This window comes from Microbacterium sp. 22195 (assembly GCF_052056515.1).
In the GTDB taxonomy this organism is placed as follows: Bacteria; Actinomycetota; Actinomycetes; order Actinomycetales; family Microbacteriaceae; genus Microbacterium.
Genome location: NZ_JBQEPE010000001.1, coordinates 54707 through 110746, shown reverse-complemented (window position 1 = coordinate 110746; position 56040 = coordinate 54707). Strand labels below are relative to the sequence as shown.

Here is a 56040-nt window from a genome sequence, read left to right as displayed (position 1 = left end):
GACGCCCCGGCGAATCGCGCCTCGACGGCCTCGCCGTGCGCGGGCAGGATCTCGGCGTCCGCGAGCGCGACGACTCCGGAGCGGACCCGTGCGAGCGCATCGTGGTCGTACTCGATCACCTGCTGCGGACGGAGGAAGGTGTAGGCGCCCAGCCCTGACGCGTACCGCGCCTGTCCCCCGGTCGGCAGGACGTGGTTGCTCCCGGCCATGTAGTCTCCGAGGCTGACCGGCGTCTGCGCCCCGACGAAGACGGCGCCGGCGCTGGTGAACCGGCTCGCGGCCTCGGCAGCATCGGCCAGGTGCAGTTCGAGGTGCTCGGGGGCGTAGGCGTTGCTGAACGACTCCGCCATCCGGCGGTCGTCGACGAGAACGATCGCGGACTGCGGTCCGCTCAGGGCCGCGGCCACCCGCTCGGCGTGGCGTGTGGCCTCCGCACGCGCGGTGACCCGCTCGGCGACGCGCTCGGCGAGGGCGGCGGAGTCGGTCAAGAGAACGGCGGAGGCCTGCTCGTCGTGCTCGGCCTGGCTGATGAGGTCGGCCGCGACGAGATCGGCATCCGCGTTCTCGTCCGCGACGATGAGGATCTCCGTGGCACCCGCCTCGGAGTCGGTTCCGACGACGCCCGCAACGGCGCGCTTGGCCGAGGCGACGTAGTTGTTGCCGGGGCCGGTCACGACGTCCACGGGGTCGAGACCGAGCTCGGAGACGCCATAGGCGAGGGCGCCGATCGCGCCGGCGCCGCCGATCGCGTAGACCTCCTCGACCTCCAGCAGGGCGGCGGCCGCGAGGATCGTCGGGTGCACGCGGCCATCGTGCCCCGCCTGCGGAGGCGACGCGAGCGCGATGCTCGTGACGCCGGCGACCTGGGCGGGCACGACGTTCATGACGACGCTGGAGGCGAGCGGCGCCTTGCCGCCCGGGATGTACACACCGGCGCGGGTGATCGGCTGCCAGCGCTGCGTGATGCGCGCCCCCGGCCCGATGTCGGTGGTCTGCGGCGCAGGGACCTGGGCGGCCGATCCGCGCCGGACTCGCTCGATCGCGGTCTCCAGCGCGGCCCGCACCTCGGGGTCGACGGAGGCCAGGGCCTCGGCGAGGTGCTCGGCGGGGACGCGGATGGCGTGCCCGGTCACGCGATCGAAGCGCTCGGCCTGATCGCGCAGCGCTGCCTCTCCCCCGGAGCGCACGTCCTCGACGATCTGCGTGGCGGCGGCGAGGGCCTCGGCGCGCGCCTGAGTGGCGCGCGGGACGGCGGCGAGAAGGTCCGCGGGAGAGAAGCTCTTCCCGCGGAGGTCGATGGTGCGCACGATGTCAGCCCTTCGTGATGTCTGCGAGGTCGTGGAGGTATCCGATCCGGCCGTCGTCGTGTCGTACGACGTAGGCGCCGCCACGGTCCTCGATCACGAGAGTCCACGCCGCGGGTCCGATCCGGAACAGCGGATGCCCGTGCTCGTCGAGCACGTCGCGCTCTGACTGGGCGAGGATCCAGAACGGCTGCGTCTCGTGCTCCGCGGCCCTCGCCTGCTCGTTGCGGGTGCGCCGCAGCGGAGCCTCGGTGTCGACGGCCGGCTCGTCCGAGGACGATCCCACCGCGGGGAGCACCGCGGTCGTGTTCTCCGCGAAGCCGCGCTCACCGTTCGTGTCCTCGACGGTCGTGTCCTCGGCCACCGTCTCCTCCGCGGTCTCGTTGGCGGCGAAGATCTCGTGTAGTGCCCCGATCGGGTCGGTGTAGGCGGTGTCGAGCTGACGCGGCTCCGGGTCGGCCGGCGACGCCGGTGCGAGCTCGGCGTCCGCCTCCGGGGACGGCTCGGCGCCGAAAGCGGGCGAGAAGACCTCGTCCGAGTCCTCGTGGACGAACGCAGGCTCCTCCGTCACGGGCGGCTCTGCGGTCGGCAGCACCTCGATGACGCGCGTGGCATCGGCGTCGTCCTCGATGACGAGATCGGTCTCGATGATCGGCTCCGCCGGAGCATCGGCATCCATGCCCGACGCAGCCGGCGCGGCGACGGCCGCAGGACGCGGCCGGGTGATCACGGGGCGCACGGGATTGGCGTTGCGATGCGCTAGCGTCTCCATCCGGCCTTCGAAGTCGTCGCGCAGGCGCGGGATCAGGGGCGCCGCCACAGTGGCCGCGACCAGGGCCAGCGTGGCCAGCTGCGCCACGATCGGGACCCAGCCGACCAGGAACGCGCCCGAGTCGACGCTCGCCGCGGACTGCAGCCAGAGCAGCTGGGCCCAGGCGACGGCTGCGACAGAGGATGCGACGGAGGCGAACTGGTCGATGCCGAGCGATCCCACGCGTCGGATCCCCTCGGGCGAGAAGCGGCGAAGGGCGATCAGGAAGACGGCGACCGTGGGCAGGCCGATCGTGAGGATCCAGTCGATGCCGCGGGTCCACACTGATCCGCCACCGCCGAACACCGGGAAGAAGGACACGACGAAGACCAGGACCCAGGCGCCGACGATGATGAGTTCGCGGAGCGTGAAGCCGAGGATGCCGTACTCCGGCTCCACCTGCTCCTCGTAGTAGACCGCGTCATCGTCCTCGGAGGCGGGCTCATCCGCCACCGGATCCCGGTCTGCGGCCGCGGCGTCCGTGCTCCACAGCTCTCCGTCGGAGTCCGAGGGGCTCCCGCCGGTCACGTCTTCGGGCCCGGTGCCGATGTGTTCGGTGCTCATCGAGCGATCCTTTCGTCGTGGTCGCGTCCCCACGCGAGTCACGATCCTACCCAGACCTGCCGGGGGAAGCTGGGAGCGGTGTCATCGCATGACCGCCGCTCAGCCCAGGCAGGTCGGGCCGAGCAGCGACTTCAGGTCGCCGAACAGGTCGGCGGAGACGGTCACCGGCATCGGGACCTCGAACACCTTCGCCGATCCGCCGCGATGCACGCGGAGGAGCACCTCGGTCTCGCCGGCGTGGCGGCGGAGCACCTCAGCGAGGTCGATCATGGTCCGCTCAGTGGCGCGCTGCTCGGCGACCTGGAGCGACAGCGGCCCCGCCGCGTCGAAGGAGCCGACGTCGGGTGCGAAAGCCGACTGCGCGTGCAGATTCAGCCCGTCATCGCGGCGTGAGACCCGTCCGCGCACCGCGAGGATCGCGTCCTGCTGCAGCACGTGCTGGTACTCGGTGTAGGTCTTGCCCATGAACATGACCGTCACCTCGCCGTTGAAGTCCTCGACGGTGATCATGCCGTACGGGTTGCCGCTGGCCTTGGCGACGCGGTGCTGCACGCTCGTGACGAGTCCCGCGACGGTCACCTGATCGCCGTCCTGCAGGTCCTCCGACGTGAGCAGGTCGTGGATGGAGATCGACGCGTGCTTGGCCAGCGGCATCTCGAGCCCGGCCAGGGGGTGATCGGAGACGTACAGGCCCAGCATCTCGCGCTCGAACGCGAGCTTGTCCTTCTTGGTCCACTCGGGACGCTCCGGCACCTTCGCGGGCGCCGCCTCCTCCATGTCGTCGTAGAGGCTGTCGAAGTCGAACCCGATCGCGCCCTGCGCCTCGTTCCGCTTGCGGTCGACGGCCGCCTCGACGGCGTCCTCGTGGATCTCGAGCAGGGCACGACGGGTGTCGCCCATCGAGTCGAACGCGCCGGCCTTGATCAGCGACTCCACGGTGCGCTTGTTCGCCACGTGCAACGGCACCTTGCCGAGGAAGTCGTGGAAGGAGGTGAACTTCTCCTCCTTGCGGGCCTGGATGATCCCGTCGACCACGTTCCCGCCCACGTTGCGGACGGCGCCGAGGCCGAAGCGGATGTCCTCGCCGACGGCGGCGAAGAAGTTGATGGACTCGGACACGTCGGGCGGGAGCACCTTGATGCCCATCCGGCGGCACTCGTTGAGGTACAGCGCCATCTTGTCCTTCGAGTCGCCGACACTGGTCAGCAGCGCGGCCATGTACTCGGCCGGATAGTGCGCCTTGAGGTAGGCGGTCCAGTACGAGACCAATCCGTATGCGGCCGAGTGGGCTTTGTTGAATGCATAGTCCGAGAACGGGAGCAGGATGTCCCACAGCGCCTTGATGGCGCCTTCGCCGTAACCGCGCTCCTTCATGCCGCCGGAGAAGCCCTCGTACTGCTTGTCCAGCTCGGACTTCTTCTTCTTGCCCATGGCGCGCCGCAGGATGTCCGCCTGGCCGAGGCTGAACCCGGCGACCTTCTGCGCGATGGCCATGACCTGCTCCTGATAGATGATCAGGCCGTAGGACTCCTGCAGGATGTCCTTGAGCGGTTCCTCCAGCTCCGGGTGGATCGGCGTGATCTCCTGCAGCCCGTTCTTGCGCAGGGCGTAGTTGGTGTGCGAGTTGGCACCCATGGGGCCCGGCCGGTAGAGCGCGATCAATGCCGAGATGTCACCGAAGTTGTCCGGCTTCATCAGGCGCATGAGGGAGCGCAGCGGCGGGCTGTCGAGCTGGAACACGCCGAGCGTGTCACCACGGGCCAGCAGATCGTACACAGGGCGGTCGTCCAGCGCGAGGTGCTCGAGGTCGAGCTCCTCCCCCCTGTTCGTGCGGATGTTGTCGAGTGCGTCGGAGATGATCGTGAGGTTGCGCAGCCCCAGGAAGTCCATCTTGATCAGGCCCAGCGATTCGCACGACGGGTAGTCGAACTGCGTGACGATCTGGCCGTCCTGCTCGCGCTTCATGATCGGGATGATGTCGAGCAGGGGGTGCGAGGACATGATCACGCCCGCCGCGTGCACGCCCCACTGACGCTTCAGCCCCTCCAGGCCCAGCGCACGATCGAAGACGGTCTTCGCCTCGGGATCGGTCTCGATCAGGGCCCGGAACTCGCTGGCCTCCTTGTAGCGCGGGTGCGCGGAGTCGAACATGCCGCTCAGCGGCATGTCCTTGCCCATCACGGCGGGAGGCATCGCCTTGGTGAGACGGTCGCCCATGCTGAACGGGAACCCGAGCACGCGGCCGGCGTCCTTGAGCGCCTGCTTGGACTTGATCGTGCCGTAGGTGACGATCTGCGAGACGCGCTCGGAACCGTACTTCTCGGTGACGTACTCGATGACCTCGCCACGACGGCGGTCGTCGAAGTCGACGTCGAAGTCGGGCATCGAGACGCGGTCGGGGTTGAGGAAGCGCTCGAAGATGAGGCCGTGCTCGAGCGGGTCGAGGTCGGTGATCCTCATCGCATAGGCGACCATCGAGCCGGCTCCCGAGCCTCGGCCCGGTCCGACGCGGATGCCGTTGTCCTTGGCCCAGTTGATGAAGTCCGCGACGACGAGGAAGTAGCCGGGGAAGCCCATCTGCAGGATGACGCCGAGCTCGTACTCCGCCTGCTTGCGCACCTTGTCGGGGATGCCGCCCGGGTACCGGTAGCGCAGTCCCGCCTCGACCTCCTTGACCAGCCAGCTGTCCTCGGTCTCTCCGTCGGGAACCGGGAACTTCGGCATGTAGTTCGCCGAGGTGTCGAACTCGACCTCGCAGCGCTCGGCGATCAGCAGCGTGTTGTCGCACGCCTCGGGGTGGTCGCGGAACAGCTGGCGCATCTCCTGCGCGGTCTTGATGTAGTACCCGTCGCCGTCGAACTTGAACCGGTTTGGGTCGTCCATGGTCGAACCGGACTGCACGCACAGCAGCGCCTCGTGCGCATCGGCCTCGTGCTGGTGCGTGTAGTGCGAGTCGTTGGTCGCGACCAGCGGGATGTTCAGGTCCTTGGCCAGCCGGAGCAGGTCGGTCATCACACGGCGCTCGATCGAGAGCCCGTGGTCCATGATCTCCGCGAAGAAGTTCTCCTTGCCGAAGATGTCCTGGAACTCCGCCGCAGCGGCCCGCGCCGCGTCGTACTGCCCGAGGCGGAGCCTGGTCTGCACCTCGCCCGACGGGCATCCGGTGGTGGCGATCAGCCCCTTGCCGTAGGTCTGCAGCAGCTCGCGGTCCATGCGCGGCTTGAAGTAGTAGCCCTCCATGCTCGATCGCGAGCTGATGCGGAACAGGTTGTGCATGCCCTGCGTCGTCTCGCTCCACATCGTCATGTGGGTGTAAGCGCCCGATCCGGAGACGTCGTCGCTCTTCTGATCCGGCGATCCCCACGACACGCGGGTCTTGTCGCTGCGGTGCGTGCCCGGCGTCATGTACGCCTCGAGACCGATGATCGGCTTGATGCCCGCGTTCTTCGCAGCGTTGTAGAACTCGAACGCCGCGAACGTGTTCCCGTGGTCGGTGACCGCGATCGCCGGCATCCCGTACTCGGCCGCGGCCTGCGTCATCGCTCCGATCTTCGCCGCACCGTCCAGCATGGAGTACTCGCTGTGGACATGGAGGTGCACGAAGGAGTCGGAGGCCATGCATCGAGTCTACGGGCGCCTCCGACACCCGGGCATGCGGCCGTGCCGGCCGCTCCCGATACGCTGAGCCCATGGCCACTCCCGACTTCGTCCTCGCGCTGCGCGAGCACATCGGACACGCTCCGCTCCCCCTCGTCGGCACCACTGCCGTGGTGTTCCGCGACGAGAAGGTGCTGCTCGGCAAGCGCGCCGACAACGGCGCCTGGCAGTGCATCGCCGGCATCGTGGAGCCCGGCGAGGAACCGGCGGATGCCGCCGCACGGGAGTGCCTGGAGGAGGCCGGGGTCGTCGTGTCGGTGGATCGGCTGGCCCTGGTGCATCAGCTGCCGAGGATCACGTACGCCAACGGCGACCAGGTGGACTACACCGACATCGTCTTCCGGTGCACGTGGGTGTCCGGCGACCCGCATCCGGCGGACGGCGAGCTCACCGAGGTCGGCTTCTACGACCTCGCCGCCATGGGCGACGTCGACGACGCGCATGTGCGCAGGATCGCGCTGGCGATGGCGGAGGACGATCCCGCGCATTTCCGCGGCGGACGCGTCAAGCGCTGAGGTCCAGCCGCATCAGCACGCGGGGGAAGCCGTCCAGCACCGATCCGGTGTCGGCGGCCTTCTCGAATCCCGCGCTCTCGAACAGTGCGCGGGTGCCGACGTACGCCATGGTGAGGTTCACCGCATCGCCGCCGTTGTCGACCGGATAGCCCTCGATTGCAGGAGCACCGCGTTCCCGTGCGTACGCCACCGCCCCCTCGAGCAGTGCGTGCATCACGCCCTGGCCACGATGCCCCGGACGCACGCGGAAGCACCACAGCGACCACACGTCCAGATCGTCGACGTGCGGGATCAGGCGATTGCGCGCGAAACTCGTCTCGCGCCGGGGGTGCAGCGCAGCCCAGCCGACCGGCTGATCCTCCTGATAGGCGATCACTCCGGGAGGCGGATCCTGCCGGCAGAGCTCCCTGACCTTCGCGGACCTATCCGGTTCACGCAGCTTCCTGGCCTCGGTGCTGCCCAGCCGGTAGTTCAGGCAGAAGCACACGTTGGATGCGGGATTCCTGGGGCCGACGACGGCGGCGACGTCGTCGAACTCCGTCGCGGGACGCACCTCGATGCTCATACTGCGAGTCTGATGCACACCACCGACATCCGCCGGCTCACTTCTTCGCGACCATCCGCTGGTCGGTGTTCGTGTAGCTGATCGAGTCCGCGATCGTTCCCACCAGCCCCATCTGCACGTGCAGCAGGCCTGGTTCGACGTCGTCCAGCGACGGGGGCGTGTCCAACCCGAAGGTGAGCAGGGTCTGGCCGTCCTGGCCGGTCGCGGTCAGCGACCCGAGGTACACGGTGACGTCGCCCTTGAGCGACATGGTGTCGGCGTCGGTGACCAGACCGTCGTGCTCCGGCGGACGCACGGAGAGCGAGAAGCCGGTGATCGTGATCGTGTCCGCGCTGATCTTCAGGACGCGGATGCGGTCCCCGTCGACGGTCGGGACGGTGACCAGGCCGATCGACTTCAGTCCTGTGAAGGACAGCCCCTTGGAGGCCATCTGCGCCGGGGTCTTCGTGAACACGGGCGCGCTCTCGTCCGGCACGGCGGGCGCCGGCGTCGCGCTCGCGTCCGGTGCGGGCTGCGTCGGCTGACCGGCATCCGGTGTCTGCGTGCCGGGATCGCCGGGCAGCGGCAGCCCCGGCAGCGGGATGCCCGGCTGACCACCGGTCCCCGGCGTCGTCGGTGTGGGGTTCGGAGTCGGGCTCGGCGTCGGTGCCGGGCACCAGATGAGCGGGATGCACAGTGCCGGCCGCACCGCCGTCGGCACCGCCGCGCCCATCAGCAGCGGGGTCACCAGCGCGCACAGCGCGGCCGCCGCGAAGGCGGCGCGGGCGGGGCGACGGATCATGCGTCCTGCTCCTCGACCTGCCCGTCCCGGCGCGCCGCGCGCCTCTCGCGGCGCGTCAGCCTGCCGGGCATCCAGGCGACGACGAGGATGCCGCCGATGCAGCCCAGCAGCATCCCGACGACGAATCCGCCGAGGTTCACTCCCACGAGCGAGTACAGGGCGACGGCCAGCGCGATGACGCCGTAGAAGACGTGATGGGCGGGCATCAGCACGGCCAGCACGCCGAGCAGCACCAGCAGGATGGGGATGATCGTGGCCTGCAGACCCTCGATGCCCAGCTGGATGTGCAGCTCGCCGAAGTCCAGCTGCCCGGAGAAGAACATCTCGATGCCGGACACGACCAGCAGCACCCCGCCGATCAGGGGGCGCTGCCGCCGCCAGTGACGGAATCCCGACTCGGCGGGCGCGTGCTGGGCATCCGTCATGGCCGTCTCCGAGGACTCAGCGAACTCGTCGCTCAGAAGCATCCCTGCGATCCGTCCGTGAGCTCCAGCGTCATGCCCGTGAGGGTGAAGACGGACGCCTGGGTGCTCCATGCGGTCTGCTGCAGGTTCTTGATGGTGACCGAGTCGGCGTCCTGGGCGAAGTCGCCCGCGGTGCCCTTCGACTCGGTGTTCACGGTCGACGCGTCCACGCCGATGCGGATCTTGCCGAAGGACGCGTCGCCCTTCAGGCCGGTCATGCCGATCTGAAGGTCGGAGGCGCTGGCGGGGTTGCCGCCCCCACCGGCCTTGATGAGCACGCCCACCTTGCCGAGCGGGGTCTCGGAGACCACCGACTGGCAGAGGTCGGCGAGCGTGGCGCTCTTGATGTTCGCGATCGCGACGCTGTGCTCCCCGCCCTCGGTGTCCTTCGTGACACCCGCGTACTGCGAGAACCCGGTGCCCTCGAGCAGGCTCGCGCTGATCTGGAACTGGCTTCCGGACACGGCGAAAGACACCGGGACCTGGCCCTGGGCGACACCGCCCATGAGCACGGCGGCGACGATGCCGACCGGCACGGCGGCCAGAGTGATTCGGCCTGCGTGCGAGGCGGTGGCCTTCGAGATCAGCTTCTTCGGGCTGCGGAACTTCATCGATCCTCCTGATGGTCGCGTCGACATCGGCGCACGAGCCAGAATACCGCTCATTGACTTCTAGTCAATACCGCGCGCCGATAGGATCGGGACATGTCCGCCGAGCGTCGCCTCCGTCTCACGCCCGACGAACGCCGGGAGCAGCTGATCGCCATCGGCGTCAACTTCCTCGCCGAGCACACGCTCGACGAGCTGACGATGGAGGCGCTCGCGCAGCGCGCCGGCGTCTCCCGCCCCCTGCTGTTCCACTACTTCGACACGCGCCAGGGCATGCACCTCGCCGTGGTCGCGACCGCCAGGGACAGCCTGCTGCTGGCCACCGAGCCGCGCCCCGAGCTGCCGCCGCGCGAGCGCATCGAGGACACGCTGCTGCGCATCGCCGAGTTCGTGCAGCAGCACCAGGGCACGTTCCACTCGCTGGTGCGCGGCATTGCCAGCGGAGACTCGGCTGTGCGCCGTGTGGTGGACGAATCCCGCGAACGCAACGCCGAGCGCCTGGTCGAGGCGTTCACGGAGCTCGGCGCGCCGGACTCCCCCGCGCTGAGGATCGCGCTGCGGGCCTGGGTGTCGTTCACGGAGGAGACGCTGATCAGCCTGCTCGTGGAGCGCGACGCCTCCCCCGCGGACGTGGTGCGCTTCCTGCTGGGCACCATCGACGGCGTGGTCGCCGCCGCCGGCGAGCTCAGGGCCTGAGGCCGGCTACTCGCCGCGCAGCACGTCGAGCACGTGCTGGAAGTCCTCCGGGTACGGCGACTCGAACTGCACCCACTCCCCCGTCGCCGGGTGGGTGAACGCGAGCTGATGCGCGTGCAGCCACTGCCGGGTCAGGCCGAGCCGCGCGGACAGCGTGGGATCGGCGCCGTACAGCGGGTCGCCGACGCACGGATGCCGGTGCGCAGCCATGTGCACGCGGATCTGGTGCGTGCGGCCGGTCTCCAGATGGATCTCCAGCAGTGAGGCACCGGGGAAGGCCTCGAGCGTCTCATAGTGGGTCACCGAGGGCTTGCCGTCCGGAACCACGGCGAACTTCCAGTGGTGGTTCGGATGCCGTCCGATCGGCGCGTCGATCGTGCCGACGAGCGGATCCGGATGCCCCTGCACGACGGCGTGGTAGATCTTCTCGACCGTGCGCTCCTTGAACGCGCGCTTGAGCGCCGTGTAGGCGGCCTCGGTCTTGGCGACGACCATCAGGCCGCTGGTTCCCACGTCGAGCCGGTGGACGACGCCCTGCCGCTCCGGCGCACCGCTGGTCGCGATGCGGAACCCCGCGGCGGCGAGAGCGCCGACCACGGTGGGCCCCTCCCAGCCGAGGGAGGGATGCGCGGCCACCCCCGTGGGCTTGTCGACCACGACGATGTCGTCATCGTCGTGCACGATGCCGAGCTCCGGCACCGCGATCGGCACGATGCGCGGCTCCTCCTTGGGCGACCAGCTCACCTCGAGCCAGCCTCCGGCGCGGAGCCGATCGGACTTGCCCAGCTGCACGCCGTCGAGGGTCACGCCTCCGGCCTCGGCGACCTCGGCGGCGAAAGTCCGCGAGAAGCCCAGCATCTTCGCCAGCGCAGCGTCGACGCGGGACCCCTCCAGCCCGTCCGGGACGGGCAGGGTGCGGCTCTGCATGCTCACGCCTCGTTCGCGGCGGCCGCGGCGTCCGCCGTCGGCGCGTCGCCCTTGGCGTGATCGCGCTCTCGCGTGCCGTCCAGGCGGAGACCCACGACCACCAGCAGCGCCACCGAGATCATCCCGGTCACGATGAACACGTCCGCGACGTTGAAGATCGCCGGCAGCATCCACGGCATCGAGATCATGTCGACCACGTGCCCCACGGCGAAGCCGGGCTCGCGGAAGAGACGATCGGACAGATTGCCCAGCACACCGCCGAGCAGGCATCCGAGCACCACGGCCCACAGCCGGGAACGCACGCCCAGCGTCTTCCAGACGATCACCACGGCGACGACGGCCAGCGCGATCGTGAAGATCCAGGTCATGCCGGCGCCGATCGAGAAGGCGGCTCCGGAGTTGCGGATGTAGAACAGCTGCAGGAACTCCCCCAGCACCGGCACGGCCTTCTCGGAGGGCAGGTGCTGGATGGTGAGGTACTTCACAAGCTGATCGGCGGCCAGCACGAGCGCCGCGAGAATCGCGACGATCGCACCGGCCGCCGACCGACGAAGGGGACGACGTCCTGTCAAGATCGACCTACAGGCCGATGGCGGAGACAGGGGTCGAGTCAGACGTCGACTTCTGGTCCAGGTCGCGGAGCTGACCCTCGATCATGGCGCGGAGCTTGCCGCGGTAGTCGCGCTCGAACTCGCGCAGCTCGGTGATGCGTCCCTCGAGCGTGTTGCGCTCGCGCTCCAGGCGTGCGGACTCCTCGCGCTGCTTGGCCTCGGCCTCGGTGCGGATGCGGGCGACCTCGGCCTCGGCGTCGGCGATCAGCTGGCGGCGCTTGGACTCGCCCTCTGCGACGTGCTCGTCGTGCAGGCGCTGCGCCAGCTCGATGATGCCTGCGGACGTTCCCGTGGCGGATGCACCGCCGGCCGGAGCCGGAGCGATCGGGGCTGCGGCGACGGGGGCGGCAGCGACCGGACCCGTGTTCTGGCCGGACTCGAAGGCGGCGAGCTTGGCCTTGAGCTCGTTGTTCTCCTCGAGGGTCTTGCGCCACTCAACGACGATCTCGTCGAGGTAGTCGTCGACCTCTTCGGGGTCGAAGCCGTCCTTGAAGCGGACGTGCTGGAACTCCTTGTGGACGACGTCATCCGGGGTAAGTGCCATGGGTGGCTCCTCTTTCGATGAGTTCTTTTCGGCCAGTCGTTGAAGACGGCGCGGTGTTCTTCAGACGCGTACCCGGGGCGCGCGTCTGGGAGCCAAGCATAGCCCCCCAGCCTGTGCGCCGCGATGAGAGGACGACTCGGAAGTCACCTCAGAAGGCACGCGCGACGGTCAGCAGGATGATCACGAGGATCATCGTCAGGGTCCAGCCGAAATCCAGCGCGATCGTGCCGATCCGCAGCGGCGGGATGGCCCTGCGGAAGAACCGGATGGGCGGGTCCGTCAGAGTGAAGACGGCCTCCGCCAGGACCAGACCGACGCCTTTCGGACGCCAGCCGCGATTGAACATCGGGATGTAGTCCAGCACCAGCCGGGCCAGCAGCACGATCATGTACAGCGTCAGCACCAGCTCGGCGATGCCGCCGATGATGCTGAGGGGTGTCACCAAGGTCAGGAGTCGAACGAAGCGGACTCCGCCTGGGCGAGGCCGCCCTGGCCGGACACCGCGATGTTCTCAGGCGACAGCAGGAACACCTTGCTGGTGACGCGCTCGATGCGTCCGTACAGCCCCAGCGACAGACCGCTCGCGAAGTCGATCAGACGGCGCGCGTCGGCATCGCTCATCTGCGAGAGGTTGATGATCACCGGCACGCCCTCGCGGAAGTTCTCCGCGATGACCTGCGCGTCGCGGTACTGCTTGGGGTGCACGGTGAGGATCTCGTTCACCGCGCCGGCAGCCGGCTGGTGCACTGCCGTGGGGCGACGCAGCGGGGTCACGGGGGCAGGAGCGTGCTCCTCGCGCTCACGCGGTGCACGGGCCACGGGCTGCGTGGCCTCCTCCTCGTAGACCTCTTCCTCGTCGGCGAGGCCGAGATACACCATGGTCTTCTTCAGCGGGTTACCCATCGTGTCCTCCGGTTCGAGCGATGCGGGCTGGTCTGGTTGAAAGGTTAACCCCGGTCGGGGCGGGGTCCTGTGATTGCGGAGCCGATCCGCAGGTGTGTCGCGCCGGCGTCGATCGCCTGGACGAAATCGCCGGTCATGCCTGCCGAGATCCAGGTCGCCTCCGGCGCGATGATGCGGATGCGGTCAGCTACCGCGCGCAGGCGCGCGAACGCGGATGCGGGATCCTCGTCCAGCGGGGCCACGGCCATGACCCCGCGCAGGCGGAGCGACTCGAGGCCGAGCACGTGCTCGGCCAGCGCCTCGGCATCCGCCAGCGTGCTCCCGCCGCGCCCGGCGTTCTCCGTGAGGTTCACCTGCACGAGCACGTCGAGCACGCGGTCGTCGTCGGCGGCGCGGTGCAGCGCATCCGCCAGTCGCGTGCGATCGACCGAGTGGACCACGTCGGATGCCCGCCGGATCGCGGCGGCCTTGTTCGTCTGCGCCTGGCCGATGAAGTGCCAGCGCACGTCGTCCAGGTCCACGAGGTCGGCGCGCTTGGCGCTGAGCTCCTGCTGGCGGTTCTCACCCACCTCGGTCACGCCGAGGGCGCGCAGATCGCGGACCAGCTGGGCCGGGTGGAACTTGGTGACCACGATCCGGGTGATGTCCCCCGGATCGCGGCCCACGCGCCGCGCGGCCTCGGCGATGCGGTCATCGATCGCCGTGAGCCGCGCCGCGAGAGTCACTTCAGGAACTCGGGGATGTCGAGGTCGCCGTCGTCCGGGAACGCCGGCTCGATGCTGGTGGGGGCCGAGACGGACACCGTCGGCTTCACCGGCTCGACCACGACGTCCTCGACGGCCTTCTCGTCCACGCGCACCTCGGGCAGCGGAGCAGCCTCGGGACGCTTGACGTCGAACGGCTCCAGGCGCGGAGCGGGCTCGCCGCCGTCGAACCCTGCCGCGATGACGGTGACGCGCACCTCGTCGCCGAGGGTGTCGTCGATGACGGTTCCGAAGATGATGTTCGCCTCGGGGTGCGCGGCCTCCTTGACGAGGTCGGCGGCGTCGTGGATCTCGAAGATGCCGAGGTTCGACCCGCCCTGGATCGAGAGCAGCACGCCGTGAGCGCCCTCGATGGACGCCTCCAGCAGCGGGGACTCGACGGCGAGTTCGGCGGCCTTGATCGCACGATCCGCGCCGCGCGCGGATCCGATGCCCATCAGGGCGGAGCCGGCGCCCTGCATGACCGACTTGACGTCGGCGAAGTCGAGGTTGATCAGACCGGGGGTCGTGATGAGGTCGGTGATGCCCTGCACACCGGCGAGGAGCACCTGGTCGGCCGTGGCGAACGCCTCGATCATCGAGATGCCGCGGTCGCTGATCTCGAGGAGGCGGTCGTTCGGCACCACGATGAGGGTGTCGACCTCTTCCTTGAGCTTGGCGACGCCGGCCTCGGCCTGGCTCTGGCGACGGCGTCCTTCGAAGGAGAACGGCTTCGTGACGACACCGATGGTCAGCGCGCCGATCGACTTGGCGATCCGCGCGACCACGGGCGCACCGCCGGTACCCGTGCCACCGCCCTCTCCCGCGGTGACGAAGACCATGTCGGCGCCGGTCAGCGCCTGCTCGATCTCCTCCGCGTGGTCCTCGGCGGCGCGACGGCCCACCTCGGGGTCCGCACCGGCGCCCAGCCCGCGGGTGAGCTCGCGGCCCACGTCGAGCTTCACGTCGGCGTCGCTCATGAGCAGCGCCTGCGCGTCGGTGTTCACGGCGATGAACTCGACCCCGCGGAGCCCGAGATCGATCATGCGGTTGACGGCGTTGACGCCGCCACCGCCGACGCCGACGACCTTGATCACGGCGAGGTAGTTCTGGTTCTGGCTCATGGCCGGCCTCCGTTATTCGAGCCTGACGAGGGAGAAACCTTAAACCTCAAGAAGAGGGTTAAACTATTTCCCGGTATTGCGTTCTCGTCATCGACGGTAAGCGCAACCGACGCCGCTGCCCGCACCGACACGGCGTGTCGTCGCGATCCCTCAGCGGACGACCGGAACCGAGGGCGCCGACACGTCGAAGCTCTGCGCCTTGGGCGAGTTCTTGATGAGCGCGACCAGCACCAGCGCCTTCGTCACGGAGTCGTCCTCGCTCCCCCACAGCACGGTCTTGCCGTCGGCGAGGGACAGCGTGACGTCGTCGAGGGTCGACGCGGAGACGGCGGTCACCTGCGCCCGCAGATCAGCCGGAAGGGAGCGGATGACGAGTCCCGCGCTGCGGAAGGCGGCGGAGCCCGCCCCGCCGGTGATGCTCAGGACCGGCTGTCCCTCCGGCTTGTCCGCCGTGGTGGCCAGCACGACCCCCGCCGCATCGACGAGCGTGTAGCCCCCGTCGGTGCGGACCACTCCCACCGGCGTGCGCTCCACGATGCGCACCAGCAGTTCGTGCGGCGGTCGCGCCTCCAGGGAGTACGACTCGATCATCGGGAACTCCGTGAGCGCGGACTTCACCGCGCTGTCGTCGATCAGCGCGAGCGGAGACCCGATCTCGCCCTCGAGTGCCTTCTGCACCGCTGCCGGATCGAGCGCCTTCGCCCCCGCCACCGTGATCTTCTCCACGGCGAACAGCGGACTGTAAGCCGCGAGGACGCTGCCGAGCACGAGCGCGACGACGGCGCCGATCGCGGTCCACCAGACGATCCTCCTGCGACGCGACCGCTGGGTGAACCGGCGGATCTCCGCTCGCAGCGCCTTCCGCCGCGCACGGGCCGCGCGCCACACGTCGCTGCTGCGCACGGGAGGAGCCTGCTCCTCGGCATCCGGCGTCGCGTCCTCGATCACCGCGGTGCCGGCTGCAGAGTCGGCCTCCTCGGGATCCGTGCCCGCGGCGGGACGCGCTCCGCGCTTCGCGTCGCGGGCGTCCGCCGGGTCCGCATCCGCGCTGTGCTGAGGTCGAGGCGCGTGCCGAGGACGAGGCGCGGACGTCTCGGCCTTCTCCGGCTCCTTCGCGGAGGCCGGGAGCGGTGCGGGGCGTCGCATGCCTCAGACCTCGGGCGTGCGCCGGAGGGAGTCGAGCACCTGCGGGATGATCTGGTACACGTTGCCGCAGCCGAGCGTCACCACGACGTCGCCGTCGCGCGCCACCTGAGCGGTGTAGTCGGCGGCCTGCTGCCAGTCGGGGACGTAGTGCACGTGCGCCTGGTCGGCGAACGCGCCGCTCACGAGCTCGCCGGTCACGCCGGGCACGGGATCCTCGCGTGCACCGTAGACGTCGAGCATCACCGTGTGGTCGGCGAGCTCCTCCAGCACCTCGGCGAACTCCCGGTACATGTGCTGCGTGCGGGAGTACGTGTGCGGCTGCTGGATCGCGATCAGGCGGCCCGAGCCCGCCACGCCGCGCATGGCCTCGAGTGCGGCCCGCACCTCGGTCGGGTGGTGGGAGTAGTCGTCGTACACGCGCACGCCGCGCGCCTCGCCGTGCAGCTCGAGCCGGCGCACCGTGCCCGCGAAGCCCTCCATCGCACCCGCGGCATCCGCGAGGCCGTATCCGAGCGTCATCAGCACGGCGACGGCGCCGGCGGCGTTGATCGCGTTGTGCGCCCCCGGGACTGCCAGCTGCATCCGCACCGAGTCGTCACCGTGCACGAGCGTGGCCGAGACCGGACCCGTCGTGTCGATGTCGACGATGCGCAGGTCGGCATCCGCCGCACGGCCGAACGTGATGACGTTCGGGTGGTCCAGGCCCGCGTGCACCCGCAGCGCGCCGGGGTCGTCCGCCGAGATCACGACCGCCTCGCGGGCCTCGTTCCCGAAGCGCACGAACGCGTCGTAGAAGGCGTCCTCGGAGCCGAAGAAGTCCAGATGGTCCGGGTCGACGTTCGTGATCAGCGCGACCGAGGTGTCGTAGAGCAGGAACGTGCCGTCGGACTCGTCGGCCTCGATCACGAACAGCTCGTCGGCGCCCGAGGAGCTCGAGATGCCGAGCTGCTCGATCACTCCGCCGTTGACGAAGTTCGGGTCCGCTCCCAGTGCCTGCAGCGCGGTCACCAGCATCCCGGTGGAGGTGGTCTTGCCATGCGCTCCCGCGACGGACACCAGGCGTCGGCCGCCGATCAGCCAGTGCAGCGCCTGCGAGCGGTGGATCACGTGCAGCCCCCGCTGCTTGGCGGTGACGAACTCCGGGTTCTCCGGCCAGATGGCGCCGGTGTGCACGACGGTGTCCGCGTCGCCCAGGTGCGCGGCGTCGTGGCCGACGTGCACGGTCGCACCGGCGTCGGCGAGGGCGCGCAGGTTGGCGCTGTCGGCGCGGTCGGAGCCGGACACGCGGATGCCGGCGTCGAGGAACATCCGGGCGAGGCCGCTCATCCCGGATCCGCCGATCCCGATGAAGTGGGCGGAGGTGATCGTCTCGGGGATGGGGAGGGTGAGGTCGGGTCTGATCATGTCGTCACCAGTCTACTTTTCCGCGAGTGCGCGATCGATGAGCGCGACCAGGTTCTCGGTGCCGGTGCGCGTGCCGACCCGCTGTGCGGCCTCGGACATCCGGGCGATCCGGTCCGGGTCGCCCAGCAGCGGCACGACCTGCGTGCGCACGGCATCCGCGTCGAAGGTGGCGTCGTCGAGCAGGACGGCCGCACCGGCCGCGACGGCCGAGGCCGCGTTCAGCCTCTGCTCGCCGTTGCCGACCGAGTACGGCACGTACAGTGCGGGGAGCCCGAGCGCGCTGATCTCGCTCACGGTCGCCGAGCCGGAGCGCGACACGATCAGATCGGCGAGGGCGAAGGCCAGGTCCATGCGGTCGACATAGCGGCGCATCGTGTATCCCGGCACTCCGGGGTCCACCAGGTCGCTGCGCTCCCCCGTGACGTGCAGCAGCTGCCATCCGGCGTCGAGCACATCGCGCCAGGCACCGGCGAACGCCTCGTTCAGGCGCAGCGCGCCCAGTGAGCCGCCGAACACCAGCAGCACGGGTCGGTCGGCGTCCAGCCCGAACTCCTCGGCGGCCTCGGCACGGCTCGCGGCGCGGTCCAGCTCGACGACCTCACGGCGGAGCGGCATCCCCACGACCTCGCCGCGCTTGAGTGGCGTGCCCTCGAAGGCGACGCCGACGCCCGCGGCGCGACGCGCGCCCAGCACGTTGGCGAGGCCCGGCTTGGCGTTGGCCTCGTGCACCACGAAGGGGATCCGCTCCCGGCGCGCGGCGACGTAGGCGGGAGCTGCGGCGTACCCGCCGAAGCCGACGACGACATCCACACCATGGGTGCGGATGTGCGCGCGGACCTGCGCGACGGCGCGGCGGAAGCGGGCCGGGAACGCCAGCGCGGCCCGGTTCGGACGGCGCGGGAAGGGAACCTTGTCGACGATCAGCAGCCGGTACCCCCGGGCGGGGACAAGACGCGACTCGAGGCCCTCCCGGGTGCCCAGCACGAGCACGTCGTCGCCGTCGCGCTCGCGGAGCAGATCACCGACGGCGAGCAGCGGATTGACATGGCCGGCGGTGCCTCCGCCGGCCAGAAGATAGGTGGTCACCTGGCGACCTTACCCTTTCGGGATGCGGCGCCTTTTCGGGGTGCGATGCTCTCGCGGCCTGCCGCGGTCTTGCGGGGCGCGGCGCTGCCGCGTGTCCCGGTCGCGTTCCGGGGCGCCGCGACGGCGTCCTTCTGCTTCGCCGGTATCGTGCGCGCGAAGGCCAGCAGGATGCCGCACGCCATCATGGCCGAGAGCAGCGACGTGCCGCCCTGCGACATGAACGGCAGCGGAACGCCCATGACGGGGAAGATGCGCACGACGACGCCGATGTTGAACAGGGCCTGGCCGATGATCCAGACCGTGATGCCGCCCGCCGCGATGCGCACGAACGGGTCGGACGTGCGGCGGATGATGTGGAAGGCGCCGACCGCGAAGACGCCGAACAGCACGAGCACCAGCAGGCATCCCAGCAGTCCCAGCTCCTCGCCGACGATGGCGAAGATGTAGTCGTTCGAGGCTGCGGGCAGCCAGTACTTCTCCTGGGAGTTGCCGAGCCCGACGCCGAAGATCCCTCCGTTGGCCATGCCCCACATGCCGTGCACGGCCTGGTAGCACTCCTTCTCGGGATCGCACTTCGACTGGTCGAATGCCGCCAGGATGCGATTCATGCGGTTGCTGCTGGTCAGCGCGAAGGCCAGCACGCCGATCACGCCGAGGATCGCCGGGATGATGAACAGCCGCAGCTTCGCTCCGGAGAAGAACAGGCATCCGAGCACGACGAGCACCAGCACCATCACGGTGCCGAGGTCGTCTCCGGCGAGCACCGTCCCGATCGCCAGCACCGCGACGGGTACGACGGGGATGAACACCTGATGCCAGGTGCCGAGCTTGGACTGCTTGCGCATCAGCACGAACGCGATCCAGACGGCCAGCGCGAGCTTGAGGAACTCGGAGGGCTGCAGCTGCACGCCGGCGACCCTGATCCAGTTCTTGTTGCCGTAGGAGGACACGCCCAGACCGGGGACGAACACGAGCAGCTGGAACAGCACGCCGAAGATGAGCATCGGCCAGGCGACCTTCTTGAAGAACGCGACCGGCAGCCTGCTGACGATGAACATCAGCGGGATGCCGATGGCCGCGAACATCCCCTGCCGCAGCGCGTCCGCGTACGGCGCGGTCGGCTTCGCACTGGTCGCCGACAGCACCATCACCACCCCGAAGATGGTGAGCAGCACGGCGGTCGACGCGATCATCACGAACTCGGTCGAGGGCGGCGTGAACAGCCTTCCGAGCGAGACGCGGGCGGAGAGTCCCCTGCTCGCGGCGCCGGTGCGTTCGGCGCCGTCAGCGCTCTCAGTGCGCGGTGGGTGAGTCGTCTGCGTCATCAGCGCTCCCCCGTCCGATCCATTCGCGCACCGCCGTGGCGAAGCGCTCTCCCCGATCCGCGTAGCTGGAGAACTGGTCGAAGGATGCCGCCGCGGGAGCCAGCAGAACCGTGCCCTCGCCGTCGATCATCTCCGACGCGATCTCCACCACGCGGTCCATGACCCCTCCAGTCTCAGCGGGGACGACCTCCTGGACCGGCACGTGCGGCGCGTGTCGCCGGAATGCCGCCAGGACGGGCTCGCGGTCCACCCCGATCACGATCGCGCCGCCCGCGGTGCCGCCGGCGTGCGCGACGAGATCCCCGAGGTCGACGCCCTTGAGGTCGCCGCCCACGATCCAGATCGCGCCGGGATAGGCCCGCAGCGAGGAGGCCGCGGCATGCGGATTGGTCGCCTTGGAGTCGTCGACCCAGCGGATGCCGTGGTGCTCCGCCACGATCTCGATGCGGTGGGCGTCCATCCTGAAGGTCTGCAGCGCATCGCGGATGTCCGCCGGCTCCACTCCCAGCGACCTGGCGAGGGCGGATGCCGCGAGGATGTTCTGCACGACGTGCGGTGCGGCCAGGCCCGCGGCGCGCAGCGCGTCCACCGTCGTGAGCTCCAGCGCGCTGTGCCTGCGGTCGTCGTGGAACGCCCGGTCGACGAGGATCCCGTCGACGACGCCCAGGTCGCTCGGCCCCGGAGTCCCGAGGTCGAAGCCGATGGCGCGGGCACCCTCGGTGACATCCGCCTCCTCGACCATCCGCAGGGTGGCGAGGTCCGACTTGTTGTAGACGCAGGCGACCTTCGTGTGACGGTAGACGAACGCCTTGGCCGCACGGTACGCGTCGGCGCTGCCGTGCCAGACGAGGTGATCGTCGGCGAGGTTGAGACAGGTCGCGGAGTACGGGACGAGCTGACCGGCCGGAGCCGACTGCCCGATGTACCAGAGCTGATGGCTGGAGAGCTCGACCACCAGGACGTCGAAGCCGCCCGGATCCCGAACGGCATCCAGCACCGGGACCCCGATGTTGCCGCACGGCGCCGCGCGCAGTCCGCCCGCGTCGAGCAGGGTCGCGGTCAGCTGGGTGGTGGTGGTCTTGCCGTTGGTGCCGGTGATCAGCACCCACTCGGCCGGGGTGCCGTCGGCGCGCAGCACCTTGTCGCGGACCCGCCAGGCCAGCTCGACGTCGCCCCACAGCGCGATGCCGTTCTCCTTGGCCCAGCGGATCACCGGGTGCGAGGGCGGGAACCCGGGCGAGGCGAGGACCACGTCCGGCGCGAAGTCCTTCAGGACGGCGGGCACCTCGGAGAGCGGGCCCAGCTCGAGCCGGGCGCCGATCACGGGCACGAGGCGCGCGTACTCCTCGGACGCGTCCTCGGAGAGCACGAGCACCTCGGCACCGAGCTCGGTGAGCGTGTCGGCGGCGGAGAAGCCGGTGACGGACAGGCCGAGCACGGCGACGCGCAGGCCGGTCCAGTCGGAGTGCCAGCTGGTCAGGCCTTCGAGACGTTCGGATGCCATCGCGTCAGCCGTTCGAGGCCTGGGCGAACCAGTTGACGTAGAACAGACCGACCGCGGTCGCCGCCAGCAGGCCCGCGATGATCCACAGCCGCACGACGATGGTGACCTCGGCCCATCCGCGCATCTCCAGGTGGTGATGGAACGGGCTCATCAGGAACAGCCGCTTGCCGCGGGTGAGCTTGAAGTACGCGCGCTGCAGGATGACCGAGCCCGAGGACAGCACGAAGATGCCGGCGATCACGAACAGCAGCAGTTCGGTGCGGGTGAGGATCGCCATCGCGGCGACGACGCCGCCGATCGCCATCGAGCCCACGTCACCCATGAAGACCTTGGCCTTGGGCGCGTTCCACCACAGGAATCCGATCAGGCCGCCGGCGAACGCCGCCGCCACGATCGCCAGGTTCAGGGGCTCGCGCACCTCGTAGCATCCGACGGTGTTCGCCCCCTCGCCCACGCAGGACTGCTTGAACTGCCAGAACGCGATGAGACCGTAGGAGCCGACGACGAAGATGCCGGAGCCGGCGGCGAGTCCGTCCAGGCCGTCGGTGAGGTTGACGCTGTTGGACGTGGCGACGCCGATCACGGAGATCCAGATGAGGTAGAGGATCCAGCCGAGCACCGCGCCGAAGGCGAACAGGTTGAGCCAGGCGATGTCCCGGAACAGCGACACGGACCCGCTGGCCGGCGTCTGGCCGAAGGAGTTCGGGAAGTTCAGCGCGACCACGCCGAACGGGATGAGGACCGCCAGCTGGCCGATGATCTTGCGCCATCCCGACAGCCCCAGGCTGCGCTGGCTGCGGACCTTCATGTAGTCGTCGATGAAGCCGACCACGCCGAAGCCGACCATCAGCCACAGCACGAGGATCGCGGACAGGCCGGGCGTCATGCCCCCGAAGAAGGTTCCGGCGAAGTAGCCGACGATGGTGCCGAGGATGAAGATGACACCGCCCATGGTGGGCGTGCCCCGCTTGGCCTGGTGGCTGGGGTTGGCGATGTCCTCGGGGGTGCGGATGACCTGCCCCCAGCCGATCCTGCGGAACAGCTTCAGGAACACCGGGGTCAGGAAGAGCGAGAAGGCGAGCGAAATCGCCGTCGCCATAAGCAAGGACCTCACGAGAACAATTCTCCCAGACGATCGCCGAGATGCCGGAGCCCGACGGAGTTCGACGATTTCACGAGCACGCGATCGCCGTCGCGCAGCTCGTTCTTCAGATATTCGAAGGCGGCCTCCTGATCGGGGAGGTGAACCGCCTCGCTGTCCCAGGACCCCTCGCCGACGGCGGCGAGGTAGAGACGGCGGGCCTCGGCGCCGACGACGACGATGCGCTGGATGTTCAGCCGCACGGCCAGCAGCCCGATCCGGTCGTGCTCCTCCCCCGCGGACTCGCCGAGCTCGCTCATGGCGCCGAGGACGGCGACCGTTCGCTCGTCCGGGCCGGTGATCTGCGCGAGCGTGCGAAGGGCGGCCGCCATGGAGTCGGGGCTGGCGTTGTACGCGTCGTTGATGATGCGCACGCGCTCATTGCCCATCGGCTGCATGCGCCAGCGCTCCGCCACCTCGACGGTCTCGAGACGGGAGATCGCCGTGGCTGCGGGTACGCCGAGCACGCCCGCCGCCGCGATGGCGGCGAGGGCGTTGGAGACATGATGCGCACCGAGCACCTGGAGATGCAGCGGCAGGCGCTCATCGCCGCGGATGACGGTGCAGGATGTGCCGTCGGCCGAGACCGCGATGTCCTCGGCGCGCACGTCGGCGTCCGGAGCCTGGCCGAAGGCGACGGTCGTCATGCCGCGCTCGTCGGCGATGTCGTGCATGGCCCAGACCCGCGGATCGTCGATGTTCAGCACCGCCGTCCCGCCGGCGCGAGCGGCGAGCACGAGCTCGGACTTCGCCCGCGCCGTGGCCTCGATGCCACCGAACCCTCCGGCGTGGGCGAGGCCCACCATGAGGACCACGGCGACGTCCGGCTCGACGAGCCCGGCCAGGCGCGCGATGCTGCCCTCACCCGCCGCGCCGAACTCGCTGACGAGGAAGCGGGTGGTGTCGGTGACGCGCAGCATGGTCAGCGGTGCGCCGACCTCGTTGTTGTACGAGCGGATGGGGGCGACGGTCTCGCCCTCGTCCTGCAAGATGCGGGCGAGGAGGTTCTTGGTCGTGGTCTTGCCGTTGGATCCGGTGATGCCGACGATCCGGAGGGAGCCTGCGGCACGCACGCGCGCGACGACCGCCCTGGCGAGATCGGCCAGCGCCTGCACGGCGTCCGCGACGACGATCTGCGAGACCTCGACGTCGACGGGGTGCTCCACGATGGCCAGCACGGCGCCCGCCTCCACCGCGGCGCCGACGAAGCGGTGTCCGTCGGTGGTCTCGCCCGGCTTGGCGACGAAGATCGACCCTGCCGTCATCTCCCGGGAATCGGTGTCGACGGCGCCGTCGACGACCGTCGCAGCGGTGTCCGCACCGGCGAGGCGCAGCTCACCGCCCAGGATCTCCGCGATCTCAGCGAGTGAGAGAGCGATCATGTGGCATCTCCATGCACGGCCGAACGCCGTTCAGTTGAATTTCGGAAGCAGCGGGCCCATCGGCTCCGACGAGGGCGCGACGTGGTAGGTCTTGAGCACCTGGGTCATCGCCTGCTGGAACGCCGCGGCGTTCGCGGCGGAACTCCTCATCTTAGTCGGCTCGTCCAGAGTGACCACGACGACGTACTGCGGGTCCTCGATCGGGGCGATGCCCACCATGCTGGTGAAGAAGACGCCGCTCTTGTACTTCCCGTGCCCGTCGGTCTTCTGCGCGGTACCGGTCTTGAGACCGATCCGATACCCGTCGACCTTGGTCGTCTTGGCGTTGCCGCCCTGCACGGCCACGTTCTCCAGCATCTGCCGCACAGCGGCCGCGGTCTCGGGCTTGATGATCTGCTCGCTCTGCGGTGCGGTGGCCTCGTGCACCGTGCCGTCGGCGTCGGTGCAGGACTCCACCAGGGACAGGTCGATCTTCTTCCCGTCGTTCGCGAGCGCCTGGTAAGCGCCGGCGATCTGCGCCGGGGTGACGGTGAACGCCTGACCGAACGTCGTGGTGTACATGGTCGTGCCGTCCCACTTCGCGGGATCCCGGAGGAGGCCGGACTGCTCGGCGGGGAAGCCGATGGCGGTCTTCTGGCCCACGCCGAAGCGCTCCAGGTACTCGGCGCGGGTGGCCGGATCGACCTGGGTGCCGAACTTCGAGAGGCCGACGTTCGACGAGTCGATGAGCGCCCCGGCGAGGGTGTAGTCGTACACGGGGTGCGGGAAGGCGTCGTTGATGACCGTGCCGTTGGGGAACTTCTCCCGCGCCGGCACGGTGACATGCGACAGCGGAGTGGCCTTGCCCTGGTCGATCACGGTCGCGGCCGTGATGGCCTTGAACGTCGATCCGGGCTCATACGCATCCGAGAAGATGTGCGAGCGCCAGTACTCCGGGTCCACCGTGTTGACGTTGTTGGGGTCGACGGAGGGGTATTCCGCAGCCGCCCGGATCTTGCCGGTCTTCACCTCGACCACCGTGGCGGTCGCGGCCTTGGCGCCCTGGCGCTGCGCCTGCTCGCCGATCATCTGCTGCAGGTACCACTGCAGGTCGCTGTCGAGGGTGAGCTTGACCGTGCCGCCGTCCACGGCTCCGACGATCCGCTCGCTGCCGGGGATCCGCACGCCGCCCTGGCCCTTCTTGTAGCTGATCGAGCCGTTCGTGGCGGCCAGGCACTGCTGATCCATCCGCTCGATGCCGTACTGCGCCTTGCCCTCGCCGTTGAGGAAGCCGACGATGTTCCCGGCGACCGCGCCGTTCGGGTACACCCGGATGGCGCGCGCCTTGCTGTACACGTAGGCCAGCCCCAGGTCACGCAGTGCGAGGTACTTCTCGGTGGACAGTCCGTTCTTCAGCTTGGCGTACTGGCTGTTCGGGTTCTTCGCGAGGGCATCCGAGACGAGCTTGCGCACGTCGTCGCCGGTCATCCCGACGATCGCGGCGATCTTCTCACTGGCCTCCGCCCACGGCATCTTCGGCTTCTTCTTGGGATCGGTCTGCTTCTCGTAGTCGTCGATGAGCTTGGGGTCCAGCTGCGCGTCGTACACGAACGCGTCCGAGGCCAGCACCGTGCCGTCCTCGTCGACGATGTCGCCGCGGGCACCGGGCACCGGGCTCGAGCCGCCCAGCTTGCTCAGCGAGGCGGCGACGTTGTCATCGGCGTGCACGACCTGGATGTCGATGAGCCGGAAGACGAAGGCCGACAGCACGGCCAGGATGACGGCGAGTGCGACGACCGTGCGCCGTCGCGTTCCGCGTGTTGCTCGAGTCGTCATGCGGCGGTCTCCATCCTGGGACTAGCGGGTGGTCGGCGAGGGCAGGCCGTCGGTGATGGCGGGAGGCAGGTCGGGCTGGGTCGCGGCGTCCTGAGCGGTCGAATCGGCTGCCGGAGCACCGTCCGCCGGCACGCCGTCGGCCGTGCTGCCTTGAGCGTCGGCGCCGTCTGCCGGCGTCTCGGTGGATGCCGAGGGGGGCGGCGCGAGCAGGGCGTTGCCGACCTTCGTGGGCCCGTTCGGCGTGACCGTCGAGACCCAGGACGCGGCGTCCCCGGCGCCGAGCACGGCGCCGTCGCTGAGCCGGAGGTACGACGCGGCTCCCGCGACGACGAGACCCATGGCATCCGCCCTGGCCGCGAGTGCCTGCGGCGAGTTCAGCGCCACCAGCTCATCGCCCAGCGCCTGCTTCTGCAGGCTCAGCTCGTGCTGCTGGTTGTTCAGCTTCGCCAGCGCGAAGGCATCCTGAGTCGAGGCGAGCGACACGATCATCTGCGCGGCGCCGATCGCCAGCGCCCCGCCGACGGCGAGAGCCGCATAGGCGAGCTTCGGTCGGCGCAGCCCTGCGGGCGCGGTGACCGCCCGCAGCCGGCGTGCGGGTGCGGGGCGCGTCTCGGTGCGCGGCTGGACGCGGACGTTCAACAGGCTCATGCCGACTCCCTGAGCTTCTCGGCGGCGCGCAGTCGCACCGGGATGGCACGCGGGTTGCGGGCACGCTCCTCCTCGCCCGCGAGCTCAGCGCCCTTGGTCAGGATGCGGAAGCGGGGGGCGTGCTCCGGCAGCTCGACGGGGAGCCCTGCGGGCGCGGTCGATGCGGATGCCGCCGCGAACGCCTGCTTGACGAGGCGGTCCTCGAGGGACTGGTACGCCATGATCGCGATGCGACCGCCCACGTTCAGAGCATCCATCGCCGACGGGATGGCGTCGGCCAGCACGCTCAGCTCGGAGTTGACCTCGATGCGCAGCGCCTGGAAGACGCGCTTGGCGGGGTGTCCGGCACGCTGGGCCGCCGCGGGCGTCGCAGCGACCAGCAGGTCGACCAGCTCGCCGGATCGGGTGAGCGGCTTCTCGGCGCGCGCCGCGACGATGAACCGGGCGTAGCGTCCCGCGAGCTTCTCCTCGCCGTAGCGCTCGAAGATGCGGCGCAGCTGTCCCTCGCTGTACTCGGCCAGGATGGTCGCGGCCGTGCGCCCCTTGGTCTGATCCATCCGCATGTCCAGCGGCGCGTCCTTGGAGTAGGCGAAACCGCGGTCGGCCTCGTCGAGCTGCAGCGAGGACACACCCAGGTCGAACAGGATGGCGGACGCGCCCTGCGCGTGCAGACCGATCTCGTCGTACACGCTGTGCACGAGGGTGACGCGGTCACCGAACGGCGCCAGCCGCTCCCCCGCGATGCGCAGCGCGTCGGTGTCGCGGTCCAGGCCGATCAGCCGGATGTGCGGGAAGCGCTCCAGGAAGGCCTCGGAGTGCCCTCCCATCCCGAGGGTGGCGTCGACCAGCACGGCGCCGTCGTGCGCCAGCGCGGGGGCGAGCAGCTCGATGCAGCGCTCGAGGAGCACTGGGGTGTGGATGTCGCGGAGGCTCATCGTCTTCTATCCCGTGACCTCCGGCTCTGATTCCTCTCCGCTCGACCCGGCACCGGGGAAGTGTGTCGGGGCAGAGCGGCGAGGCATCACAGCCGTGGTCAGAACAATCCGGGAATCACCTCCTGTTCCAGATCTGAGTAGGACTCTTCGTTGCTCTCCAGGTACGCGTTCCAGGCGGACGCGTCCCAGATCTCGGCGTGGGCGCCGACTCCGGTGACGACCAGTTCCTTCTCCAGTCCGGCGTACTGACGCAGATGGCCGGGGATGGTGATGCGGTTCTGGCTGTCGGGCATCTCCTGGCTCGCCCCCGAGAGGAACATGCGCAGGAAGCTGCGGGCCTGCTTGTCGGTGAGCGGGGCCTGACGGATCTTCTCGTGCTGCGCCTCGAACTCGGCGGTGCTGAAGACGTACAGGCAGTGCTCCTGGCCTCGGGTCACGACGATGCCGCCGGCGAGGTCCTCGCGGAACTTCGCGGGAAGGATCACACGGCCCTTGTCATCGAGCTTCGGAGTGTGCGTCCCCAGCAGCATCGGCCAAATCACCCCCTCTGCGTCCGGCCAACTCGAGGTGCGCACCACTTTACTCCACTTCCCTCCACTTTCCTACGACGATCTGGGCTCATTCCCAGCCTTCCGCCGACTCGGAACGCAGAAACCCCCGTGATCTCGCGGGATCACGGGGGTGGAGGACGGTGGAGGGCTGGTGGAGGGAAAAGGGAGGATGCGGCGCGTCAGGACACGAAAAAGCCCGGATGCTCTGCATCCGGGCTTCGTCTGAGGGTCAGATCATCACTGGGGATCAGCGCTCATCCTGTCGCCTGTCCCATCGATCGTTCATCCGATCCATGAACGAGGAGTCGCGTGATCGCTGCGCGCGCGGAGCGCCATCGGGACGGGACCCGTCGAGCGGACGGCGGACGGGCGTGAAGGCGAGGATCGCTCCACCCAGCATCGCGAGGAACGCGACCACACCGATGATGATGCTGCCGACGGCTCCGATGCGCCCGCTCGCGACGACGGCGGCGATCAGACCGCCCACGCCGACCAGCAGCAGGAGCGCACCGTAGATCAGGTTGCGGTAGCTGAGTGCACGATCACCGGACGGCGCCGTGACGACATCGGCATCGTGCTGAAGGAGATGGCGTTCCATCTCGTCGAGCATGCGCTGCTCTTGTTCGGAAAGAGGCATCTCCGACCCCCTTGGTTCGTTCTATCCACTCTACTCGCCTCGAAGAGCGAGCGGCTAGCCGGGCGCCGTCGAATTCCTGCATCTAGGCTGGGAATCGTGCCCTCCACCCTCGTCTCGGACGCCGTCGCCGCACGCCTTGAGAGCTTTCTCATCCGAATGCAGGCCGACGCGGCCGACTACGGCCCGGATGCCGTGCTCTTCCTGGACGCGGCGCGGACCACTCTGCTCGGTGGGAAGCGCCTGCGCGCCCGCTTCTGCCATGCGGGCTGGCGAGCGGCCGCACCGGCTCCGGATGCCGATGCCGCCCCGCTGTGGGGACTCTGCTCGGCCCTGGAGATCTTCCAGTCCGCGGCGCTCGTGCACGACGACCTGATCGACAACTCCGACACCCGACGCGGACGCCCTGCGTCCCACCGCGAGCTCGAGGCCGCTCACCGGGCCGCCGGGTGGGCGGGCGACGCCGAGGCGTTCGGCCGCTCGTCGGCGGTGCTGCTGGGCGATCTGCTGGTGGCCTGGAGCGATGATCTGCTCGAGGAGGCGCTGCAGGGGCATCCGCATGCCGCGGCGACGAGGGCCGAGTACGCACGCATGCGCCGTGACGTGACGGTCGGGCAGATGCTCGACATCACCGAGGAGTCCGCATGGAGCGTGAGCGAGCCGGAGGCGCTGCTGGAGCGCGCCCTGCGCGTCGCATCGCTGAAGTCCGCGCGTTACAGCGTGACCGAGCCGCTGCTGCTCGGCGCCACGCTGGCCGGTGCCGACGAGCCGCTGCTGGCGTCGCTGCGCGCCTTCGGGCATCCGATCGGGATGGCCTTCCAGCTGCGCGACGACATGCTCGGCGTCTTCGGCGACCCGCGCCTCACGGGCAAGCCCGCCGGCGACGACCTGCGGGAGGGCAAGCGCACGGCGCTGATCGCCGTCGCCCGCGAGAGGCTGTCCGCCGCGGACCGCGGCGCGCTGGATGGGGCCCTCGGCGACCAGCGCCTCTCCCCCGACGACGTCGCCGCGCTGCAGCGTCTCATCGAGGAGACCGGTGCGGTGGCGCGGATCGAGGAGATGATCGCCGGCTTCACCTCGGATGCCGAGCGGGCCCTGGCGGCGGCGGACATCGATGGCGATGCGGCCGACGATCTTCGCGCGCTGGCGGATGCCGCGATCGCTCGCTCTGCGTGAGACCGGGCTGGAGCCGGCGCTCAGCCGGCCGCCCGTGCGACGAAGGGGACGCTCAGGCGAGGGTGCGTGCGATGCGACGCACTTCGCTCTTGTGCCCGTCGAGCAGAGCCGCGATCGGGGTGCGCCCGAGCGTGTCCTCCTCGGCGAGCAGCCAGTCGATGGCCTCGTCGTCGCTGAATCCAGCATCCTGCAGGGCGATCACCGTGCCACGGAGCGAGGTGAGCGGGCGACGGTCGACGATGAAGACGGCCGGCACGGCGAACGCGCCGTTGCGGCGCGAGCCGATCAGATAGCGCTCGTCGAGCAGCCGGCGCACACGACCAGGCGTCTCGCCGAGTACCTCGGCCAGGTCGGGAATGGTCAGCCAGTCGGCGGTTTCAGCGGCGTTCTCAGACACGTCTCCACTATCTCATCCCACCTCCCTTCCGACATCATCGGGAACTCGATTCACTCCAGTAACAGCAGCCACTTCTGTTGACAACTCTTTACATACGTGTCAGCGTGTCTTCAGGATCACCAGGGGGAATCGCATGCATAATCTTTCGACTCGCACCGGCGCAATCCGATTCGGCGCACCCGCGGCGGTCATCGGAGCACTCGCCGCCGTGCTCACGGCCGCACCCGCCGACGCCGCCGAACCCGTGCGCAGCGCACCCGTGCCGGCAGGCGTGCTCCCTTCCGTCGCACCGCGCCCCGTGACGGCGGCGGTGCACGCGGCCGCCCGCCCGACCTCCTATGTCGTCCGACCCGGCGACACGGTCTCCAGCATCGCGATCCGCAACGGCCTGCGACCGGCGGACGTCCTCGCCTGGAACGGCCTGGGCTGGCGTTCCGTGATCTACCCCGGCCAGACCCTGCGCCTCGCTCCCGGTGCAGCGCCCGCCGCCGCCGCCGCACCCGCCGCGGCGACTGGCGCCGTGCACACCGTGGTGCGCGGCGACACGGTGTACGCGATCGCGCGCAAGTACGGCACCACCGTCGCGAACATCATCGCCGCGAACGGGCTGGGCCGCTCCGCGGCGATCTTCCCCGGGCAGAAGCTCAATGTCGGCGCGTCGGCGGCTCCCGCTGCCGCCCCGGCGCCCGCCACCGCACCCGCACCCGCTGCGGCACCGGCACCCGCTGCGGCACCGCCCGCTCACACCGTGGCACGCGGCGACACGCTGTTCGGCATCGCGAAGAAGTACGGCACCACGGTGTCCGCGCTCCTGCAGGCCAACGGACTCGGCACAGGCAGCATCATCTACCCGGGCCAGACGCTCCGCCTCGCTCCCCCGGCACCGGCGCAGCGCTCCGCCGACCTCGACGCCGCCCAGCGCGCGAACGCGGTGCGCATCATCCAGATCGGCCGCGAACTGGGCGTTCCCGACCGCGGCATCGCCATCGCACTGGCGACCGCGATGGTCGAGTCCACCATGCGCAATCTGGACCACGGCGACCGCGACTCCCTCGGCCTCTTCCAGCAGCGCCCCAGTCAGGGATGGGGAACGCCCGAGCAGATCCTGAACGCCGATCGCAGCATCCGCGTGTTCTACGGCGGTGCGGGCGACCCGAACGGCATCGCCAGCAAGGGCCTGCTCGACATCTCGGGCTGGCAGGGCAAGTCGTTCACGGACGCGGCGCAGTCCGTGCAGGTCTCGGCCTACCCGGATCGCTACGGACTCTGGGAGCAGCAGGCCCACAAGTGGGTCGCGACGCTGCGGTGACGCGCCAGTCGTCACCGGATCGAAACCTGTCGCAGGTGCGCCGTTGCCCGGGCTCACAGCCTGTTCTTCATAGACTCGTGCTGTGAACACTGCGCAGGCCGACCCCCTCATCGGGCGGCTTGTCGACGGCCGGTACCGGGTGCGAGCACGGATCGCACGCGGCGGCATGGCGACGGTCTACGTCGCCACCGACATGCGCCTGGAACGACGCATCGCCTTGAAGGTGATGCACGCCCATCTGAGCGACGACTCCGCCTTCCAGAGCAGGTTCATCCAGGAGGCCCGATCGGCGGCACGGCTGGCCGATCCGCATGTCGTGAACGTGTTCGACCAGGGCCAGGACGGCGACCTCGCCTACCTGGTGATGGAGTACCTGCCCGGCATCACCCTGCGCGAGCTGATGCGCGAGCAGAAGCGGCTGACCGTGGCCCAGACGATCACGATCATGGACGCTATCCTCGCCGGTCTCGCCGCGGCGCACCGCGCCGGGATCGTGCACCGCGACGTCAAGCCCGAGAACGTGCTGCTCGCGGAGGACGGCCGCATCAAGATCGGGGACTTCGGGCTCGCCCGCGCCACCACCGCGAACACCGCCACCGGAGCGCAGCTGCTGGGCACGATCGCGTACCTGGCGCCCGAGCTCGTCACCCGCGGGACGGCGGATGCCCGCAGCGACATCTACGCGCTGGGCATCATGCTGTACGAGATGCTCGTCGGCGAACAGCCGTACAAGGGCGAGCAGCCCATGCAGATCGCGTTCCAGCACGCCACAGAGCAGGTGCCGCGCCCCAGCGTCCGCAACCCCGGAGTGCCCGAGCAGCTCGACGAGCTCGTGCTCTGGGCGACCGAGAAGTCGCCCGACGAGCGCCCGCTGAACGCGCAGGCGATGCTCGATCGCCTGCGCGAGATCGAGCGCGAGCTCGGCGTGACGCCCGTGCCGACGGCGACCGTCGCGCCTTCATCGGGGCACGATTCCGGAGCGGTCACCAAGATCCTCCCGATGGGCACGGCGGTCATCTCCGACCCCACCGCTCCCGTGGCCGCGGAGTCCGTCGACAACGGCGCGCGCCTGCGGCAGCGCACCGCACGGCGGCGCGCGCGGGGGGCGCTGCTGCTCTCACTGGTGCTGCTCCTCGCCGTCGCGGCGGGCGGGATCGGCTGGTGGTTCGGCTCCGGGCCCGGATCGCTGATCGCCGTCCCGACCGTCGCAGGGATGCCGCTGGCGGATGCCGAGAAGGCCATCGCCGCCGAGAACCTGAAGTCCACCACGACCGCGAAGTCCGACCTCAACGTGCCCGCCGGCGACGTGATCGACTCCGACCCCGGGGCGGGCGAGCGCGTCGAGAAGGAGAGCACTGTCACGCTGATCGTGTCGTCGGGCCCCGCCAAGCACACCATCGGCGCACTGTCCGGACTGACCGAGTCCGCCGCACGTCAGAAGCTCGACGCCAACAACCTCAAGGTCGACAAGAACGTCGAGGAGTACTTCGACAAGCTGGGCCCGAACCTCGTGCTGAACGTGCGGATCACCCCGCGCGCGGGCGGCGAGCCCTACGCCTGCGGTGACGGCTGCGAGGTCTTCGAGGGCGACAAGGCGCAGATCCAGGTCTCCCTGGGTCCGGTCCCGAGCGTCGTCGGCAAGCCGCTCGACGAGGCGAAGCAGATCCTGGAATCCGCCCGGCTGAACGTGAACTCGGAGACGCCGGAGGACTGGAGCGACACCGTCGCCAAGGGCTCCGTGATCGCGCAGAGCGCGGAGCGCCAGGGCGGCGGCAGCTGGCGCCCCGACGACACCGTCACGCTGACGGTCTCCAAGGGCCCGCAGCCGATCACCGTTCCGAACGTCGTCGGCATGACGCTCACCAAGGCCAAGGCCAAGCTCGAGAGCATCGGCCTGAAGGCGTCCTACCAGGGCTGGGGCGATCTTCCCGGTTTCGGCGACCTCGCGACGGTCATCGAGCAGAAGCCCGGGGACGGAACGCTGCCCAAGGGCGGCACGGTCAAGCTCACCCTCAAGCTGCAGGGCTGATCGCCCCGCGGATGCTGACAGCCGCTCGCGGCGACGGTCAGCATCCGCGGAGCCACCCGCCGAGGGTCAGCGCTTCTCGAGCTCCTCGGCCACGAGGAACGCCAGCTCCAGGCTCTGCATGTGGTTCAGACGAGGGTCGCACAGGCTCTCGTAGCGCGTCGCGAGGGAGGCCTCGTCGATGTGCTCCGAACCGCCCAGGCACTCGGTGACGTCGTCGCCGGTGAGCTCGACGTGGATGCCGCCGGGGAACGTGCCCACGGCGCGGTGCGCCTCGAAGAAGCCGCGCACCTCGTCGACCACGTCATCGAAGCGGCGGGTCTTGTAGCCGGTCGAGGTGGTGATGCCGTTGCCGTGCATGGGGTCGGTCACCCACAGCGGGGTGGCGCCGGAGTCCTTGACCGCCTGCAGCAGCGGCGGCAGGGCATCCCGGATCTTCCCCGCACCCATCCGGGTGATGAAGGTGAGACGCCCGGGCTCGCGGTTCGGGTCGAGCTTGTCGATCAGCGCGAGAGCGGTGTCGGGCGACGTGGTGGGGCCGAGCTTGACGCCGATGGGGTTGCGGATGTGCGAGAAGTAGTCGACGTGCGCGTCGTCGAGGTCGCGGGTGCGCTCCCCGATCCACAGGAAGTGCGCCGAGGTGTTGTACGGCGTGCCCGTGCGGGAGTCGATGCGCGTCATGGGGCGCTCGTAGTCCATCAACAGACCCTCGTGCCCGGTGAAGAACTCGACGCGCTTGAGCTCGTCGAAGTCGGCGCCGGCCGCCTCCATGAACTTGATGGCCCGGTCGATCTCGGCCGCCATGCGCTCGTAGCGCTGGTTGGCCGGGTTCTGCGCGAAGCCCTTGTTCCAGGAGTGCACCTCACGCAGGTCGGCGAAACCGCCCTGCGTGAACGCCCGGATGAGGTTCAGCGTGGACGAGGCCATGTGGTAGCCCTGCAGCAGACGTCCGGGATCCGGCTGACGGGACTTCTCGGTGAAGTCGTATCCGTTGACGATGTCGCCGCGGTAGGCCGGCAGCGTGACGTCGCCGCGGGTCTCGGTGTCGCTGGAGCGCGGCTTGGCGAACTGGCCGGCCATTCGCCCCATCTTCACCACCGGCATCGAGGCGCCGTAGGTGAGCACGACGGCCATCTGCAGCACGGTCTTGATGCGGTTGCGGATCTGATCGGCCGTCGCACCCGCGAAGGTCTCGGCGCAGTCGCCGCCCTGCAGCAGGAAGGCGTTGCCCGAGGCCGCTCTGGCCAGCCTGGTGCGGAGGTTGTCGACCTCACCGGCGAAGACCAGCGGCGGCAGCGTCGCGATCTGCGAGGACACCTCCGCCACCCGCTCGGCGTCGGGCCACTGCGGCTGCTGCTTGATCGGAAGGGACCGCCACGCGTCGAGTTCAGGGTGCGAGGGAAGCATCCACCCAGCTTAGTGTCCGCCCGAGGTCGCTCCCCGCGCTGTGACGGGCCTGCGGCTCAGCGGCGCCGGGCCTTCTGCGGCAGCCGGTCCTTCACCGTGGAGGCGTACACGTCGTCGTACTCCTGGGCGCCCAGCCGCTGCAGCGCGATCATGATCTCGTCGGTGACGGCGCGCAGGATGTAGCGGTCGTTCTCCATGCCCGCATAGCGGGAGAAGTCCAGGGGCTCCCCGATCAGCACGCCCACGCGTCCCACGTTCGGGATGCTCTGCCCGATCGGCATGATGACGTCTGTGTCGACCATCACGACGGGGATCACCGGGACCTTCGCCTCCAGTGCCATGCGAGCCAGGCCCGTGCGACCGCGGTACAGCTTGCCGTCGGGGCTGCGGGTGCCCTCGGGATAGATGCCGAGCAGGTCTCCCCGGCCCAGGATCTGCAGGCCGGTGTTGAGGGACGCCTCGGATGCCTTGCCGCCGGAGCGGTCGATGGGGATCTGGCCGGTCCCCTTCATGAACACCTTGGTGGCCCATCCCTTGAGGCCGCGGCCGGTGAAGTAGTCGCTCTTGGCGAGGAAGGACATCGGCCGGTCCAGCAGCAGCGGCAGGAAGATCGAGTCGGCGAAGGAGAGGTGGTTGCTCGCGAGGATGGCAGCACCCGACGCGGGCACGTTGTCGCGCCCCACGATCCAGGGTCGGAAGATCGCCTTGACCAGCGGCCCGATCGCGACGTACTTCATCAGCCAGTAGAACATCGTGCAGAAGTCTAGCCTCGCGGCCACCCTCGCGACCGAGTTTCAAGTTTTCTGCGACTGGATGCCATGACCTAGACTCGGGGTGTCACCCGTCAATCCGGTACCGAAGGAGCTGCCGTGACCCAGTTCGAAGCCCCCGCCATCGTTCCCGCCGATCCCGAGGCGAACGCGTCCGATCTGCTCGCGATCCGCGCCAAGGAGACGCCGGATCTGGCCATCTTCTCCGTTCCCGACGGCGCCGGCTGGCGCGACATCTCCGCCAAGGACTTCGAGACGGCGGTGATCGCCCTCGCCAAGGGGTTCGTGGCCGCAGGCATCCAGCCCGGCGAGAAGGTCGGCTTCATCGCGCAGACCACCTACGAGTGGACCCTCGTCGACTTCGCGCTGTTCTACGCGGGCGCCGTCATGGTCCCGGTCTACGAGACCAGCTCACCCGCGCAGATCCAGTGGATCATGGAGGACTCCGGGGCGATCGCGCTGATCGTCGAGTCCCCCGAGCACTTCGCCCGCGTGGACGAGGTGCGCGGCGACCTGCCGCTGGTGCGCGAGGTGTGGCAGCTGCACCTGGGCGCGATCGACGCGCTCACCGCGAAGGGCGCGGAGATCGAGGACGCCGAGATCGAGCGCCGCCGCAACCTGGCGGTCGGCTCCGACATCGCGACCCTGATCTACACCTCCGGATCGACCGGCCGCCCGAAGGGCTGCGTGCTCACGCACAGCAACTTCGTCGAGCTCTCGCGGAACGCCGCCGAGTCGCTCAAGCACGTCGTCTACACCCCCGGCGCCTCGACCCTGCTGTTCATCACCCTCGCGCACGTGTTCGCCCGGTTCATGTCGATGCTCTACATCCACGCGGGCGTGCGCGTGGGGCATCAGCCCGACACCAAGCAGCTGCTCGCCTCGCTGGGCTCCTTCAAGCCGTCGCTGCTGCTCGCAGTCCCCCGCGTGTTCGAGAAGGTGTACAACTCGGCAGAGCAGAAGGCCGAGGCCGGCGGCAAGGGCAAGATCTTCCGCGCAGCCGCCGCCACCGCGATCGAGCACTCCACACTGCAGGAGCGCGGTGAGAAGGTGCCACTCGGCCTGAAGCTGAAGTTCGCCCTGTTCGACAAGCTGGTGTACTCCAAGCTGCGCCAGGCCATGGGCGGCAACGTCGTCTACGCCGTCTCGGGTTCCGCTCCGCTGGGCGACCGCCTCGGGCACTTCTTCCGCAGCCTCGGCGTGGTCATCCTCGAGGGCTACGGTCTCACCGAGACGACCGCGCCGGCGACCGTGAACCGCGAGGACGGCTTCAAGATCGGCACGGTCGGTCCCGTGCTCCCCGGCGTCGGCATCCGTCTCGCCGACGACGGCGAGATCGAGGTCCGCGGCATCTGCGTGTTCAAGGAGTACTGGAACAACCCCGAGGCGACCGCCGCCGCGTTCCACGACGGCTGGTTCCGCACCGGCGACCTGGGCTCCTTCGACTCGGACGGCTTCCTGACGATCACGGGTCGCAAGAAGGAGATCATCGTGACCGCCGGCGGCAAGAACGTCGCCCCGGCCGTGCTCGAGGACCCGATCCGCGCGAACCCGATCGTCGGGCAGGTCGTCGTGGTCGGAGATCAGAAGCCGTTCATCGCGGCACTGGTGACGCTGGACACCGAGATGCTGCCGACCTGGCTGGCCAACAACGGGCTCCCCGCGGACATGTCGCTGGCGGATGCTGCGAAGAACCCCGCGGTGCACGCCGAGGTGCAGCGCGCGATCGACCGCGCGAACAAGTCGGTCTCGCGCGCCGAGTCGATCCGCAAGTTCACGATCCTGCCCGTGGAGTGGACCGAGGCGAGCGGTCACCTGACGCCGAAGATGTCCATCAAGCGCAACGTGATCCTCGCGGACTTCGCCGACCAGATCGCCGAGATCTACGAGGCCCCCGTGCACACCACCACGACGCCGCTGGGCTGATCCTCAGCACCGACAGACGATGAGGCCCTCCGCGCACCGCGGAGGGCCTCATCTGCATCCGAGTCAGAACCAGTCGCTCTCGCGCACCTGCCGCATCGCGGTCTTCCGGGTCTCCCCCTGGAGCCTGCCCAGGTACACCATGCCGTCCAGGTGGTCGGTCTCGTGCTGCAGGGCCTGGGCGAGCAGCCCCTCCCCCTCCAGCACGACCGGGTTGCCGTCCAGGTCGATGCCCTCGACCCGGGCCCACGGGTGACGGGGCGTGTCGTGCCACAGGCCGGGCACCGACAGGCATCCCTCCCCGATCTCGACCGCCTCGCCGCGCACCTCGACCAGCACCGGATTGATGACGTAGCCGATGTCGCCGTCGATGTTGTAGCTGAACGCGCGCAGCGCGACGCCGATCTGGTTCGCGGCGACGCCTGCGCGGCCGGGCAGCTCGACGGTGTCGACGAGGTCGGTGATCAGGGCGCGCACGCCGTCGTCGATCTGCTCGATCGGGGCGCACACCTGGCGCAGCACGGGGTCGCCGTAGAGGCGGATCTCGCGGACGGCCATCAGGCGGCCTTCACCCGCAGGCCCTCGACGAGCGTGGCCGCGATCTCGCGGGCCGCACGCCGGGTCTCGGGCTGCAGGCTGGCGAAGTCGATGGGTCCGCCGCCGGCGATCTGAGGATCGTACGGGATGCGCAGCACGTGCTTCGCCCGGGTGGAGAAGTGCGCCTCGAGCTCGCTCAGGCGCACGAGCGGGGTGCCGGGCGTCGACTGGTTCAGCACCACGATGGCCTCGCGCGCGAGCTGCGCGTGGCCGTTCGTCTCCAGCCAGGTCAGCGTCTCCGACGCCAGCCGGGCCTCATCGACGCTGAGCCCGGAGACGACGACGATCTGGTCGGCCAGGTCGAGCGTGGCCCCCATCACGGAGTGCACGATGCCGGTGCCCGAGTCGGTCAGGACCAGCGAGTAGTACTGCGCCGCCACCGCCGCGACGTCACGGTAGTCCGCGTCGCCGAAGGCCTCCGAGACGCGCGGATCGGCGTCGGAGGCGAGCACGTCCAGCCGGGTGTGGTCTCGCGCGACCAGCGCGGAGATGTCGTGGAAGCCGCGGATGTCGTGCTGCGCCCGCACGAGATCGCGCACCGACTTGGTGTGGCCGCCGACCACGCGCTCCGCGAGCGTTCCGCGATCGGGGTTGGCGTCCACGGCGATGACGCGGTCGTCACGGGCATCCGCCAGCGCCATGCCGAGCAGTGCGGTGACGGTGGTCTTGCCGACCCCGCCCTTGCGCGACAGCACCGGCACGAAACGCGCGGTGCCGGACATCGGCGCGGCGATGCGCGCGCTGAGCATCTTGCGCTCGCGCGCCTTGCGGCTGTCGCCGACGTTGATGCGCCCGCCGGAGACGGCGTACAGCAGGTGGCTCCACGTGCCCTCCGGCTCCGGCTTGGTGATCCGGGAGGGGTCGAGCAGGCGGTCGGCCGTGAGCAGGTCGGCGCTCTCCCGGCCGGCGTCGCCCAGGTCGTCCAGGCGCTTGGAGGTGAGGGCGACCTCGGCCGCGGGCCGGGTCGGCACGGAGGCGGGCCGGGGCGGCACGGAGTCCGTCCGGGCGATCTCGGATGCTGCGGGCTTCGCGTCGTCAGTCGCCACGGGGCGGTTCTCCTCTGTCGTCTCGGCTGCCGCCGGACGGGTCTCCGTCTTGGTCAGGGGGCGCGTGGGCGACATCGCCTCGCGCAGTTCGGCCTTGGCTGCGGCGACGGCCGATTCCAGGGTGGCGAGCTCCGAGGCGTCGGTCTCCGCGCTCTGCACCGGGCTCGGTGCGGACTCATCGACGGATGCGGGACTCGCAGCGGTCTCGACGGGCTCCGATCCCGCCTCATCGATCTGCGGCTCGGACTTCGTGGACGGCACGGGCTGCTCGGGCTTCGCCGCGGTCTCTGACGTCGCAACCTGCTCGGGCGTCGCGACGGAGACACCCTCGGCGACGGGTGCGGCCTCCGCAGCGGCCGGTGCCGCTTCGTCGAGCTGCGACCCGCTCTTCGACTGCTCGGCCTTCTTCTTCGACTTAGCGGGCTTGCGCACCGCCTTCCGGCCTCGCGCAGCGGTCACAGGCGGGAGGAGCACGGGCTCCGGACGGATGCCCGGCTTGGGCGCGGGTACCGGTGCGGCCTCCCCCGCAACGGCGTCCGCCTCGGTCACGGGCTCGACATCGGCATCCGTGAGGTTCTCCACGGCAGCATCCGCCACGGTCTCGACACCGTCGGCCTCCGCGCCGGCTGTGTCCGCGCCGTCGGTCGCCGCGCCGGCGGCGTCGGGCACGACGTCCGCGTCGACGATGTCATCGGCATCCGCCACGGCGTCACCCGGCTCGATGACGGGGTCGTCCGTCTCCATCACGAGCTCGGTGACGATCTCCGGGTCGACGGGAGCTGCGTCGCCGGTCTCAGCCGCGGCCGGCAGCTCCTCGGCGGGCAGCTCGATGACGATCTCGGGCGCATCCCGGCTGATGCGGGCGAGCACGTCGGCGTCGGCGACGGCGGAGGTGTCGATGATGAGGTCGGACACGACCTCACCGCCGATCACCTCGTCGTCGACGAGATCGTCGTCCTCGCCGCCGGTCGGCAGCGCCACGCTGACCTGTGCCGTGCCCTCGTGCAGGCCGAACGCGATCGTGTCCGACGACGCGGTGTCGTCGAGCACGCCCAGCGAATCGTCCCCCTCGGGATCCACGTTGTTCTTCGGCGTCACGGTACCAACTCCAAGCTCCGGCGCGGATGGGCGCCCGCCCAAGGTTAGTGCGAGGGACGGACCACGACCAAAAGATCACCGGCGTCGACCTGCTGGGTCTGGTCGATCGCGAGCCGCTCCACCACACCGTCGACCGACGTCGTGATGGCCGCCTCCATCTTCATCGCCTCGATCGACGCGACCGCATCGCCGGCCTTCACGACCGCGCCCTCCTCGACCTTCAGCGTGACCGCGCCGGAGAACGGCGCGGCGATCTGGCCCGGCTTGGAGGTGTCCGCCTTCTCGGTCTCGTGGGCGTCGACGACGATCGAGCGATCGCGCACGGACACCGGCCGCAGCTGACCGTTCAGCGTCGTCATGACGGTGCGCACGCCCTTCGGGTCCGCCTCGCCGATCGCCTCGAGCCCGACGTACAGTCGCACGCCTCGTTCGATCTCGACCGCGTGCTCGACGCCGGGGACGAGTCCGTAGAGGTAGTCGGAGGTGTCCAGCACCGACAGGTCGCCGAACTCCTCGCGGTTCTGCCGGAAGATCTTCGTGGGCGCGGGGAACAGCAGCTCGTTGAGCATCCCGCGGCGCTCCGCTGACGTGCCGTCGAGAGCCGCCTGCTGGGCGTCCGTGATGGGCGTGATCCCCGTCTTCGCGGCGCGGCCCGCGAGCACCTTGCTGCGGAACGGCTCCGGCCATCCGCCGGGCAGGTCGCCCAGCTCACCGGCCATGAACCCGACGACGGAGTCCGGGATGTCGTAGCGCTCCGGGTTCGCGGCGAAGTCGGCGGGGTCCGCCTTGACCGCTGCGAGGTGCAGCGCCAGGTCTCCGACCACCTTGGAGGACGGAGTCACCTTCGGCACGCGGCCGAGGATGTCGTTCGCCGCGGCGTACATGTCCTCGATGAGCTCGAAGTCGTCGGCCAGCCCCAGCGCGATGGCCTGCTGACGCAGGTTCGACAGCTGCCCGCCGGGGATCTCGTGGTGGTACACGCGCCCGGTGGGGCTCGGCAGGCCCGACTCGAACGGGCGGTACAGGTGACGCATCGCCTCCCAGTACGGCTCCAGGTCCGATGCCGCCTGAAGATCGATGCCGGTGTCGCGCTCGGTGTGCGCGAGCGCCGCGATCAGCGCCGACAGGGACGGCTGGCTGGTGGTGCCCGACATCGGCGCGGACGCCACGTCCACGGCATCCGCTCCGGCTCCGCTCGCAGCGAGCAGGGTCGCCAGCTGGCCGCCGGCGGTGTCGTGCGTGTGCACGTGCACGGGCTGGTCGAACCGCTCGCGCAGCGCCGTCACGAGCTTCGCGGCCGCTGCAGGACGCAGCAGACCGGCCATGTCCTTGATGCCGATCACGTGCGCGCCCGCGTCCACGATCTGTTCGGCGAGGCGCAGGTAGTAGTCCAGCGTGTACAGGTCCTCGGCGGGATCGAGCAGGTCACCCGTGTAGCAGAGCGCCGCCTCCGCGACCGCGGTGCCGGTGCCCAGTACCGCGTCGATCGCGGGGCGCATCTGGGACACGTCGTTGAGCGCGTCGAAGATGCGGAAGATGTCCACGCCTGTCGCGGCGGCCTCGCGCACGAACGCGTCGGTCACCTCTGTGGGGTAGGGCGTGTACCCGACGGTGTTGCGCCCGCGCAGCAGCATCTGGATGTTGATGTTCGGCAGCGCCGTGCGCAGTGCCGCCAGTCGCTCCCACGGGTCCTCGCCGAGGAAGCGCAGTGCGACGTCGTAGGTCGCGCCGCCCCAGGCCTCCACCGAGAGCAGCTGCGGGGTCATGCGGGCGACGTACGGCGCCACCGCGACGAGATCGCTGGTGCGCACGCGCGTGGCCAGCAGTGACTGGTGCGCGTCGCGGAACGTCGTCTCGGTGACGGCGAGTGCCTTCTGCTCGCGCAGCGCCGCCGCGAAGCCGGCCGGGCCCAGCTCCTGCAGCCGCTGGCGCGAGCCCGCGGGAGGCTCGACGCCGAGGTCGAGCGCGGGGAGCTTGTGCGCGGGCGGCAGGGCCAGCGGGTTCTCGCCGTTGGGCTTGTTCACCGTGACGTCCACGAGCCACCGCAGGATCTTCGATCCGCGGTCCTTCGAGACCCGCCCGCGCAGCAGCTCGGGACGCTCGTCGATGAACGAGGTGGACAGGTCGCCCGCCGCGAAGGAGGGGTCGTCCAGCACGGCCTGCAGGAAGGGGATGTTCGTCGACACGCCGCGGATGCGGAACTCGGCCAGTGCGCGTCGTGCGCGGGAGACCGCACTGTTGAACGAGCGCCCGCGACAGGTCAGCTTGGAGAGCATCGAGTCGAAGTAGGGGCTGATCTGGGAGCCCGCAGCCGTGGTCCCGCCGTCGAGACGGATGCCGGCGCCGCCCGGCGAGCGGTAGGTGGTGATCTTCCCCGTGTCCGGCCGGAAGCCCTGCGTCGGGTCCTCGGTCGTGATGCGGCACTGCAGCGCGGCGCCGCGCAGCTGGATGTCGTCCTGCTCGAGATCGAGATCGGCGAGGGTCGCGCCGTTCGCGATCTGCATCTGCGCACGGACGAGGTCGACGTCGGTGACCTCCTCGGTCACCGTGTGCTCGACCTGGATGCGGGGGTTCATCTCGATGAAGACGACCTCCCCCGTGCGGGGTCCGGCCGTCTCGAGCAAGAACTCGACCGTTCCCGCGTTCTGGTAGCCGATCGACCGCGCGAACGCGATCGCATGACGATGCAGGTCGCTGCGGGTCTTCTCGTCGAGGTTCGGCGCGGGGGCGATCTCGATCACCTTCTGGTGTCGGCGCTGCACCGAGCAGTCCCGCTCGAACAGGTGCACGGTGTTCCCCTGACCGTCGGCCAGGATCTGCACCTCGATGTGCCGGGGGCGCAGCACCGCCTGCTCCAGGAACATCCGCGAATCGCCGAACGCGGCCCCCGCCTCGCGCATGGCCTCGGCCAGCGCCGGCGCGAGCTCGCCCTTGGTCTCCACACGGCGCATTCCGCGGCCGCCGCCTCCGGCGACGGCCTTCGCGAACAGCGGGAACCCGATCTCGTCGGACTGCGCGACCAGCGCCTCGACGTCGTCGGATGCCTCGGTCGAGCGCAGCACGGGGACGCCGGCCTCCACCGCGTGCCGCTTGGCCTCCACCTTGTTGCCCGCCATCTCGAGCACCTGCGCGGGCGGACCGATGAAGGTGATGCCCGCCGCGGCGGCCTTCTCGGCCAGCTCGGGGTTCTCGGAGAGGAATCCGTAGCCCGGGTAGATCGCATCGGCACCGGCGTCGAGCGCCACGGCGATGATCCCGTCCACGTCGAGGTAGGCCTGGACGGGGTGTCCGCGCTCGCCGATCTCGTACGCCTCGTCCGCCTTCAGCCGGTGCAGCGAGCCCCGGTCCTCATACGGGAACACGGCGACGGTCCGAGCCCCCACCTCGTACGCCGCGCGGAATGCGCGGATCGCGATCTCACCACGGTTGGCCACCAGGATCTTCTGGAACATGCACACCTCTTCTGAGGTCGTCGCGCGCCGGATGCCGCGCGCGGAGCGGAGGCTGAGTGTGTCCCCACACTAACGTGTGCCGCACCTCGACTCCGCCATGTGAAGCCGACCTGCGGGGCACGGAGGAGACTCACGGCAACGGCACGGTAACGTGTAGGTCGTGCACGTACTCAGCGTCAGCTCCCTCAAGGGAGGCGTCGGCAAGACGACCGTGACCCTCGGTCTCGCTTCCGCCGCCTTCGCCCGCGGCATCCGTACTCTCGTGGTCGACCTCGACCCGCAGTCGGATGTCTCCACGGGCATGGACATCCAGATCGCCGGCCGACTGAACATCGCCGACGTCTTGGAGAACCCCAAGGAGAAGGTGGTCCGCCAGGCGATCACCACCAGCGGCTGGGCGAAGGTGCACCCGGGCACGATCGATCTGCTGATCGGTAGCCCGTCCGCGATCAACTTCGACGGCCCGCACCCCAGCGTGCGCGACGTCTGGAAGCTCGAGGAGGCGCTGGCCACCGTCGAGAGCGAGTACGACCTCGTCCTGATCGACTGCGCGCCGTCGCTGAACGCCCTCACCCGCACCGCGTGGGCCGCGAGCGACCGCGTCATGGTCGTCACCGAGCCCGGCCTGTTCTCGGTCGCCGCCGCCGACCGCGCACTGCGCGCCATCGAGGAGATCCGTCGGGGTCTCTCCCCTCGCCTGCAGCCCCTCGGCATCGTCGTCAACCGCGTGCGTCCGCAGTCCATCGAGCACCAGTTCCGCATCAAGGAGCTCCGCGACATGTTCGGCCCGCTCGTGCTGGCGCCTCAGCTGCCCGAGCGCACCTCTCTGCAGCAGGCGCAGGGTGCCGCCAAGCCGCTGCACATCTGGCCGGGCGACTCCGCTCAGGAGCTCGCGGCCGACTTCGACCAGCTGCTGGACCGCATCATCCGCGCCGGCCGCGTCGCCGTGCCGGAGGCCGGCGCGCAGGCCTGACGCTCACCACGCGGCACAAAGCGAAACGCACTCCCTCGGGAGTGCGTTTCCTCGTCTCAGGGGCGGTTCACGCCGTGCGCTTGGAGCGCCGTGCGGCGAGCTCGTCGACCGGGTCCGGAGCCGTCGGGTCGAACTCGACGAGGGTGGACTCCACCTCGCGCAGCACCTTGCCCACGGCGATGCCGAACACTCCCTGACCACGGCTGACCAGGTCGATGACCTCGTCGTTCGAGGTGCACAGGTAGACCGAGGCGCCGTCGCTCATCAGCGTGGTGCCCGCCAGGTCGCGGATGCCGGCGGCCCGCAGCTGCTCGACCGCGGTGCGGATCTGCTGCAGCGAGATGCCCGTGTCCAGGAGCCGCTTCACCAGCTTGAGCACGAGGATGTCCCGGAAGCCGTAGAGGCGCTGGGAGCCGGAGCCGGATGCGCCGCGCACGGTGGGGACGACCAGTTCGGTGCGCGCCCAGTAGTCCAGCTGGCGGTACGTGATGCCCGCTGCCCGCGCGGCGACCGCCCCGCGGTAGCCGACCTCGTCATCCATGGCGGGAAGGCCGTCCGTGAAGAGGAGCTCGGTCACGAACCGCGGGTCGCCTGTCAGCTCATCCGCATTCATACGTCTGTCCTCTCCTGAACGAATACCTCAACGCTAGGGCCTCACCCCGGCACCGGCAATGACATCCGCACCGCGCCGAAGGTGTGTCGCAACCGGTTCGTTACGAAAGCGCGCGATCGAGCGCCTGACGCACCATGAGGCTGCGCACCTCGTCGATGCGCGTGGCCAGCTCGGGGGCCAGCTCCGCGGCCCGCCCGCGGGATGCGGCATCCGTGCGCCGCAGCAGAGTCGACAGCGCCGACTCGATCAGCGCCGCCTCGCGCTCGGCGTTCTGGCGCAGGCTGCGCAGGTGCCGCGGCTCGATGCCGTGGCGGGCGAGCGCGACCAGACCGGAGAGCAGGGAGGCGACCTCCTCGCCGTAGGACTCCGACGCCGAGATGAGCCCGGCGCTGATGGAGTCGTTCAGCAGCTGCGCGGTCGCGCCGGTGCGCGCCAGCAGCTCGTCACGGCGATGCCGGCGCGCGGGCGGGGTGATCGAGCGGGGCACGATGTCGGCCCAGCCCTGCCCCTTGGCCTCGGCCTCGTCGAGCTGCTCGCGGATCACGCTGAGCGGGAGGTAGTGGTCGCGCTGCAGCGTGAGCGCGGTGCGCAGGCGTTCGACGTCGTGAGCCGAGAACTTCCGGTACCCGGACTCCGTGCGGGACGGGGTGACGATGCCCTGCACCTCGAGGAAGCGGAGCTTGCTCGAGGTCAGCTGCGAGAACTCGGGCGTGAGCCGGGCCAGGACCTGGCCGATGCTGAGGAGCCCAGAGGGCGCGGAGCGCTCCCGGGCGGCGCCGGCCGCCGCCATCAGGCGTTCGCCGCCGCGAGGTCGATCGGGGATGCGAAGAAGTTCATCCGGAACTTGCCGATGCGCAGCTCGTAGCCGTTGGCCAGCTCGCTGCGGTCGACCCGCTCGCCGTTCACATAGGTGCCGTTGAGGGAGCGCTGGTCGATGATCTCGAAGGCGCCGCCCGCACGGGTGATCTCGGCGTGACGGCGCGACACGGTCACGTCGTCGAAGAAGATGTCGGCCTCGGGGTGCCGGCCGACGGTCGTCACGTCCGCGTCGAGAAGGTAGCGGGCCCCGGCGAGAGCGCCGGCGCGCACCAGCAGCAGCGCGGAGCCTGCAGGCAGGGCGGCGATGGCCGCGCTCTCCGCCTCGGTCAGATCCGCACCGAACGGCACGAAGGACAGGTCGGACTCATGGCCGAACGTCTGCGTCACGTCGTGCCGCACTTCGCCATTGCGGTGGATCGCGCCTCCGGCGCCGATCGTGCTGTCGTCTGTCACGGGGCTCCCTCCTCCGGTCCTTCAGCCTATCTGATGCGATCGGGTGCTCGGGAGGGCGATCTGCGTCGCGATCCGGTCGCGCGACCGCTCCCGCGCACGGCGCAGACGATAGGCTTGGTGACATGCCACATTACGATGTCGTCATCCTCGGCGCGGGCCCTGGCGGCTACGTCGCCGCCGTCCGCAGCGCGCAGCTCGGCCTGTCCACCGCCATCATCGAGGAGAAGTACTGGGGAGGGATCTGCCTCAACGTGGGCTGCATCCCCTCGAAGTCGCTCCTGAAGAACGCGGAGATCGCGCACACGTTCAACCACAAGGCCGAGTTCTTCGGCATCTCGGGTGACGTGCACTTCGACTTCGGTGCGGCGTTCGACCGCAGCCGTACGGTGGCGAACACCCACGTCAAGGGCATCCACTTCCTGATGAAGAAGAACAAGGTCACCGAGTACGACGGCCGCGGCACCTTCACCGGCCCGAAGGCGATCTCGGTCGCCAAGTCGGACGGCACGACCGAAGAGGTCACCTTCGACAACGTCATCATCGCCACCGGTTCGACGGTGCGCCTGCTTCCGGGCGTACAGCTGAGCGAGAACGTCGTCACCTTCGAGGAGCAGATCCTCACCCGCGACCTGCCCGAGTCCATCGTCATCGTCGGCGCCGGCGCCATCGGCATGGAGTTCGGCTACGTGCTGTCGAACTACGGCGTGAAGGTCACGATCATCGAGTTCCTCGACCGCGCCCTCCCGAACGAGGACGTGGAGGTCTCCAAGGAGATCCAGAAGCAGTACAAGAAGCTCGGCGTCGACATCCTCACCTCCACCGCGGTGAAGACCGTCACCGACAACGGCTCCTCCGTGCACGTCACCTACGAGACGCGCGACGGCCAGCCCGGTGAGATCACCGCCGGCAAGGTGCTCATGTCCGTCGGCTTCGCGCCGAACGTGAACGGCTACGGCCTGGAGAACACCGGCGTCAAGCTCACCGAGCGCGGCGCGATCGACATCGACGACCACATGCGCACGAACGTCGAGGGCATCTACGCCATCGGCGACGTGACCGCCAAGCTGCAGCTGGCCCACGTGGCCGAGGCGCAGGCGGTCGTGGCCGCCGAGACCATCGGCAAGGCCGAGACCCAGACGCTGGGCGACTACCGGATGATGCCGCGCGCCACGTTCTGCCAGCCGCAGGTCGCCAGCTTCGGTCTCACCGAGGAGCAGGCGCGCGCGGAGGGTCGCGAGATCAAGGTCGCGAAGTTCCCGTTCAGCGCCAACGGCAAGGCCAACGGCCTGGGCGAGCCGGTCGGCTTCGTCAAGCTGATCGCGGATGCCGAGCACCTCGAGCTCATCGGCGGCCACCTGATCGGACCGGACGTCTCCGAGCTCCTCCCCGAGCTGACGCTCGCGCAGAAGTGGGACCTCACCGCTCTCGAGGCCGCGCGCAACGTGCACACCCACCCGACCCTGTCGGAGGCCCTGCAGGAGGGCTTCCACGGCCTCGCGGGGCACATGATCAACCTCTGAGCTCCACACGACGAGAGCCCGGGCGTGCGTGAGCACGACCCGGGCTCTCGTGGTTCCGGGGCGGATGCCGTCTGGTCTCAGAACCCGAGGGCGCGGGCGAGCTTGGAGCCGGACGACGGCGGACGACCGCCGGCGGCGAGCACCGCCTGCTCGACGGCCGCGAAGAACGCCTCGCGTCCCTGCTCGTCGGCTGGCGCCGCCTGCCCGAGCTCCATCTCCCACTCCCGCCACACGCGCTGCGTGCCGGTCGTCAGATCCGTGGCGCGCACGCGGTCGTCGACGAACTCGGCGATCACACCGCCCTCGCCCTCCAGGTGGTACGCCGTCCGGGTGTTCTCGATGCGGGCGATCTGCACCAGTTCGTCCGAGGTCCACTGGGCGACCGTCTCGGCCACGGCATCCGGCATCCGACCGTCCTCGTCCAGCGGCCAGCCGAGCTCCACCCGGCCATCGCCCTGACGCGGGCCCTTGACGTGCCAGCCGGCATCCGGTCCCCCGGTGCGCCGGCGCAGCGCGAATCCGCGCTGCGCGAGAGCGCGGTCAGAGGTGTCGAGGTAGCGCGCGTCGAGCTCACGCAGCTCGCCCTCGCTCACCGCGGTCACGCCGGGGACGCTCGTCCAGTCCGGCAGCGCCGTGTCGGCATCCGCGTCGTACTTGCGCTCGATCTCGACCGAGCGGGACGGAGCGGAATCAGACATCGGCCGGGTTGATGTCCTCTAGGGACTCGACGTACCAGAAGTCGATCTCGGTGGGCCCGTCGGTCGTTCCGGTGTTCTGCGGCTCGCCACGACGGCTGTAGACGATCTGCGTCTCGCTGTAGGGCAGGATCAGCCTGTCGTCCGTATCGTCGCCGAGCGGGAGGATCTGCCCGTCGAGCGGGCCGCCGTGGAGTCGTGCGAGTGCCATGTGCTCAGAGTAGCCCCCTGCGGGGACAACGCGGCGAGGCCCGTCCGCCCGTCGTCAGGTCGCCGCGATCGCGAGCGCCGCGCCGAGGATCATCCACGGCCCGAAGGCGATGCGGGTGGAGCGGTCCGCCCGCTTCAGCATCATGAGCACGATCGCGAACACGGCGCCCAGCACGAAGGCCGCCGCCGCACCGAGCAGCAGCGTCCACCAGCCGTGCCAGGCGAGCACCACCCCGATCACGGCGGCGAGCTTCACATCGCCGCCGCCCATCCCCTGCTTCGATCCGAGGTGCATCAGGGCGTAGAAGACGCCGAGGGCGAGTCCGCCGAGCAGGGCGCGCAGCATCCGTCCGGCATCCCCCGTGGCGACCCCCTCGAGGATCAGCAGCACGATCAGCGCGCCGAGCACGGGCAGCACGATGCGGTTGGGCAGCCTATGCTCGCGGACGTCGATGACGACGAGCCACAGCCCCACGCCGGCCAGCGCGAGGTGCACGAGCAGCACGACGACGGCGTGGAGGGTCATGCTGGAAGGCTAGGCGAATCCGCCGAGGCCCGCCGATGCCCTGTGGACAACCGGGCGACGGGCCTCAGACCTCGAGGATGTCGAGATCGACCAGGACAACGCCGCCCTCCTCGATCCCCTGCGCATCGCGCACCTGCTTCTTCAGCGGCAGCACGAACGCCGTCCCGCTGAAGAAGATCGAGGTGTCCCAGCCGGTCAGGCCGATCCTCGCTCTCACGCGCAGCGAACCGAAGCCGCGCGGCGGTGCGGGCAGCTCGCGGATCTCGAGGGAGAGGTCCTCGGGCAGCGTCGCGAAGAACCACGAATCCACCCGCGCACTCCAGCGCGTGACCTCGCTCTCGAACTCGATCCGCATGGGTCCAGCGTAGACGAGACGGCCGACTCGGCGATGTCGGATGTGCGATCTACGCTTCGATATGGACTTGAATTGTTCGAATCTTTCTTCGAGGATGGATGCATGGGGATCAGTACGATGACGGCGCTCTCCCCCGCCGATGAACGTGCGGGGGACGTGCTGCGGCTGCGCCGCGAGATCGCGCGGATGCAGCGCCGACGCAGCGATGACGCGGTGCTCCCGCTGCACCCCGTGCTGCAGGAGCTGCTCCCCGAGCGGGGGCTGCAGACCGGCACGGTCTACTCGGTGTCGCCCTCGCCGAGCCTGATCTTCGCACTGATGAGCACGGTCTCCCAGCGCGGCAGCTGGTGCGCCGCGGTGGGCATGCCCACGCTGGGTCTCGAGGCCGCCGCATCCTTCGGTGTCGAGCTGTCCCGGCTGATCCTGGTCCCCGAGCCCGGGGAGAGATGGCTGGCGGTCGTCTCGGCCCTGGCCGAGGTGGTGCCGCTGATCGCGGTCAATCCCGGATCGCGGGTCGGGGATGCGGATGCCGCCCGACTGGCCGCCCGGCTGCGCGACCGCGGATGCACGGTGCTGGCCGCCTCGCCCTGGCCGCAGAGCGAGGGCATGATCAGCCTGCACGACCCGCACTGGGAGGGACTCGGCGAGGGGTGGGGTCTGCTGTCGGACCGCACCGTGACCCTCACCGCGCAGACCCGCACGACGCCGCGGCCGCAGAGCCTGCGCGTGCAGCTGCCCGGAGCGCTCGGCAGCGTCGAGGCCGTGCACGTCCCGGATGCCGCGCCCCGGCACGACGGCGCGCCCGACCGTCGACTCTGGGCGGTGGCGTGATGGACGGTGGCGAGGTGGACGCTCCTGCCGTCGCACGGATGCACGTGCTGTGGTTCCCGGACTGGCCGCTGCGCGCCGCCCTGGGCGCCGCTCCCCCGCATCCGCCCACCGCGCTCGTGCACGGCGGGGTCGTCACGGCGTGCACGGCATCGGCACGGGCGCACGGGGTGCGCGTCGGCCAGCGCAGACGGCTCGCGCAGAGCCGGATGCCGGAGCTGCGGATGCTGCCGCACGACACCGCTCAGGACGAGCGCGCCTTCCTGCCGGTGCTGCGTCTGATCGAGTCGCACGCCCCCGGTGCGCACCTGCTGCGGCCGGGCCTCGCCGCCCTGCGCTCCCGCGGGATCTCGCGGTACCACGGCGGCGAGGGCGAGGCCGCGGCCGCGCTGCTCGGGATCCTCGCCGAGGCGGGGTACGCCGAGACCCGCATCGGGGTCGCGGACGGGATGTTCACCGCCGAGCTGGCGGCCCGCGGCGCGGGCGAGGCGGGGTGGGCGCTGATCCCCTCCGGGCAGGCGCGGGAGTTCCTCGCCCCGCTTCCGCTGCAGGTGCTGAACGAGCCGCAGCTGGCGGATCTGCTGAGGCGGCTGGGCATCAGCACGCTGGGCGGGTTCGCCGCCCTCGAACCCCTGGCGGTGCGGGAGCGCTTCGGCGAGCACGGCGCCCGGCTGCACGCCCTGGCCCGGGGTGCGGATTCCCGGCCTCCGACCCCGCGGCGGCCCGATCCTCAGCTGGCGAGGGAGATCGAGTTCGAGACGCCGCTGGGACAGTCCGACCAGATCGCCTTCGCCGTGCGTCAGACCGCGGACGCCGTGATGCTCGCCCTCGCCGATGCCTCCGTGGTGTGCACCGAGGTCCGCATCGACCTCGGCGACGATGACGGGGCGGTGTTCTCGCGCACCTGGCTGCACCCCACCTGCTTCGACGCCTCGGACCTCGTGGACCGGGTGCGCTGGCAGCTCGAATCCCTCGCCGCCGCCTCCCCTGATGCCGGAGCGGATGCCGACGCCGCGCACGCCTTCCGCGGGATCGTCGGCGTGCGGATCGCCCCGGTCGCGGTGGACGACGCCGCACATCATCAGCCGGGGCTGTTCGGATCCGGCACTGATGAGCGCCTGCACCACGCCGTCTCGCGGGTGCAGACGCTGCTCGGGCACACCGGGGTCGCCACCGCGAGCGTCTCCGGCGGGCGCCTGCTGGCGGATCGCCAGGTGCTGACTCCATGGGGCGAGCGCGCCGTCGTGGAGCGCGATCCTGCGCAGCCCTGGCCGGGGAGCCTGCCGGATCCCCTGCCCGCCGAGGTGTTCACGCCCCTGCGCCCGGTGCGGGTCACGGGCGCCGAGGGCGCGCCGATCAGCATCGGCGAGCGCGGCGAACTGTCCTGCCCGCCTGCGCTCATCGACGACAGCGAGGTGATCGGCTGGGCGGGCCCCTGGCCGGTGCACGAGCACCGCTGGGATGCCGGACGGAGCCGTTCCGGGCATCGCTTCCAGTTGCTGGACCGGCAGCACCGGGCCTGGCTGGTGCTGCACTCCGAGGGCGACTGGTGGGCCGAGGGGAGGTACCGCTGATGGGCTGGCACAACCCGGATCTCTCCTGGACGGAGCTGGAGCGCACACTCAGCGCCGAGCATCCGGTGCACGCCGAGCCTGTGCGTCCACGTTCCGATCCCGGTCCTGTCAGCCGGCGCCGTTCGCGCACGCCTCTCACCCCGGTCCCCCGCCCCGCCGACGCCGTCCCCTATGCGGAACTGCACGCGCATTCCTGGTACTCCTTCCTCGACGGCACGTCCTCCCCTGAAGATCTCGTCGCAGAAGCAGAGAGGCTGGGCCTCACCGCTCTCGCCCTCACCGACCACGACGGCTTCTACGGCGCCTCCCGTTTCGCCGAAGTGGCCGAGGCGATGAAGGCGAAGGTGCAGACCGTGTACGGCGCCGAGCTGTCACTGGGGCTCTCCGCTCCGCAGCGCGGCACCCCCGACCCGGAGGGCGACCATCTGCTCGTCATCGTCCACGGCGAGGAGGGTTACCACCGACTCTCCGGGGCGATCTCGGCCGCTCAGCTGCGCGGCGGCGAGAAGGGACGGCCGGTCTACGACCTCGAGGAGCTCGCCGCGCGAGCGGACGGGCACTGGACGGTGCTCACCGGATGCCGCAAAGGGGCGGTGCGACGCGGCCTGGAGCGCGGCGACGCCCGAGCACCGCTGCAGCACCTGATCGATCTGTTCGGCCCCGATCATGTCGCCGTGGAGCTGTTCGACCATGGCGACCCCCTCGACACCCGCCGCAACGACGCGCTCGCCGAGATCGCGAGGCGGCTGCGGCTGCCCGTGGTGGCCACAGGCAACACCCACTATGCGGAGCCTGCGGGCTCCCGGCTCGCCGAGGCTGTGGCGGCGGTGCGCGCGGTGCGCAGCATGGACGACCTGGACGGTTGGCTGCCCTCGCACGGCGGCGCGCATCTGCGCAGCGGCGCGGAGATGACGGCCCGATTCCGGCGCTATCCGGGAGCGATATCGCACGGGCTGCGCATCGCGGAGGAGTGCGCCTTCCCGCTGCACCGGGCGAAGCCGGCCCTCCCCCGGCAGGAGGTCCCGGACGGCGAGACCCCGATGAGTCACCTGCGGGCGCTCGTCCAGGCCGCCGTGCCGCAGAAGTACCCGACCCTGGATGAGAAGGGCAGGCAGCGCATCGAGCGCGAGCTGGATGTCATCGAGGAGAAGGACTTCCCCGGCTACTTCCTCATCGTGCACGGGATCGTGAAGGAGGCCAAGGATCGCGGCATCCTCTGCCAGGGCCGCGGATCGGCGGCGGCGAGCGCGGTCTGCTATCTGCTGGGGATCACGGCGGTCGACCCCATCCTGTACCGGCTGCCCTTCGAACGCTTCCTCGCCACGACCCGCAGCGAGGAACCGGACATCGACGTGGATTTCGACTCCGGCCGGCGGGAGGAGATCATCCAGTGGGTGTATGAGAAGTACGGCCGGGAGCGCGCTGCGCAGGTCGCGAACGTCATCCAGTACCGTCCCAAGAACGCCGTGCGCGACATGGCCCGGGCGCTCGGGTACTCGCCCGGCCAGCAGGACGCCTGGTCCAAGCAGGTCGACGGCTGGGGCGCGGGTCTGGAGCCGGTGGAGGGGCACGACATCCCCGACGATGTGCTCGCCTACGCGGACGCACTCATCCGTGCACCCCGGCATCTCGGCATCCATTCGGGCGGGATGGTGCTCACCGATCGTCCGGTCGGCGAGGTGGTACCGGTCGAGCACGCCCGGATGCCGAATCGCACGGTGATCCAGTGGGACAAGGACGACTCCGCCTCGATGGGGCTGGTGAAGTTCGACCTGCTGGGGCTCGGCATGCTGTCGGCCCTCCGGCACTGCTTCGATCTCGTCCGCGAGTCCACCGGCGAGGAGTGGTCGCTGGAGACCCTCCCCAAGGAGGAGCCGGCGGTCTACGACATGCTGTGCCGGGCGGACTCGATCGGGGTGTTCCAGGTCGAGTCCCGGGCGCAGATGGGACTGCTGCCCCGCCTGCAGCCCAGGGAGTTCTACGAGCTGGCCATCCAGATCGCACTGATCCGCCCCGGCCCCATCCAGGGCGGGGCCGTGCATCCGTTCGTGCGCCGCAAGGCCGAGAAGGATCGGGTGGATGCCGAGAACCGGGAGCGCCTGAAGCGGGGCGAAGAGCCTGTGCCGTTCGAGATCCCCTATCCGCATCCGGATCTGGAGGACATCCTGAAGCGCACCCTCGGCGTGCCGATCTTCCAGGAGCAGCTCATCCAGATGGCCACCGCGATCGGCGACTGCACCGCAGACGAGGCCGACCTGCTGCGCCGGGCGATGGGCTCCAAGCGCGGCCTGGAGAAGATCGAGAGGGTCCGGGAGAAGCTCTACGCCGGCATGCGGCGCAGAGGCCTGGACGAGGACGTCTCGGATCGCATCTACGCGCAGATCCAGGCGTTCTCGAACTTCGGCTTCGCCGAGTCGCACTCGCTGTCGTTCGCGCTGCTGGTGTACGCCAGCTCCTGGCTGAAGCTGCACTACCCGGCGGCGTTCCTGGCGGGGTTGCTGCGCTCGCAGCCGATGGGGTTCTACTCGGCGTCGTCACTCACTGCCGATGCCCGTCATCACGGCGTACAGGTGCTGCGACCCGACCTGCACGCTTCAGGGGTGCTGGACGGGCTCGAGCGGATCGAGGACGGCGACGCGCCGACCGGCCTGGACTCCTGCCTGATCACTCCCGATCCGCCGACGCCGCAGCGCTTCGACCGCACCGCCCCCGACGAATCCGCGGCACACCGCCGGGACGGCCGGTTCGCAGTGCGCCTGGGGCTGTCCGGCGTGCGCGGGATCGGCGAGAAGCTGGCGGAGCGGATCGTGGCCGCGCGGGATGAGCGCGGGCCGTTCCGCGATCTGCACGATCTGGTGCGGCGCACGGATGCCACGGCTGCACAGCTCGAGGCGCTCGCCACCGCCGGCGCCTTCGAGTGTCTCGGCCTGAGCAGGCGCGAGGCGATCTGGCTGGCGGGGGCCGCCGCCGAGGATCGCGCACGCTTCCTGCCGGGCACGGCGATCGCCGTGCAGCCGCCGCTGTTCGCCGACCAGTCGGGGTACGAGCGCCTGGCGGCGGATCTGTGGGCCACCGGGGTCTCCACCGACGACCACCCGATGGCTCACCTGCGGGATGCCCTCATCGAGCGCGGCGTGCTCACCTCTCAGCAGCTGCGCACGCACGAGTCCGGTCGCCGCATCGAGGTGGCGGGCGTGGTCACGCACCGGCAGCGGCCGGCGACGGCCAGCGGCATCACCTTCCTGAACCTGGAGGACGAGCACGGGCTGGTCAACGTGATCTGCTCGGCCGGCGTCTGGGGGCGCTACCGGCGGGTCGCCCGCGACTCCCCCGCGCTCATCGTCCGCGGCATCCTGGAGCGCTCCCCGGAGGGCGTCGCGAACGTGCTCGCCGACGCCTTCGAGGATCTGCGCACCGGCCTCGCACACCGCTCCCGCGACTTCCGGTGAACGGCGCGCCCGGACAGACGTCGCGTGACGCTCAGCCGCGCTTCACGGCTCTTGCCGTGTCCGCATCACGATGGGTCATGCGATCGCCTCGGCGAGTCCGGCGAGGTGCGCCCGGCTGAGCGCTGACGCCTCCGACGACCTCCTGCCCACCACCGCTTCGACCAGATCCACGTGAGCCTCGTGGTCGTCGTCATCGCCGAACGACCGGCGCATCCTGAGCATGTCGATCATCGCCTGACGCAGTCGCGGTGTGAGGCTGTCGTACAGGTCGAGCAGGACCGGGTTGTGCGCGGCGACGACGATGCACCTGTGCAGCGCCAGGTCGGCGTCGACGTGCCCCTCGATCGACGCGGCGCGGCGCGAGGCGCGGGCTGCGGCCCGAGATGCATCACGCCCCGCGAGCGCCTGCCGCAGGGCGCGGAGGTCCGCCTGCGTG

The 56040-nt window shown here is 70.0% G+C and carries 51 protein-coding genes (2 of these 51 only partly in view); 11 read left to right on the top strand and 40 right to left on the bottom strand.

Annotated features, from left to right (window positions below):
* The 3 genes from hisD to dnaE form a co-directional block, all read right to left on the bottom strand.
* Positions 1 to 1310, bottom strand: partial view of a histidinol dehydrogenase gene (gene hisD / locus ACTJJ4_RS00535; RefSeq protein ID WP_440942792.1) — the 5' portion only. It extends 22 nt beyond the left edge of the window; the window shows 1310 of its 1332 coding nt (coding positions 1-1310); the start codon lies at positions 1308 to 1310; the stop codon falls past the left edge of the window.
* 1 nt (position 1311) lies between these two features.
* Positions 1312 to 2679, bottom strand: coding sequence for a hypothetical protein (locus tag ACTJJ4_RS00530; RefSeq protein WP_440941580.1), 1368 nt, complete (start codon positions 2677 to 2679; stop codon positions 1312 to 1314).
* Positions 2680 to 2778: 99 nt separating this feature from the next.
* Positions 2779 to 6297 (bottom strand): DNA polymerase III subunit alpha, encoded by a 3519-nt coding sequence (dnaE, locus tag ACTJJ4_RS00525; RefSeq protein WP_440941579.1) that lies wholly within the window; start codon positions 6295 to 6297, stop codon positions 2779 to 2781.
* A 71-nt stretch (positions 6298 to 6368) separates the two neighbouring features.
* Between dnaE and ACTJJ4_RS00520 the strand changes: the two genes are divergently transcribed.
* On the top strand, positions 6369 to 6851 hold the full coding sequence (locus ACTJJ4_RS00520; RefSeq protein WP_292703694.1) for an NUDIX hydrolase: 483 nt from the start codon (positions 6369 to 6371) through the stop codon (positions 6849 to 6851).
* Here ACTJJ4_RS00520 and ACTJJ4_RS00515 read toward each other — a convergent pair.
* From ACTJJ4_RS00515 to ACTJJ4_RS00500, 4 genes are read right to left on the bottom strand one after another with little or no spacing between them, the layout of a single operon-like run.
* Positions 6841 to 7416, bottom strand: coding sequence for an N-acetyltransferase family protein (locus ACTJJ4_RS00515; protein WP_440941578.1), 576 nt, complete (start codon positions 7414 to 7416; stop codon positions 6841 to 6843). The genes ACTJJ4_RS00520 and ACTJJ4_RS00515 overlap by 11 nt on opposite strands.
* Positions 7417 to 7453: 37 nt before the next feature.
* Positions 7454 to 8197 carry a hypothetical protein gene (locus ACTJJ4_RS00510; protein WP_440941577.1) on the bottom strand — a complete coding sequence of 248 codons (744 nt, stop codon included), beginning with the start codon at positions 8195 to 8197 and terminating at the stop codon, positions 7454 to 7456.
* The gene (locus ACTJJ4_RS00505) at positions 8194 to 8664 is read right to left on the bottom strand and encodes a DUF6114 domain-containing protein (protein WP_440941576.1); all 471 of its coding nucleotides are present in this window, start codon (positions 8662 to 8664) and stop codon (positions 8194 to 8196) included. The genes ACTJJ4_RS00510 and ACTJJ4_RS00505 overlap by 4 nt, the downstream gene beginning before the upstream one ends.
* Positions 8655 to 9272 carry a DUF6230 family protein gene (locus ACTJJ4_RS00500; RefSeq protein ID WP_285630123.1) on the bottom strand — a complete coding sequence of 206 codons (618 nt, stop codon included), beginning with the start codon at positions 9270 to 9272 and terminating at the stop codon, positions 8655 to 8657. Before ACTJJ4_RS00500 ends, ACTJJ4_RS00505 begins: the two co-directional genes overlap by 10 nt.
* A gap of 93 nt (positions 9273 to 9365) precedes the next feature.
* On the opposite strand from ACTJJ4_RS00500, the gene ACTJJ4_RS00495 reads away from it, so the two are divergent.
* Positions 9366 to 9965 carry a TetR/AcrR family transcriptional regulator gene (locus tag ACTJJ4_RS00495; protein ID WP_440941575.1) on the top strand — a complete coding sequence of 200 codons (600 nt, stop codon included), beginning with the start codon at positions 9366 to 9368 and terminating at the stop codon, positions 9963 to 9965.
* Positions 9966 to 9971: 6 nt separating this feature from the next.
* Here ACTJJ4_RS00495 and ACTJJ4_RS00490 read toward each other — a convergent pair whose 3' ends face one another.
* The 19 genes from ACTJJ4_RS00490 to ACTJJ4_RS00400 form a co-directional block, all read right to left on the bottom strand.
* Positions 9972 to 10892: an RluA family pseudouridine synthase gene (locus tag ACTJJ4_RS00490; RefSeq protein WP_440941574.1), complete on the bottom strand. Its 921-nt coding sequence runs from the start codon at positions 10890 to 10892 to the stop codon at positions 9972 to 9974.
* A 2-nt stretch (positions 10893 to 10894) separates the two neighbouring features.
* Positions 10895 to 11464, bottom strand: a complete 570-nt coding sequence (gene lspA, locus ACTJJ4_RS00485; protein WP_440941573.1) for a signal peptidase II — start codon at positions 11462 to 11464, stop codon at positions 10895 to 10897.
* Between the two features lie 7 nt (positions 11465 to 11471).
* Complete coding sequence (locus ACTJJ4_RS00480) at positions 11472 to 12047, bottom strand: DivIVA domain-containing protein (protein ID WP_440941572.1); 576 nt, start codon at positions 12045 to 12047, stop codon at positions 11472 to 11474.
* Between the two features lie 148 nt (positions 12048 to 12195).
* On the bottom strand, positions 12196 to 12489 hold the full coding sequence (locus tag ACTJJ4_RS00475) for a YggT family protein (RefSeq protein ID WP_440942791.1): 294 nt from the start codon (positions 12487 to 12489) through the stop codon (positions 12196 to 12198).
* A gap of 5 nt (positions 12490 to 12494) precedes the next feature.
* Positions 12495 to 12950: a cell division protein SepF gene (locus ACTJJ4_RS00470; protein ID WP_440941571.1), complete on the bottom strand. Its 456-nt coding sequence runs from the start codon at positions 12948 to 12950 to the stop codon at positions 12495 to 12497.
* Between the two features lie 44 nt (positions 12951 to 12994).
* Complete coding sequence (locus ACTJJ4_RS00465) at positions 12995 to 13675, bottom strand: YggS family pyridoxal phosphate-dependent enzyme (RefSeq protein ID WP_440941570.1); 681 nt, start codon at positions 13673 to 13675, stop codon at positions 12995 to 12997.
* Positions 13672 to 14817, bottom strand: a complete 1146-nt coding sequence (ftsZ, locus tag ACTJJ4_RS00460) for a cell division protein FtsZ (protein ID WP_285630113.1) — start codon at positions 14815 to 14817, stop codon at positions 13672 to 13674. Before ftsZ ends, ACTJJ4_RS00465 begins: the two co-directional genes overlap by 4 nt.
* Positions 14818 to 14967: 150 nt before the next feature.
* Positions 14968 to 15963, bottom strand: coding sequence for an FtsQ-type POTRA domain-containing protein (locus ACTJJ4_RS00455; protein ID WP_440941569.1), 996 nt, complete (start codon positions 15961 to 15963; stop codon positions 14968 to 14970).
* Positions 15964 to 15966: 3 nt separating this feature from the next.
* Complete coding sequence (gene murC / locus ACTJJ4_RS00450; RefSeq protein ID WP_440941568.1) at positions 15967 to 17367, bottom strand: UDP-N-acetylmuramate--L-alanine ligase; 1401 nt, start codon at positions 17365 to 17367, stop codon at positions 15967 to 15969.
* A gap of 12 nt (positions 17368 to 17379) precedes the next feature.
* A complete protein-coding gene (locus ACTJJ4_RS00445; protein WP_440941567.1) occupies positions 17380 to 18453 on the bottom strand; it encodes a UDP-N-acetylglucosamine--N-acetylmuramyl-(pentapeptide) pyrophosphoryl-undecaprenol N-acetylglucosamine transferase in 1074 nt (357 codons plus the stop codon).
* Positions 18450 to 19778: a putative lipid II flippase FtsW gene (gene ftsW / locus ACTJJ4_RS00440; RefSeq protein ID WP_440941566.1), complete on the bottom strand. Its 1329-nt coding sequence runs from the start codon at positions 19776 to 19778 to the stop codon at positions 18450 to 18452. Before ftsW ends, ACTJJ4_RS00445 begins: the two co-directional genes overlap by 4 nt.
* Positions 19747 to 21282, bottom strand: a complete 1536-nt coding sequence (gene murD, locus ACTJJ4_RS00435) for a UDP-N-acetylmuramoyl-L-alanine--D-glutamate ligase (RefSeq protein WP_440941565.1) — start codon at positions 21280 to 21282, stop codon at positions 19747 to 19749. Before murD ends, ftsW begins: the two co-directional genes overlap by 32 nt.
* A gap of 4 nt (positions 21283 to 21286) precedes the next feature.
* A complete protein-coding gene (gene mraY / locus ACTJJ4_RS00430) occupies positions 21287 to 22396 on the bottom strand; it encodes a phospho-N-acetylmuramoyl-pentapeptide-transferase (protein WP_440941564.1) in 1110 nt (369 codons plus the stop codon).
* Positions 22393 to 23805 carry a UDP-N-acetylmuramoyl-tripeptide--D-alanyl-D-alanine ligase gene (locus tag ACTJJ4_RS00425; protein WP_440941563.1) on the bottom strand — a complete coding sequence of 471 codons (1413 nt, stop codon included), beginning with the start codon at positions 23803 to 23805 and terminating at the stop codon, positions 22393 to 22395. Before ACTJJ4_RS00425 ends, mraY begins: the two co-directional genes overlap by 4 nt.
* A gap of 30 nt (positions 23806 to 23835) precedes the next feature.
* A complete protein-coding gene (locus ACTJJ4_RS00420) occupies positions 23836 to 25620 on the bottom strand; it encodes a peptidoglycan D,D-transpeptidase FtsI family protein (RefSeq protein ID WP_440941562.1) in 1785 nt (594 codons plus the stop codon).
* A gap of 21 nt (positions 25621 to 25641) precedes the next feature.
* On the bottom strand, positions 25642 to 26268 hold the full coding sequence (locus ACTJJ4_RS00415; RefSeq protein ID WP_440941561.1) for a hypothetical protein: 627 nt from the start codon (positions 26266 to 26268) through the stop codon (positions 25642 to 25644).
* Positions 26265 to 27203 (bottom strand): 16S rRNA (cytosine(1402)-N(4))-methyltransferase RsmH, encoded by a 939-nt coding sequence (gene rsmH / locus ACTJJ4_RS00410; RefSeq protein WP_292703743.1) that lies wholly within the window; start codon positions 27201 to 27203, stop codon positions 26265 to 26267. Before rsmH ends, ACTJJ4_RS00415 begins: the two co-directional genes overlap by 4 nt.
* 98 nt (positions 27204 to 27301) lie before the next feature.
* Complete coding sequence (gene mraZ / locus ACTJJ4_RS00405) at positions 27302 to 27733, bottom strand: division/cell wall cluster transcriptional repressor MraZ (RefSeq protein WP_285630089.1); 432 nt, start codon at positions 27731 to 27733, stop codon at positions 27302 to 27304.
* Between the two features lie 268 nt (positions 27734 to 28001).
* Positions 28002 to 28391, bottom strand: coding sequence for a DUF3040 domain-containing protein (locus ACTJJ4_RS00400; RefSeq protein ID WP_285630088.1), 390 nt, complete (start codon positions 28389 to 28391; stop codon positions 28002 to 28004).
* A 93-nt stretch (positions 28392 to 28484) separates the two neighbouring features.
* Between ACTJJ4_RS00400 and ACTJJ4_RS00395 the strand changes: the two genes are divergently transcribed.
* A complete protein-coding gene (locus ACTJJ4_RS00395) occupies positions 28485 to 29564 on the top strand; it encodes a polyprenyl synthetase family protein (RefSeq protein ID WP_440942790.1) in 1080 nt (359 codons plus the stop codon).
* A 52-nt stretch (positions 29565 to 29616) separates the two neighbouring features.
* Here the strand turns inward: ACTJJ4_RS00395 and ACTJJ4_RS00390 are convergent, their stop codons facing one another.
* Entirely contained in the window at positions 29617 to 29961 is a 345-nt protein-coding gene (locus ACTJJ4_RS00390; protein WP_440941560.1) for an Rv2175c family DNA-binding protein, read from the bottom strand.
* A 133-nt stretch (positions 29962 to 30094) separates the two neighbouring features.
* Here ACTJJ4_RS00390 and ACTJJ4_RS00385 point away from each other — a divergent pair, with 133 nt between their 5' ends.
* Both ACTJJ4_RS00385 and pknB read left to right on the top strand, forming a co-directional pair.
* Positions 30095 to 31270 (top strand): LysM peptidoglycan-binding domain-containing protein, encoded by a 1176-nt coding sequence (locus ACTJJ4_RS00385; RefSeq protein ID WP_440941559.1) that lies wholly within the window; start codon positions 30095 to 30097, stop codon positions 31268 to 31270.
* Positions 31271 to 31352: 82 nt separating this feature from the next.
* A complete protein-coding gene (gene pknB, locus ACTJJ4_RS00380; protein ID WP_440941558.1) occupies positions 31353 to 33299 on the top strand; it encodes a Stk1 family PASTA domain-containing Ser/Thr kinase in 1947 nt (648 codons plus the stop codon).
* Positions 33300 to 33365: 66 nt separating this feature from the next.
* Here the strand turns inward: pknB and ACTJJ4_RS00375 are convergent, their stop codons facing one another.
* Complete coding sequence (locus tag ACTJJ4_RS00375) at positions 33366 to 34703, bottom strand: class II 3-deoxy-7-phosphoheptulonate synthase (RefSeq protein ID WP_285630080.1); 1338 nt, start codon at positions 34701 to 34703, stop codon at positions 33366 to 33368.
* A 56-nt stretch (positions 34704 to 34759) separates the two neighbouring features.
* Positions 34760 to 35455 (bottom strand): lysophospholipid acyltransferase family protein, encoded by a 696-nt coding sequence (locus tag ACTJJ4_RS00370; RefSeq protein WP_285630078.1) that lies wholly within the window; start codon positions 35453 to 35455, stop codon positions 34760 to 34762.
* 117 nt (positions 35456 to 35572) lie between these two features.
* Between ACTJJ4_RS00370 and ACTJJ4_RS00365 the strand changes: the two genes are divergently transcribed.
* A complete protein-coding gene (locus tag ACTJJ4_RS00365; RefSeq protein ID WP_440941557.1) occupies positions 35573 to 37399 on the top strand; it encodes an AMP-dependent synthetase/ligase in 1827 nt (608 codons plus the stop codon).
* 63 nt (positions 37400 to 37462) lie between these two features.
* On the opposite strand, the gene def is transcribed toward ACTJJ4_RS00365, so the two are convergent.
* From def to ACTJJ4_RS00350, 3 genes are read right to left on the bottom strand one after another with little or no spacing between them, the layout of a single operon-like run.
* Entirely contained in the window at positions 37463 to 37954 is a 492-nt protein-coding gene (gene def / locus ACTJJ4_RS00360; RefSeq protein WP_440941556.1) for a peptide deformylase, read from the bottom strand.
* Positions 37954 to 40137, bottom strand: coding sequence for a nucleotide-binding protein (locus ACTJJ4_RS00355; protein ID WP_440941555.1), 2184 nt, complete (start codon positions 40135 to 40137; stop codon positions 37954 to 37956). Before ACTJJ4_RS00355 ends, def begins: the two co-directional genes overlap by 1 nt.
* A 44-nt stretch (positions 40138 to 40181) precedes the next feature.
* The gene (locus tag ACTJJ4_RS00350; protein ID WP_440941554.1) at positions 40182 to 43589 is read right to left on the bottom strand and encodes a pyruvate carboxylase; all 3408 of its coding nucleotides are present in this window, start codon (positions 43587 to 43589) and stop codon (positions 40182 to 40184) included.
* 160 nt (positions 43590 to 43749) lie between these two features.
* Here ACTJJ4_RS00350 and ACTJJ4_RS00345 point away from each other — a divergent pair, with 160 nt between their 5' ends.
* Positions 43750 to 44562, top strand: coding sequence for a ParA family protein (locus ACTJJ4_RS00345; RefSeq protein ID WP_285630067.1), 813 nt, complete (start codon positions 43750 to 43752; stop codon positions 44560 to 44562).
* 67 nt (positions 44563 to 44629) lie between these two features.
* Here the strand turns inward: ACTJJ4_RS00345 and ACTJJ4_RS00340 are convergent, their stop codons facing one another.
* The 3 genes from ACTJJ4_RS00340 to ACTJJ4_RS00330 all read right to left on the bottom strand — a co-directional run bounded on the left by ACTJJ4_RS00340 (position 44630) and on the right by ACTJJ4_RS00330 (position 46447).
* The gene (locus ACTJJ4_RS00340) at positions 44630 to 45175 is read right to left on the bottom strand and encodes a MerR family transcriptional regulator (RefSeq protein WP_285630065.1); all 546 of its coding nucleotides are present in this window, start codon (positions 45173 to 45175) and stop codon (positions 44630 to 44632) included.
* 100 nt (positions 45176 to 45275) lie between these two features.
* Positions 45276 to 45965 carry a transcriptional regulator FtsR gene (ftsR, locus tag ACTJJ4_RS00335; protein WP_440941553.1) on the bottom strand — a complete coding sequence of 230 codons (690 nt, stop codon included), beginning with the start codon at positions 45963 to 45965 and terminating at the stop codon, positions 45276 to 45278.
* Entirely contained in the window at positions 45965 to 46447 is a 483-nt protein-coding gene (locus ACTJJ4_RS00330; RefSeq protein ID WP_440941552.1) for an FHA domain-containing protein, read from the bottom strand. The genes ftsR and ACTJJ4_RS00330 overlap by 1 nt, the downstream gene beginning before the upstream one ends.
* Before the next feature lie 122 nt (positions 46448 to 46569).
* Here ACTJJ4_RS00330 and lpdA point away from each other — a divergent pair, with 122 nt between their 5' ends.
* Positions 46570 to 47967, top strand: coding sequence for a dihydrolipoyl dehydrogenase (gene lpdA, locus ACTJJ4_RS00325; RefSeq protein WP_440941551.1), 1398 nt, complete (start codon positions 46570 to 46572; stop codon positions 47965 to 47967).
* Positions 47968 to 48044: 77 nt separating this feature from the next.
* On the opposite strand, the gene ACTJJ4_RS00320 is transcribed toward lpdA, so the two are convergent.
* The 4 genes from ACTJJ4_RS00320 to ACTJJ4_RS00305 form a co-directional block, all read right to left on the bottom strand.
* A complete protein-coding gene (locus ACTJJ4_RS00320) occupies positions 48045 to 48665 on the bottom strand; it encodes a CYTH domain-containing protein (RefSeq protein WP_440941550.1) in 621 nt (206 codons plus the stop codon).
* The gene (locus tag ACTJJ4_RS00315; RefSeq protein ID WP_440941549.1) at positions 48658 to 48873 is read right to left on the bottom strand and encodes a response regulator; all 216 of its coding nucleotides are present in this window, start codon (positions 48871 to 48873) and stop codon (positions 48658 to 48660) included. Before ACTJJ4_RS00315 ends, ACTJJ4_RS00320 begins: the two co-directional genes overlap by 8 nt.
* A gap of 54 nt (positions 48874 to 48927) precedes the next feature.
* Positions 48928 to 49398 (bottom strand): prepilin peptidase, encoded by a 471-nt coding sequence (locus ACTJJ4_RS00310; RefSeq protein WP_440941548.1) that lies wholly within the window; start codon positions 49396 to 49398, stop codon positions 48928 to 48930.
* Positions 49399 to 49462: 64 nt separating this feature from the next.
* Complete coding sequence (locus ACTJJ4_RS00305) at positions 49463 to 49753, bottom strand: DUF1905 domain-containing protein (RefSeq protein ID WP_440941547.1); 291 nt, start codon at positions 49751 to 49753, stop codon at positions 49463 to 49465.
* Between the two features lie 102 nt (positions 49754 to 49855).
* Between ACTJJ4_RS00305 and ACTJJ4_RS00300 the strand changes: the two genes are divergently transcribed.
* Genes ACTJJ4_RS00300 through ACTJJ4_RS00290 form a run of 3 tightly spaced genes read left to right on the top strand, consistent with a single transcriptional unit; the run spans position 49856 to position 55604 of the window.
* On the top strand, positions 49856 to 50584 hold the full coding sequence (locus ACTJJ4_RS00300; protein WP_440941546.1) for a hypothetical protein: 729 nt from the start codon (positions 49856 to 49858) through the stop codon (positions 50582 to 50584).
* A gap of 14 nt (positions 50585 to 50598) precedes the next feature.
* Positions 50599 to 52155 carry a DNA polymerase Y family protein gene (locus ACTJJ4_RS00295; RefSeq protein WP_440941545.1) on the top strand — a complete coding sequence of 519 codons (1557 nt, stop codon included), beginning with the start codon at positions 50599 to 50601 and terminating at the stop codon, positions 52153 to 52155.
* Positions 52155 to 55604 (top strand): error-prone DNA polymerase, encoded by a 3450-nt coding sequence (locus ACTJJ4_RS00290; protein WP_440941544.1) that lies wholly within the window; start codon positions 52155 to 52157, stop codon positions 55602 to 55604. The genes ACTJJ4_RS00295 and ACTJJ4_RS00290 overlap by 1 nt, the downstream gene beginning before the upstream one ends.
* Positions 55605 to 55679: 75 nt before the next feature.
* Here the strand turns inward: ACTJJ4_RS00290 and ACTJJ4_RS00285 are convergent, their stop codons facing one another.
* Positions 55680 to 56040 carry the 3' portion of a FadR/GntR family transcriptional regulator gene (locus ACTJJ4_RS00285; RefSeq protein ID WP_440941543.1) on the bottom strand. Its footprint extends 335 nt past the window's final position, so only the last 361 of its 696 coding nucleotides appear in the window; its start codon lies off the right edge, out of view; the stop codon is at positions 55680 to 55682.

Excerpts from the sequence above, each read along its gene's own strand:
- ACTJJ4_RS00340 (WP_285630065.1), bottom strand. The coding sequence starts at position 45,175 with ATGAATGCGGATGAGCTGACAGGCGACCCGCGGTTCGTGACCGAGCTC.
- ACTJJ4_RS00290 (WP_440941544.1), top strand. The coding sequence starts at position 52,155 with ATGGGCTGGCACAACCCGGATCTCTCCTGGACGGAGCTGGAGCGCACA.
- ACTJJ4_RS00455 (WP_440941569.1), bottom strand. The coding sequence starts at position 15,963 with ATGCGACGCCCCGCACCGCTCCCGGCCTCCGCGAAGGAGCCGGAGAAG.
- ACTJJ4_RS00320 (WP_440941550.1), bottom strand. The coding sequence starts at position 48,665 with ATGTCTGATTCCGCTCCGTCCCGCTCGGTCGAGATCGAGCGCAAGTAC.
- ACTJJ4_RS00305 (WP_440941547.1), bottom strand. The coding sequence starts at position 49,753 with ATGCGGATCGAGTTCGAGAGCGAGGTCACGCGCTGGAGTGCGCGGGTG.
- ACTJJ4_RS00490 (WP_440941574.1), bottom strand. The coding sequence starts at position 10,892 with ATGCAGAGCCGCACCCTGCCCGTCCCGGACGGGCTGGAGGGGTCCCGC.
- ACTJJ4_RS00510 (WP_440941577.1), bottom strand. The coding sequence starts at position 8,197 with ATGATCCGTCGCCCCGCCCGCGCCGCCTTCGCGGCGGCCGCGCTGTGC.
- ACTJJ4_RS00425 (WP_440941563.1), bottom strand. The coding sequence starts at position 23,805 with ATGATCGCTCTCTCACTCGCTGAGATCGCGGAGATCCTGGGCGGTGAG.
- ftsW (WP_440941566.1), bottom strand. The coding sequence starts at position 19,778 with ATGACGCAGACGACTCACCCACCGCGCACTGAGAGCGCTGACGGCGCC.
- ACTJJ4_RS00505 (WP_440941576.1), bottom strand. The coding sequence starts at position 8,664 with ATGCTTCTGAGCGACGAGTTCGCTGAGTCCTCGGAGACGGCCATGACG.
- ACTJJ4_RS00520 (WP_292703694.1), top strand. The coding sequence starts at position 6,369 with ATGGCCACTCCCGACTTCGTCCTCGCGCTGCGCGAGCACATCGGACAC.
- ACTJJ4_RS00480 (WP_440941572.1), bottom strand. The coding sequence starts at position 12,047 with ATGGCACTTACCCCGGATGACGTCGTCCACAAGGAGTTCCAGCACGTC.
- ACTJJ4_RS00415 (WP_440941561.1), bottom strand. The coding sequence starts at position 26,268 with ATGAGCCTGTTGAACGTCCGCGTCCAGCCGCGCACCGAGACGCGCCCC.
- mraZ (WP_285630089.1), bottom strand. The coding sequence starts at position 27,733 with ATGCTGCTGGGGACGCACACTCCGAAGCTCGATGACAAGGGCCGTGTG.
- ACTJJ4_RS00300 (WP_440941546.1), top strand. The coding sequence starts at position 49,856 with ATGGGGATCAGTACGATGACGGCGCTCTCCCCCGCCGATGAACGTGCG.
- ftsZ (WP_285630113.1), bottom strand. The coding sequence starts at position 14,817 with ATGAGCCAGAACCAGAACTACCTCGCCGTGATCAAGGTCGTCGGCGTC.
- ACTJJ4_RS00400 (WP_285630088.1), bottom strand. The coding sequence starts at position 28,391 with ATGCCTCTTTCCGAACAAGAGCAGCGCATGCTCGACGAGATGGAACGC.
- ACTJJ4_RS00530 (WP_440941580.1), bottom strand. The coding sequence starts at position 2,679 with ATGAGCACCGAACACATCGGCACCGGGCCCGAAGACGTGACCGGCGGG.
- ftsR (WP_440941553.1), bottom strand. The coding sequence starts at position 45,965 with ATGGCGGCGGCCGGCGCCGCCCGGGAGCGCTCCGCGCCCTCTGGGCTC.
- murD (WP_440941565.1), bottom strand. The coding sequence starts at position 21,282 with ATGGCATCCGAACGTCTCGAAGGCCTGACCAGCTGGCACTCCGACTGG.
- ACTJJ4_RS00470 (WP_440941571.1), bottom strand. The coding sequence starts at position 12,950 with ATGGGTAACCCGCTGAAGAAGACCATGGTGTATCTCGGCCTCGCCGAC.
- ACTJJ4_RS00495 (WP_440941575.1), top strand. The coding sequence starts at position 9,366 with ATGTCCGCCGAGCGTCGCCTCCGTCTCACGCCCGACGAACGCCGGGAG.
- ACTJJ4_RS00350 (WP_440941554.1), bottom strand. The coding sequence starts at position 43,589 with ATGTTCCAGAAGATCCTGGTGGCCAACCGTGGTGAGATCGCGATCCGC.
- def (WP_440941556.1), bottom strand. The coding sequence starts at position 37,954 with ATGGCCGTCCGCGAGATCCGCCTCTACGGCGACCCCGTGCTGCGCCAG.
- ACTJJ4_RS00310 (WP_440941548.1), bottom strand. The coding sequence starts at position 49,398 with ATGACCCTCCACGCCGTCGTCGTGCTGCTCGTGCACCTCGCGCTGGCC.
- ACTJJ4_RS00370 (WP_285630078.1), bottom strand. The coding sequence starts at position 35,455 with ATGTTCTACTGGCTGATGAAGTACGTCGCGATCGGGCCGCTGGTCAAG.
- lpdA (WP_440941551.1), top strand. The coding sequence starts at position 46,570 with ATGCCACATTACGATGTCGTCATCCTCGGCGCGGGCCCTGGCGGCTAC.
- murC (WP_440941568.1), bottom strand. The coding sequence starts at position 17,367 with ATGATCAGACCCGACCTCACCCTCCCCATCCCCGAGACGATCACCTCC.
- rsmH (WP_292703743.1), bottom strand. The coding sequence starts at position 27,203 with ATGAGCCTCCGCGACATCCACACCCCAGTGCTCCTCGAGCGCTGCATC.
- ACTJJ4_RS00385 (WP_440941559.1), top strand. The coding sequence starts at position 30,095 with ATGCATAATCTTTCGACTCGCACCGGCGCAATCCGATTCGGCGCACCC.
- ACTJJ4_RS00420 (WP_440941562.1), bottom strand. The coding sequence starts at position 25,620 with ATGACGACTCGAGCAACACGCGGAACGCGACGGCGCACGGTCGTCGCA.
- ACTJJ4_RS00375 (WP_285630080.1), bottom strand. The coding sequence starts at position 34,703 with ATGCTTCCCTCGCACCCTGAACTCGACGCGTGGCGGTCCCTTCCGATC.
- dnaE (WP_440941579.1), bottom strand. The coding sequence starts at position 6,297 with ATGGCCTCCGACTCCTTCGTGCACCTCCATGTCCACAGCGAGTACTCC.
- ACTJJ4_RS00500 (WP_285630123.1), bottom strand. The coding sequence starts at position 9,272 with ATGAAGTTCCGCAGCCCGAAGAAGCTGATCTCGAAGGCCACCGCCTCG.
- ACTJJ4_RS00515 (WP_440941578.1), bottom strand. The coding sequence starts at position 7,416 with ATGAGCATCGAGGTGCGTCCCGCGACGGAGTTCGACGACGTCGCCGCC.
- ACTJJ4_RS00315 (WP_440941549.1), bottom strand. The coding sequence starts at position 48,873 with ATGGCACTCGCACGACTCCACGGCGGCCCGCTCGACGGGCAGATCCTC.